This window comes from Methylobacterium sp. J-092 (assembly GCF_022829325.1).
Taxonomy (GTDB): Bacteria; Pseudomonadota; Alphaproteobacteria; order Rhizobiales; family Beijerinckiaceae; genus Methylobacterium.
In genome coordinates this window covers 1-56,443 of record NZ_JAKSXU010000177.1, presented here as the reverse complement: position 1 = coordinate 56,443, position 56,443 = coordinate 1, and the positions used below count along the sequence as shown (strand labels likewise).

Annotated in this window: 51 protein-coding genes, 4 pseudogenes and 2 riboswitches (1 of these 57 cut by a window edge); of the genes and pseudogenes, 22 read left to right on the top strand and 33 right to left on the bottom strand. The window is 67.9% G+C overall.

The window, feature by feature from the left end; all coding sequences use genetic code 11:
- Nucleotides 1-258, top strand: the 3' portion of a protein-coding gene (locus tag MKK60_RS20975) for an FAD-binding oxidoreductase (RefSeq protein ID WP_243988443.1). Its footprint begins 459 nt before the window's first position; the window shows 258 of its 717 coding nt (coding positions 460-717); its start codon lies beyond the left edge, outside the window; its stop codon occupies nucleotides 256-258.
- Between the two features lie 63 nt (nucleotides 259-321).
- On the opposite strand, the gene MKK60_RS20970 is transcribed toward MKK60_RS20975, so the two are convergent.
- From MKK60_RS20970 to MKK60_RS20960, 3 genes are all read right to left on the bottom strand, one after another.
- A complete protein-coding gene (locus MKK60_RS20970) occupies nucleotides 322-1,407 on the bottom strand; it encodes a phytanoyl-CoA dioxygenase family protein (protein ID WP_243988442.1) in 1,086 nt (361 codons plus the stop codon).
- 239 nt (nucleotides 1,408-1,646) lie between these two features.
- A complete protein-coding gene (locus tag MKK60_RS20965; RefSeq protein ID WP_243988441.1) occupies nucleotides 1,647-2,048 on the bottom strand; it encodes a hypothetical protein in 402 nt (133 codons plus the stop codon).
- A 20-nt stretch (nucleotides 2,049-2,068) separates the two neighbouring features.
- On the bottom strand, nucleotides 2,069-2,752 hold the full coding sequence (locus MKK60_RS20960) for a calcium:proton antiporter (protein ID WP_243988440.1): 684 nt from the start codon (nucleotides 2,750-2,752) through the stop codon (nucleotides 2,069-2,071).
- A 231-nt stretch (nucleotides 2,753-2,983) separates the two neighbouring features.
- Between MKK60_RS20960 and MKK60_RS20955 the strand changes: the two genes are divergently transcribed.
- The gene (locus MKK60_RS20955) at nucleotides 2,984-4,720 is read left to right on the top strand and encodes a DEAD/DEAH box helicase (RefSeq protein WP_243988439.1); all 1,737 of its coding nucleotides are present in this window, start codon (nucleotides 2,984-2,986) and stop codon (nucleotides 4,718-4,720) included.
- 35 nt (nucleotides 4,721-4,755) lie between these two features.
- Here the strand turns inward: MKK60_RS20955 and MKK60_RS28515 are convergent, their stop codons facing one another.
- Both MKK60_RS28515 and MKK60_RS20945 read right to left on the bottom strand, forming a co-directional pair.
- Nucleotides 4,756-5,757, bottom strand: a complete 1,002-nt coding sequence (locus tag MKK60_RS28515; RefSeq protein ID WP_279604192.1) for a hypothetical protein — start codon at nucleotides 5,755-5,757, stop codon at nucleotides 4,756-4,758.
- A gap of 283 nt (nucleotides 5,758-6,040) precedes the next feature.
- Nucleotides 6,041-6,946: a DUF6925 family protein gene (locus tag MKK60_RS20945; RefSeq protein WP_243988438.1), complete on the bottom strand. Its 906-nt coding sequence runs from the start codon at nucleotides 6,944-6,946 to the stop codon at nucleotides 6,041-6,043.
- Nucleotides 6,947-7,069: 123 nt separating this feature from the next.
- On the opposite strand from MKK60_RS20945, the gene MKK60_RS20940 reads away from it, so the two are divergent.
- The 6 genes from MKK60_RS20940 to MKK60_RS20915 all read left to right on the top strand — a co-directional run bounded on the left by MKK60_RS20940 (nucleotide 7,070) and on the right by MKK60_RS20915 (nucleotide 13,056).
- Nucleotides 7,070-8,533: an ATP-binding protein gene (locus tag MKK60_RS20940; RefSeq protein ID WP_409567435.1), complete on the top strand. Its 1,464-nt coding sequence runs from the start codon at nucleotides 7,070-7,072 to the stop codon at nucleotides 8,531-8,533.
- A gap of 61 nt (nucleotides 8,534-8,594) precedes the next feature.
- Nucleotides 8,595-9,254 (top strand): response regulator, encoded by a 660-nt coding sequence (locus MKK60_RS20935; RefSeq protein ID WP_409567434.1) that lies wholly within the window; start codon nucleotides 8,595-8,597, stop codon nucleotides 9,252-9,254.
- Between the two features lie 47 nt (nucleotides 9,255-9,301).
- Nucleotides 9,302-9,982, top strand: coding sequence for a TenA family protein (locus tag MKK60_RS20930; protein ID WP_243988437.1), 681 nt, complete (start codon nucleotides 9,302-9,304; stop codon nucleotides 9,980-9,982).
- Between the two features lie 342 nt (nucleotides 9,983-10,324).
- Nucleotides 10,325-11,899, top strand: coding sequence for an integrase arm-type DNA-binding domain-containing protein (locus MKK60_RS20925; RefSeq protein ID WP_279604191.1), 1,575 nt, complete (start codon nucleotides 10,325-10,327; stop codon nucleotides 11,897-11,899).
- Nucleotides 11,900-12,227: 328 nt separating this feature from the next.
- Nucleotides 12,228-12,788, top strand: coding sequence for a metallophosphoesterase (locus MKK60_RS20920; RefSeq protein WP_243988435.1), 561 nt, complete (start codon nucleotides 12,228-12,230; stop codon nucleotides 12,786-12,788).
- Complete coding sequence (locus tag MKK60_RS20915) at nucleotides 12,775-13,056, top strand: hypothetical protein (RefSeq protein WP_243988434.1); 282 nt, start codon at nucleotides 12,775-12,777, stop codon at nucleotides 13,054-13,056. Before MKK60_RS20920 ends, MKK60_RS20915 begins: the two co-directional genes overlap by 14 nt.
- A 54-nt stretch (nucleotides 13,057-13,110) precedes the next feature.
- On the opposite strand, the gene MKK60_RS20910 is transcribed toward MKK60_RS20915, so the two are convergent.
- The 6 genes from MKK60_RS20910 to MKK60_RS20885 form a co-directional block, all read right to left on the bottom strand.
- Nucleotides 13,111-13,641, bottom strand: a complete 531-nt coding sequence (locus MKK60_RS20910; RefSeq protein WP_243988433.1) for a hypothetical protein — start codon at nucleotides 13,639-13,641, stop codon at nucleotides 13,111-13,113.
- A gap of 648 nt (nucleotides 13,642-14,289) precedes the next feature.
- Nucleotides 14,290-15,318 carry an IS110 family transposase gene (locus tag MKK60_RS20905; RefSeq protein ID WP_243988432.1) on the bottom strand — a complete coding sequence of 343 codons (1,029 nt, stop codon included), beginning with the start codon at nucleotides 15,316-15,318 and terminating at the stop codon, nucleotides 14,290-14,292.
- Nucleotides 15,319-15,515: 197 nt separating this feature from the next.
- Nucleotides 15,516-16,352 (bottom strand): CDP-diacylglycerol--serine O-phosphatidyltransferase, encoded by an 837-nt coding sequence (pssA, locus tag MKK60_RS20900; RefSeq protein WP_243988431.1) that lies wholly within the window; start codon nucleotides 16,350-16,352, stop codon nucleotides 15,516-15,518.
- 12 nt (nucleotides 16,353-16,364) lie between these two features.
- The gene (locus MKK60_RS20895; protein ID WP_243988430.1) at nucleotides 16,365-17,075 is read right to left on the bottom strand and encodes a phosphatidylserine decarboxylase; all 711 of its coding nucleotides are present in this window, start codon (nucleotides 17,073-17,075) and stop codon (nucleotides 16,365-16,367) included.
- Nucleotides 17,076-17,367: 292 nt separating this feature from the next.
- Complete coding sequence (locus MKK60_RS20890; RefSeq protein WP_243988429.1) at nucleotides 17,368-18,192, bottom strand: HIRAN domain-containing protein; 825 nt, start codon at nucleotides 18,190-18,192, stop codon at nucleotides 17,368-17,370.
- On the bottom strand, nucleotides 18,189-18,908 hold the full coding sequence (locus MKK60_RS20885) for a hypothetical protein (RefSeq protein WP_243988428.1): 720 nt from the start codon (nucleotides 18,906-18,908) through the stop codon (nucleotides 18,189-18,191). The genes MKK60_RS20890 and MKK60_RS20885 overlap by 4 nt, the downstream gene beginning before the upstream one ends.
- 511 nt (nucleotides 18,909-19,419) lie before the next feature.
- Between MKK60_RS20885 and MKK60_RS20880 the strand changes: the two genes are divergently transcribed.
- Nucleotides 19,420-20,328, top strand: coding sequence for a hypothetical protein (locus tag MKK60_RS20880; protein ID WP_243988427.1), 909 nt, complete (start codon nucleotides 19,420-19,422; stop codon nucleotides 20,326-20,328).
- A gap of 57 nt (nucleotides 20,329-20,385) precedes the next feature.
- Entirely contained in the window at nucleotides 20,386-21,012 is a 627-nt protein-coding gene (locus MKK60_RS20875; protein WP_243988426.1) for a hypothetical protein, read from the top strand.
- Nucleotides 21,013-21,169: 157 nt separating this feature from the next.
- Here the strand turns inward: MKK60_RS20875 and MKK60_RS20870 are convergent, their stop codons facing one another.
- Entirely contained in the window at nucleotides 21,170-21,487 is a 318-nt protein-coding gene (locus tag MKK60_RS20870) for a response regulator receiver protein (protein ID WP_243988425.1), read from the bottom strand.
- A gap of 190 nt (nucleotides 21,488-21,677) precedes the next feature.
- Nucleotides 21,678-22,046: a hypothetical protein gene (locus MKK60_RS20865; RefSeq protein WP_243988424.1), complete on the bottom strand. Its 369-nt coding sequence runs from the start codon at nucleotides 22,044-22,046 to the stop codon at nucleotides 21,678-21,680.
- A gap of 128 nt (nucleotides 22,047-22,174) precedes the next feature.
- Between MKK60_RS20865 and MKK60_RS20860 the strand changes: the two genes are divergently transcribed.
- Entirely contained in the window at nucleotides 22,175-22,789 is a 615-nt protein-coding gene (locus tag MKK60_RS20860; protein WP_243988423.1) for a hypothetical protein, read from the top strand.
- A 501-nt stretch (nucleotides 22,790-23,290) separates the two neighbouring features.
- Here MKK60_RS20860 and MKK60_RS20855 read toward each other — a convergent pair.
- Complete coding sequence (locus tag MKK60_RS20855; RefSeq protein ID WP_243988422.1) at nucleotides 23,291-23,788, bottom strand: Rrf2 family transcriptional regulator; 498 nt, start codon at nucleotides 23,786-23,788, stop codon at nucleotides 23,291-23,293.
- Between the two features lie 95 nt (nucleotides 23,789-23,883).
- Between MKK60_RS20855 and hmpA the strand changes: the two genes are divergently transcribed.
- The 7 genes from hmpA (at nucleotide 23,884) to MKK60_RS20820 (ending at nucleotide 35,700) form a co-directional block, all read left to right on the top strand.
- Complete coding sequence (gene hmpA, locus MKK60_RS20850) at nucleotides 23,884-25,125, top strand: NO-inducible flavohemoprotein (RefSeq protein ID WP_243988421.1); 1,242 nt, start codon at nucleotides 23,884-23,886, stop codon at nucleotides 25,123-25,125.
- Nucleotides 25,126-25,217: 92 nt separating this feature from the next.
- Nucleotides 25,218-26,417: a YbfB/YjiJ family MFS transporter gene (locus MKK60_RS20845; RefSeq protein WP_243988420.1), complete on the top strand. Its 1,200-nt coding sequence runs from the start codon at nucleotides 25,218-25,220 to the stop codon at nucleotides 26,415-26,417.
- Between the two features lie 799 nt (nucleotides 26,418-27,216).
- Nucleotides 27,217-28,959, top strand: a complete 1,743-nt coding sequence (locus MKK60_RS20840) for a sensor histidine kinase (protein ID WP_243988419.1) — start codon at nucleotides 27,217-27,219, stop codon at nucleotides 28,957-28,959.
- On the top strand, nucleotides 28,960-31,869 hold the full coding sequence (locus tag MKK60_RS20835) for a PAS domain-containing protein (RefSeq protein ID WP_243988418.1): 2,910 nt from the start codon (nucleotides 28,960-28,962) through the stop codon (nucleotides 31,867-31,869).
- Nucleotides 31,870-32,179: 310 nt separating this feature from the next.
- On the top strand, nucleotides 32,180-32,560 hold the full coding sequence (locus MKK60_RS20830) for a response regulator (protein WP_243988417.1): 381 nt from the start codon (nucleotides 32,180-32,182) through the stop codon (nucleotides 32,558-32,560).
- 28 nt (nucleotides 32,561-32,588) lie between these two features.
- A complete protein-coding gene (locus MKK60_RS20825) occupies nucleotides 32,589-32,825 on the top strand; it encodes a hypothetical protein (RefSeq protein WP_243988416.1) in 237 nt (78 codons plus the stop codon).
- Nucleotides 32,826-32,943: 118 nt separating this feature from the next.
- Nucleotides 32,944-35,700 (top strand): PAS domain-containing sensor histidine kinase, encoded by a 2,757-nt coding sequence (locus MKK60_RS20820; RefSeq protein ID WP_243988415.1) that lies wholly within the window; start codon nucleotides 32,944-32,946, stop codon nucleotides 35,698-35,700.
- Between the two features lie 214 nt (nucleotides 35,701-35,914).
- Here the strand turns inward: MKK60_RS20820 and MKK60_RS28510 are convergent, their stop codons facing one another.
- The gene (locus MKK60_RS28510; RefSeq protein WP_279604190.1) at nucleotides 35,915-36,046 is read right to left on the bottom strand and encodes a hypothetical protein; all 132 of its coding nucleotides are present in this window, start codon (nucleotides 36,044-36,046) and stop codon (nucleotides 35,915-35,917) included.
- Nucleotides 36,047-36,051: 5 nt separating this feature from the next.
- Nucleotides 36,052-36,801: a glutaredoxin family protein gene (locus MKK60_RS20815; protein WP_243988414.1), complete on the bottom strand. Its 750-nt coding sequence runs from the start codon at nucleotides 36,799-36,801 to the stop codon at nucleotides 36,052-36,054.
- Between the two features lie 137 nt (nucleotides 36,802-36,938).
- On the opposite strand from MKK60_RS20815, the gene cueR reads away from it, so the two are divergent.
- Nucleotides 36,939-37,412: a Cu(I)-responsive transcriptional regulator gene (gene cueR, locus MKK60_RS20810; RefSeq protein ID WP_147812918.1), complete on the top strand. Its 474-nt coding sequence runs from the start codon at nucleotides 36,939-36,941 to the stop codon at nucleotides 37,410-37,412.
- Between the two features lie 28 nt (nucleotides 37,413-37,440).
- Here cueR and MKK60_RS20805 read toward each other — a convergent pair whose 3' ends face one another.
- From MKK60_RS20805 to MKK60_RS20755, 11 genes and pseudogenes are all read right to left on the bottom strand, one after another.
- The gene (locus tag MKK60_RS20805; RefSeq protein WP_147853399.1) at nucleotides 37,441-37,773 is read right to left on the bottom strand and encodes a four-helix bundle copper-binding protein; all 333 of its coding nucleotides are present in this window, start codon (nucleotides 37,771-37,773) and stop codon (nucleotides 37,441-37,443) included.
- Nucleotides 37,774-37,933: 160 nt separating this feature from the next.
- Nucleotides 37,934-41,110: an efflux RND transporter permease subunit gene (locus MKK60_RS20800; RefSeq protein WP_243988413.1), complete on the bottom strand. Its 3,177-nt coding sequence runs from the start codon at nucleotides 41,108-41,110 to the stop codon at nucleotides 37,934-37,936.
- Nucleotides 41,107-42,633 (bottom strand): efflux RND transporter periplasmic adaptor subunit, encoded by a 1,527-nt coding sequence (locus MKK60_RS20795; RefSeq protein WP_243988412.1) that lies wholly within the window; start codon nucleotides 42,631-42,633, stop codon nucleotides 41,107-41,109. Before MKK60_RS20795 ends, MKK60_RS20800 begins: the two co-directional genes overlap by 4 nt.
- Nucleotides 42,630-43,034, bottom strand: coding sequence for a FixH family protein (locus MKK60_RS20790; protein ID WP_147853402.1), 405 nt, complete (start codon nucleotides 43,032-43,034; stop codon nucleotides 42,630-42,632). Before MKK60_RS20790 ends, MKK60_RS20795 begins: the two co-directional genes overlap by 4 nt.
- Before the next feature lie 81 nt (nucleotides 43,035-43,115).
- Nucleotides 43,116-43,541, bottom strand: a complete 426-nt coding sequence (locus MKK60_RS20785; protein WP_243988411.1) for a hypothetical protein — start codon at nucleotides 43,539-43,541, stop codon at nucleotides 43,116-43,118.
- 88 nt (nucleotides 43,542-43,629) lie between these two features.
- Nucleotides 43,630-43,830, bottom strand: a complete 201-nt coding sequence (locus tag MKK60_RS20780) for a heavy-metal-associated domain-containing protein (protein WP_056488124.1) — start codon at nucleotides 43,828-43,830, stop codon at nucleotides 43,630-43,632.
- A 186-nt stretch (nucleotides 43,831-44,016) separates the two neighbouring features.
- Nucleotides 44,017-45,180, bottom strand: a complete 1,164-nt coding sequence (locus tag MKK60_RS20775) for an MFS transporter (protein WP_243988410.1) — start codon at nucleotides 45,178-45,180, stop codon at nucleotides 44,017-44,019.
- Between the two features lie 7 nt (nucleotides 45,181-45,187).
- Entirely contained in the window at nucleotides 45,188-46,483 is a 1,296-nt protein-coding gene (locus MKK60_RS20770) for an arsenic transporter (RefSeq protein WP_243988409.1), read from the bottom strand.
- Nucleotides 46,484-46,519: 36 nt separating this feature from the next.
- Nucleotides 46,520-46,945: an arsenate reductase (glutaredoxin) gene (arsC, locus tag MKK60_RS20765; protein ID WP_243988408.1), complete on the bottom strand. Its 426-nt coding sequence runs from the start codon at nucleotides 46,943-46,945 to the stop codon at nucleotides 46,520-46,522.
- Nucleotides 46,945-47,472 (bottom strand): annotated as a pseudogene (locus MKK60_RS20760) (arsenate reductase ArsC). Before MKK60_RS20760 ends, arsC begins: the two are co-directional and overlap by 1 nt.
- Nucleotides 47,465-47,824, bottom strand: a complete 360-nt coding sequence (locus tag MKK60_RS20755; RefSeq protein WP_243988407.1) for an ArsR/SmtB family transcription factor — start codon at nucleotides 47,822-47,824, stop codon at nucleotides 47,465-47,467. The pseudogene MKK60_RS20760 and the gene MKK60_RS20755 overlap by 8 nt, the downstream one beginning before the upstream one ends.
- Nucleotides 47,825-47,874: 50 nt before the next feature.
- Between MKK60_RS20755 and arsH the strand changes: the two genes are divergently transcribed.
- Entirely contained in the window at nucleotides 47,875-48,627 is a 753-nt protein-coding gene (arsH, locus tag MKK60_RS20750; RefSeq protein ID WP_243988406.1) for an arsenical resistance protein ArsH, read from the top strand.
- Between the two features lie 22 nt (nucleotides 48,628-48,649).
- Here the strand turns inward: arsH and MKK60_RS20745 are convergent, their stop codons facing one another.
- The 6 genes and pseudogenes from MKK60_RS20745 to MKK60_RS20720 form a co-directional block, all read right to left on the bottom strand.
- Nucleotides 48,650-48,883: a response regulator gene (locus tag MKK60_RS20745; RefSeq protein ID WP_243988405.1), complete on the bottom strand. Its 234-nt coding sequence runs from the start codon at nucleotides 48,881-48,883 to the stop codon at nucleotides 48,650-48,652.
- A gap of 212 nt (nucleotides 48,884-49,095) precedes the next feature.
- Nucleotides 49,096-49,647 (bottom strand): annotated as a pseudogene (locus MKK60_RS20740) (Na+/H+ antiporter NhaA); the annotation flags it as partial.
- A gap of 1 nt (nucleotide 49,648) precedes the next feature.
- Nucleotides 49,649-50,647, bottom strand: a pseudogene (locus tag MKK60_RS20735) (IS481 family transposase); the annotation flags it as partial.
- A 56-nt stretch (nucleotides 50,648-50,703) separates the two neighbouring features.
- Nucleotides 50,704-51,378, bottom strand: a pseudogene (gene nhaA, locus MKK60_RS20730) (Na+/H+ antiporter NhaA); the annotation flags it as partial.
- Between the two features lie 141 nt (nucleotides 51,379-51,519).
- Entirely contained in the window at nucleotides 51,520-51,921 is a 402-nt protein-coding gene (locus MKK60_RS20725) for a DUF190 domain-containing protein (protein ID WP_147762561.1), read from the bottom strand.
- Nucleotides 51,918-53,321: a voltage-gated chloride channel family protein gene (locus MKK60_RS20720; protein WP_147908759.1), complete on the bottom strand. Its 1,404-nt coding sequence runs from the start codon at nucleotides 53,319-53,321 to the stop codon at nucleotides 51,918-51,920. Before MKK60_RS20720 ends, MKK60_RS20725 begins: the two co-directional genes overlap by 4 nt.
- A 23-nt stretch (nucleotides 53,322-53,344) precedes the next feature.
- A riboswitch (Fluoride riboswitch) is annotated at nucleotides 53,345-53,417 on the bottom strand.
- 192 nt (nucleotides 53,418-53,609) lie between these two features.
- On the opposite strand from MKK60_RS20720, the gene MKK60_RS20715 reads away from it, so the two are divergent.
- On the top strand, nucleotides 53,610-54,215 hold the full coding sequence (locus tag MKK60_RS20715) for a TMEM165/GDT1 family protein (protein WP_243988404.1): 606 nt from the start codon (nucleotides 53,610-53,612) through the stop codon (nucleotides 54,213-54,215).
- A 50-nt stretch (nucleotides 54,216-54,265) separates the two neighbouring features.
- Nucleotides 54,266-54,337: riboswitch (Fluoride riboswitch) on the top strand.
- 682 nt (nucleotides 54,338-55,019) lie between these two features.
- On the top strand, nucleotides 55,020-56,443 hold a 1,424-nt coding region (locus MKK60_RS20710; RefSeq protein ID WP_279604189.1), incomplete at its 3' end, for a PQQ-dependent dehydrogenase, methanol/ethanol family.

The window sequence follows — 56,443 nt, the reverse complement described above, 5'->3', positions numbered from 1 at the left end:
CGGAGCGACGCCGTCGCGCTCGCCGAGATCGAGGCGCGTGCCGGCGCCGAGCCGGGCCTGTCGCTGACATTCACCGCGACGCGTGAAGGCGGACGCCGGATCGACGCGGCGATGGTCGCCGAAGCCCTCGACAGGCTCGGCCAGCCGGCCCGGGTCTTCGTCTGCGGCGCCACGCCGTTCGTCCGCACGGCCGCGACGCTGCTTGTCGAGGCGGCCGTTGCGCCGGGCCTGATCCGCACGGAGCGGTTCGGCGGCTAGGGTCTTTTGCGCAGTGGCGGCCGGTGCGCGCGAGACGGATGCGACCTCGCGATGCTCCGGGATTCAGGAGCGGACGATCTGGCTGCGCCGCTTGATGTCGGGGCTCGATGCGCCGCAGGTCGGCAGGCTCTCCACCGGGCCGTGCACCGCCGAGGTCGTCGCCGAGAGGTCGTGGTAGCAGACGCAGCCCTCGGCGAAGTAGTGGTGTACCAGCGCCTTGCGCGACCGGCTCACGTCGTTGCGCGGCGAGCCGCCGTGCAGGAGGTTGGCGTGCCAGAACAGCACGTCGCCCTTCTTCGCGAGGAAGCGCTGCGGCGCGATGCCGTGCTCGGCGATCGTGTGCTTGATCGCCGGCTCGTAGCGCTCGGCGTAGGCCGCGTAGCCCTTCTCGCGGAAATCCTCCGTCGAGATGCCGACATCGTGGCTGAACACGTAAGGCAGCCGGTGGCTGCCGGGATAATAGACCAGCGGACCCGAATCCGCGTGGATGTCCTCCATCGCGACCCAGCAGGCGGCGAGGTAGCCGAGCGGGTAGGTCGTCATATGGATCGAATCCGAGTGCTCGGATTGCTGGCTGCCCTTGTGCGAGGCGATGGTCTGGAACGGGATCGCCCGCCGTCCGAGCACCATGCTGCTGAAGTTGAACAGCACCGGATGCTCGAGCAGGTGATCAAGTTCCTCGACCGTCAAGTGCGGGTTGAGGTAGCGGCCGGGATGGGGGTCGTCGTCGGTCGCCTTCTCCGGCGCGAGCGTGATGTCGCCTCGCGCGATCGCGGCCTCGTAGGCGGCCCAGGCCGCGTCGATCGTGTCGGGATCGACCGCGCCGCGGGCGACGTAATACCCGTTCTCGACCCAGAAACGGCACATCTCGGCCTGCTTCGGGGTCAGCTCCCCGCGCGCCAGCCGCCGCTCGATCGTCTCGGCGGCATCGGGCTGGTCAAGCCACGGGGTCGGCCCGGATTCGGGAAAGTTCTCCGAACGGAACACCTTGATGCAGCCGATGTCGACCGGGATGTCGGCATCGACGACGTTGGGCGCTCCCGGCCGCGAGACGGGAAGGATCGCGGGTTTCTCGTTCCGTCCGAGCGCGAGGCCTCGGGCCGCGTTCGCCCAGGTCTTCACCGTGTCCGCTACGCCCGCACGCGCCATCGCTCCGCTCCGCCGTTGAAAACCACTCGCCCCGACGTGCAATCCGACATCCGATTCGGGTCATACTGAGGCCGTCGGCCAACGGATACCGTCCGTTGCCGCCCCGGGAAAGCGGCTTGGAGGAACGGCAATCCTGCCTTCATCGGTCGATCGACGAAGCCGGGACGCCGGACGCCCCGGCTGCGATCCGTCGGCACGATCCCATCGCCCCGCGCGACGACATGGTCGGGGCGGGAGGTTCAGGGGCTGAAGATCAGGACCAGATAAACGAAGAACACGATCAGGTGCACCGCGCCCTCGAGCACCGTGGTGCGCAGGCCCGAGAAGGTCAGCGTGCTCAGGATCAGGGTCACGGCGAGCAGGGTCATCTCGGTCGGCTTGAGACCGAGGACCACGGTCTGCCCGGTGATCAGGCCGACCGCGAGCACGGCCGGCACGGTCAGGCCGATGGTCGAGGTCGCGGCGCCGAGGCAGAGATTGATCGCGCGCTGCAACTCGTTGCGGGCGATCGCCTTCAATGCAGAGATCGCCTCGGGCGTGAACACGATCGCCGCGATCAGCACGCCCGAGAGGGCGGACGGGGCGCCGAGGGCGGCGATGCCGTGGTCGAGGATGGTCGCGAGGCTCTTCGACAGGAGCACGATCGGCAGGATGTTGGCGATCAGCAGGATCGTGTGCCGGACGATGCTGCCGGCGGATGCCTTTTCGCCCTCGGGCCCCTCGCGTTCCGCTCCGTGGCTCGGCCCCGCGCCGCGTGGCCCTCCTCCTGGAAGAAATCGCTGTGCCGCCCGGTCTGGATCAGCAGGAACACCGCGTAGAGCGCAAGGGTGAAGCCCGAGAAGGTCACCGCCTGGAGCGTGGTCAGGGTCCCATCGCGCGTGGAGGTGGTGAAGTTCGGGATGATCAGCGCGAGGGTCGAGAGCGGGATGATCACCGACAGGAAGGCCGACGCCCCTTGCAGGTTGTAGCTTTGCTGGTGATGCCTGAGCCCGCCGACCAGCAGGCCGAGCCCGACGACGCCGTTCAGCACGATCATCAGCACCGCGAACATCGTGTCGCGCCCGAGCGTCGGCGCATCCTTGGCACCGAGCATCACCGCGGAGACCAGGGCCACCTCGATCACGACGATGGAGAGCGTGAGCACCAGGGTGCCGAGCGGCTCGCCGAGCAGGTCGGCGAGCTCTTCCGCCTCGTGCACCACGCCGAAGGCGCACCAGAAGATCGCGACGAGCAGCCAGGCGAACAGGGCCAGGGCCCAGAGTGGGCGGTCGAGGTCGCCGAGCCAGTCCTTGCCGAACCATGCGAAGGCGCCGACCGTCGCCCACGCCACCGCCAACCGCGCCATGCCCATTTATCGTCCGACCCGCCCGGATGCCCCACGCACCCGAAAGACCTTTAGGCGATCGGGAAGGCTTGCGCACACGCAACCGCCCCATGCGGGCCGGGACGTGGCGGAACCGCCGCGAAGGCGCTAGAGGATAGGGCTTCGCAACCCGAGTCGAGACCGGTGAGCCTGATAGAGAACCGCGCCCTGCGCCGGTTCCGACGGGACGGACGGTCGTGAAAGCCCCGCACCGTGCCGTTTCCGACCCTTCCCGCCCCGTTCGCGCGGGCGCTCGCCGACCATGACTACGCCGAACCCACACCGGTGCAGAGCGCCGTCCTCGAAGCGGCCGCCGACGGCAGAGACCTCCTGGTCTCGGCCCAGACCGGTTCGGGCAAGACCGTCGCCTACGGCCTCGCCATGGCCGGCCTGCTGCTCGACGGTGCCGAGATGCTGGCGCCGGCCGGTGCCCCGCTGGCGCTGGTCATCGCGCCCACGCGCGAGCTGGCGCTGCAGGTTCAGCGCGAGCTGATGTGGCTCTACGGCCCGGCCGGCGGCCGCGTCACGGCCTGCGTCGGCGGCATGGACCCGCGCCGCGAGGCGCGCGCGCTCAACGAGGGCACGCACATCGTCGTCGGCACGCCCGGGCGCCTGCGCGACCACCTTGAGCGCCGCACCCTCGTTACCGACCAGATGAGGGCCGTCGTGCTCGACGAGGCCGACGAGATGCTCGACCTCGGATTCCGCGAGGACATCGAGTTCATCCTCTCGGCGACGCCGAACGAGCGCAGCACCTTCCTGTTCTCGGCGACGCTGCCGAAGGCGATCGACAGCCTCGCCGCCCGCTACCAGCGCGACGCGCTGCGCCTGGCGGTGAAGAGCGAGACCCACGGTCACGCCGACATCGCCTACCGGGCGATCCGCGTGGTGCCGCGCGAGATCGAGCACGTCGTGCTCAACCTGCTGCGCGCCGCCGACGCGCCGACGGCGATCGTGTTCTGCAACACCCGCAACGCGGTGCGTCACCTCCAGGCGAGCCTGACCGAGCGCGGCTTCTCCACCGTGGCCCTGTCGGGGGAACTCGGCCAAGGCGAGCGCAACGCCGCGCTCCAGGCGCTGCGCGACGGCCGCGCGAAGGTCTGCGTCGCGACCGACGTCGCCGCCCGCGGCATCGACCTGCCGGGTTTGTCGCTCGTCATCCACGCCGACCTGCCGCACGACGCCGAGGTGCTGCAGCACCGCAGCGGCCGCACGGGACGCGCCGGCAAGAAGGGCACCAGCATCCTGCTGGTGCCGAACGCCCGCCGCCGCCGGGCCGAGCAGATGTTCCAGCTCGCCAAGATCAGCCCCGAATGGGGCGGTCCCCCGTCGGCCGACGAGATCCGGCGCCTCGACGGCGAGCGCATGCTGGAAGACCCGCTGTTCACCGAGGCGCCCGGCGAGGAGGATATCGCCCTCGCCGAGACGCTGGTCACCGGCCGCACCCCGCTCGAGCTCGCCGCCGCCCTCGCCCGCGTCTACCGCACCCGCCTGCCGGCGCCGGAGGAGGTCACCGATCCGGGCGACCAGTCCGGCCGCGGCTCCGCGAGCCGGCCGCCCTACGATCCGATGGACCCCGAGCGCATCGCGGCGATGGGCCCGGCGGTGTGGTTCCGGCTCAACCTCGGCCGGCGCGACAACGCCGACCCGCGGCGCCTGCTGCCGATGCTGACCCGCCGCGGCGGGATCGACCGCCAGGAGATCGGCGCGATCCGCATCTTCGACCGCGAGACCAAGTTCGAGGTGCGCGGCAACGCCGCCTCGCGCTTCGCGCAGGCCTTCGCCCGCAACGGCTCGCCGGAGATTCAGGTCGAGGCCCTGGTCGGCGATGCCCCGGTCGCCGAGCGCAAGGGGCCGGCCGGCTTCAAGAGTCCGCGCGCGGCCAAGCACGAGCGCCACATCGGCAAGCCAGAGGCGGCGAAGCCTTACGCCCGCAAGCCGCGCGCCTGAGCGCGGCCGACGTTGCCTCGCAGCGACCCGACCGGTCAGAACCGGTCGGGAATGCCCTTCACCGCATCGCCGAGCGCCTCGACGCTCTCGCGCAGCTTGCGCCCGGCCGGCGCCAGGGACGGCACCTTGATGCCGAACACCTCGGTGTCCTCGTCCTGCGCTTCCGCGGGCACCGCCTTGGCCTCGACCGCCGCGGGCTTGCGGGCGGCCGGCTTTTCCGCGACCGCCTTGCTCGCCGCTGGTGCCGCCGTGGCGGCGGGAGGCTTCGCGTGCGCCTCGATCCGCGGCTTCGCCTTCGAAGGCTTGGGCTTCGCGGCCTCGCGCTTCGCCAGCTCAGGTTTGGCCGCTTCGATCTTGGCCGCTTCGATCTTGGCCGTTTCGTCCACCGCCGATGCCGGACGGGTCGCGACCGCCTTCGGGGGCTCCGGCGGCAGGGCCGCGTAGGTCGCGGTCTCGGTCTTGGCGCGCACGGTCTCGGCCGCCAGCGGCGCGATGCCGGGCACGGTGCGAGCCGGCGCGACCAGGGTCGCCTGACGGGCCGGGCCGATCACCGGCACCTCGACGAGCGCCGGGACCGGTTTCGGCGCGGGTGCCGGCGTCGCGAGCTTGCTCGCGGCGACGGGCGGGTTCGGGGTGATGGCGGGCGTCGCCGGTGTCGGTACGGCGTCGGTGGCGACGGAGCCCGCGCGCAGCATCGGATCGATCCGCGCTTCGACGACCGGGGGCTCAGCCGGCTCGGGCGGCAGGATCTCGCGGATCTTCGGGATCGACGAGGGGCTGCCCGTCGCCAGCGCCGGCAGCCCGTCCTTCAGGTCGGGCCAGTCGGCGGCCTGCCGGCTTGTCACGATCGGCTTGGCGCGCTGCGGTCCGGCGAGGCCTGAGAGGTAGGTGCTGGCCGCGGCGGCAAAGGCCCCGGTCCCGGCCACCCCGATCACGCCGAACAGCGCGATGCGGGCCCAGGGGCGTCGTGCGGCCGGACGCGGCACCGTCTTCGGCGATTGCCGGGTCTCGGACGGGTCGAGGGCGAGATCATTCATCGGGGGGCGATCAAGGCAGGAGGTTGCATCGGGCACGCGAGGCGGATGCGACCGATCTCCCCATCACGGCCGCATCGCCTCCGAAGATGTTCCGCACGCGGAACTCGAGTGTGGATCAAGAACCGGCAATACGGCGCAACGATGTCGCCCCGCTTCGCGGCGCCGATCCCCGGGCTTCGACCTGTCGCATCTTCTGTGGAGAAGTCGTCGTCGCGCCGAGGTCTTGCGTAGACGGTGTGTGCTTAAGAACTCGTATCGGCGGGCGTCCTGCCCCGGTCGAGCCTCAGGGCCAACCTGCGAGGTGCACGGCCTGCGCCCGTGCCACGCGCTCGACCGCGCGGGTCCATCGGCTCGCCGGCCGAACGGGCGACGATGCGCCGGCCGCGACGGCCGCCTTCAGCGTCAAGCCGTCCCGATCGCCCCAGCGCGCGAGCAGAACCTGGAACGCGTCGTGCCGCGCACGCTCGAAGGGGATCGGCCGCAAAGCGGAATCGCGACAGGGATGGGGCGGGTAGAGATGGGCCACCGGCACCAGGCCGGCCGGGATCGGCGCCGTGGCCACGTGGGTGCGGCGGCGGCGCAGGATCTTCGGCACGACGTAGGCCCGCGGCCCGAACGGATCGCCGGCGCCGGACGACACCTCGATCCGCCCGAGCGGTCCCACGACGACCAAGTCTGCCCCGCCGCCCAACGCCTCCGGCCCGATCGCGCCATCGAAATCCGGCGGTGCGCAGCCGAGATGCGCGCGGAGCCGCGCGAGCGGTCCCGGCCGATCGGTCCTGACCCGGACGGAGACCTGCGCCGAGCCGAGACCCAGATCGAAGCTCACGGCCGCCCGCCGAGCCGGATCGAGCGCTTCGCGATCGGGGCCGAGCTCGGTGAACCTCGAGCAGGCGACGGCGCCGAATTCCGCAGCCGGCAGGCACAACGCGACCGCGTGGCTCCATCCGTCGCCCACCGGCATCTCGTAGGCGATCGGTCGCACCGCATCCGTCAGCGTCAGCGCGATGCCGCCCCTGGCGGTCCGCAGGCCAATCCGGCCCTCCCCGAGGATCCGGAACGGTTCGTCCGGCCGCCGGCGGAACTCGGCGGCCGCCCCGAACGCGCCGAGGTTCCACGCGCTCGCGGGATCGGCGAGCGCGGCGCAGAGGATGTCGCGATCGGTCGCGTCGAGGGCCATGGTGGGCATGGCTACGCCGGTCGTCGCGGAGGCTCAAGCGCCGTCTGCAACCGAAGGCTGCGATGTGGACCGCATGCCGAGCGCGCCTGCGCGGCATGGACTTCGCCGCGCGTCGCCGCCACCCTGCGCGGCGTGAGCGCCAGACCGATCTCCCTCCCGACACCGCCGGACGACGCGCCCGGCACCGCCTCCCCTGTTCCACCGCAGGCGATCCCGGCGGCCGGGTTCTGGAGCGGCTGGTCGACCCGCGCGCGGCTGATCGCCGTCGTCCTCGCCATCGACGTCGTCGCGGCCCTGGTCTCCTGCGGCGTCATCGTGATCAACGCGCGCACGGCGGTGAAGGTCGAGACGCGGGCATCGCTCTCCACCGTGGAATCGCTCGTCGCCGACACGATCCGCCTCCTCGACGCGGCTCCGCCCGAACGCCTGCTCCAGACCCTCGACCTGCGCTTCCAGATCATGCGCCACGTCCGCGTCACGGTGCGCGACGCCGCCGGCGCGACGGTGGGCGCGCCGATCGGCCAGCCGCGTCAGGAGAAGACGGCGCCGGCCTGGTTCGCAGACCTGATCATGCCGAAGATCGAGCAGCACGAGCTGCCGATCGTCACCGCCGGCCGCACGATCGGCACCGCGCGGATCACCACGCAGCCGATGGACGAGATCGACGAGATCTGGGTCTATGCGCGCGCCCTGTCGCTGACGACGTTCTGCATCAACGCGGCGATGCTGGCAGCCCTCTACCTTGCGCTCGGGCGCGTGCTGGCGCCGCTGGGCCGCCTCGCCGACGGCCTGACCCAGCTCGAGCGACACGATTATACCGCGCGGCTCGAAAACCCGGCGACCCACGAGTTCGCGGTGATCGCCACGCGCTTCAACCAGGTCGCGGAAGCGCTGAGTGCCGTCCGGGGCGCCAACGGCCGCCTAAAGCGGCAGCTGCTGACCGCGCAGGACGACGAGCGCCGCAGCACGGCGCTGGAACTGCACGACGAGTTCGGCCCCTGCCTGTTCGCCCTGGAAGCCAACGCGGCTTCCGTGAAGCGGCTCGCGACCGGCACGGCCGAGCCCGACCGGGACAAGCTCCTGGCGCGCGCCTCCGAGATCGCGGCGATCGTCGGCCAGGTGCAGAGCCGCAACCGCGACCTGCTCAACCGTCTGCGTCCGCACGCGCTCGGCCAGGTTCCGCTCGCCGACTGCCTCGACCTGCTGTTGCGCGACTTCGCCCGCCGACACCCCGAGACCCGATTCACCGGGCGGTTCCAAGGGCTCGCCCGCGGCTACGGCGATCTCGCCGACCTCACCGTGTTCCGTTGCATCCAGGAGAGCATGACCAACGCCGTGCGTCACGGCCACGCCGCGACGGTCACCGCCGAGGCGCGCGAGGGGAACGGCTCGCTGGTCGTGTCGATCGCCGACGACGGCACCGGGTTCGCGCCCGATCACGGCACCGGCCTCGGGCTCTCGGGCATGCGCGAGCGCGTCGAAGCGCTCGACGGAACGTTTGTTCTTGACAAGCACCCCCCGGGCGCCGTTGTCCGCATTATCATTCCCGTGGATGCGCAAAGGGGCGACGATGCCGACCCGGTGCGATCCGCCTGAGCGGCCTCGCCATCCCGAGCGATCCCCCGATGAAGTTCCCGGCTCGATGAACGCCTTTGCCATGAAGCCCGTTGCCGTCGAGACCCGGATGCCGGTCCTCGTGATCGACGATCATCCGATCGTGCTCCAGGGCTGCCGCCGGGTGCTGGAGGATGCCGGCATCGAGACGGTGGCCGAGGCGACCACCGTGGTCGACGGCTACCGGGCGTTCCACCGCCTGCGCCCGCCGATCGTGATCTGCGACCTGACGTTCCAGGGCAGCGGCCTGGCCGGCCTCGGCCTGATCCGCCGCATGTGCGCGGTCGAGCCCAAGACCCGCATCCTCGTGTTCAGCATGCACAACGATCCGGTGATCGTGGCACGCGCGCTCGAGGCCGGCGCGCTCGGCTACGTGCTCAAGGACCACGCCTCGGCCGAGCTGTTCGAGGCCTTCGAGAAGGTCCGGGCGGGGCAGGTCTACCTCGACCGGCGCCTCGCCACCGAGGTCGCGATGCTGCGCACCGACGCCCGCCGCACCCCCGAATCCCAGCTGACGCCGCGCGAGCAGCAGATCCTCGCGCGCCTCGCGCAGGGCAAGTCCTACGGCGCGATCGCGACCGACCTGTCAGTGAGCTACAAGACCGTGACCAACGCCTGCTCGCAGATGCGCCAGAAGCTCGGCGTGCGGACGCTGGCCGAGCTGATCCACGTCGCCGTCACCGAAGCCCAGCGTCAGGGTTGACCGATCCGGCGGCGGCCGCGCCGCGCGACACGACGAGAGGCCGAACCATGGGCGATGCGAAAACCGGCACGTTCTCGCAAGCCGCGTGGGCGCGCAACGCCGCGCTCTACGAGACCATCCGCACGATGCCGTTCAACGCCGAGCTGGGGACCGGCACGCTCGACCGGTCGCGCTTCACGCATTACATCGTCCAAGACGCCCATTACCTCATCGGCTTCGGCCGCGCCCTGAGTCTCGCCGCCGCCAAGGCGCCGGAGCCCGACGGCATCGTCCTGTTCGCCAAGGCGGCGGAAGAGGCGATCGTCGTCGAGCGCGCGCTCCACGGCGGCTTTTTCCGCGACTACGGCATCGGCGCGGAGGCCTTCGCGGCGACGCCGCTGACGCCGGCCTGCGATCACTACGTCGCGTATCTCATGGCGACGGCCTACGCCGAGCCGTTCGAGGTGCTGCTCGGGGCGCTGCTGCCGTGCTTCTGGATCTACGCCGAGGTCGGGCGGGACATCCTGGCGCGCGAGAGCGCCGGCAATCCCTATCGCGCCTGGATCGACACCTATTCCGGAACGGACTTCCAGGACGCCGTCGCCCGGATGATCGCGGCGACGGACGAAGCCGCCCGCGGGGCGTCGCCCACCCTGCGCGAGCGGATGCACAAGGCCTTCACCCACGCGACTAGGCTCGAATGGATGTTCTGGGACAGCGCCTACCGCGAAGCCGCCTGGCCGGTGTGACGGCGGATCCCGTGCGGCCGATCCAGCGCTCTAAGCACCGGCATCGGTAAGGACCGTTTCGACCCAACCTGCGTGCGTCGCGCCTCCTCGAAGGGAGAGGGGGACACACCACCGATTCGAAAGGGGCGGAACGATCGGATTGGAGCGGGCGACGGGAATCGAACCCGTATATTCAGCTTGGGAAGCTGAAACAACTGCTTCGTCAGCTACCATTGCGACCCTGACTTGTTTACCAAGCCTCTAATAGTCCACGGCTTTTAGCCGACCCGGGTAGAATGCCGTCTTGCCACGCCCGCGTTTCGCTCGCTGGTATCCAGGCTGGTATCCACCGCCGGGGGCACGATGGCACAGAACGTAAGCCGGGGCACGTACAGCCGCGAGCGCGTCCGCCTCGGGCCCGAGCACCTCCGCACCGCCAAGGCCCTGATCAAGGGCGGTCGCGTCGTCGGGCGCGGCGTCGAGTTCGCCGACACCCGCACGGCCGGCCTGATCCTGCGCGTGACGCCCAACAGCGCGAACTGGCTTCTCAAGCTGGAGACGGCGACCGTGCGGCTGGGGTCGATGGAAGCGCTTTCGGTCGACGCCGCCCGCGAGGCCGCCGCCCGGGCCAAGGCGGACGTCAAGGCTGGCCGCAGCCCGAAGGCCGAGTTGGCGCTCTTCGCGGTCGCGCTGGAGCATTCCGGCGGCGACGTGGCGCTGTCGGCGGAGGCCGCATTCCCGGAGACGCTGCCCGAGCAATCCGGCGAGGACCGGCGCCGGTATGGGCCCTGGCGCTGGTGCGACCTGGTGGACGAGTTCCTCGCCCACAAGCTGCCGAGGCTGAAGGTCGGTCGCTGGCCGGCTCAGTACGAGGGTCTGCTCCGGCACCCGGCCTTCTCGTTCATGAGCCACTACCCCGTCGCGGAGGTCAGCCTCGACGACCTGACGAAGGCCCGCGACGCCATCCGGGCGACGTCGGCATCCCAGGCCGCGCGCGCCGTCGCCCAGGGCAAAGAAATGTTGTCATGGGCCTGGGGCGAGGAAGGCCCCCGATCCGGTCTCAAGGATTTGGAGTTCCCCTGGTGGGAGAAGCGGTGGAACCTGCGCTACGTGTCGGAGCCAAGGGAGCATGCCCCCCGGCTCGACGAGATCGTCCGGACGATCCTCATCGCGGAGAGGAATCTACAGTTGGGCGGCAACAGCCTGGAGACGACACCCGGTACGCTGGCCGCCCTATGGGCGTTGGTCCTCACCGCCCAGCGAGCCGGCGCCTTGACGGGGACGAGGCGGGCCACGGTCCGGCCGTGGACGGAGCGGCCCGGCTGGATGGTTTGGACGTGGACGGGTCACGAGATGAAGGGCGGCCGCGCTGCCGGACGCCCCCACGCCATCCCGATGCCGCCAGAGGCGGTGGAGAGGATCTCGCGGTTCGAGGTCGACGAGGATTCCCCATTCCTGTTCCCGAGCCGGGTCGAGGGGAAGCATGTGACCCCCGTCGGGATCACGCAATTTTTCGACAGGTTGAGGGGTAAGACCAAGGCCGGACGGGTGGCGGGGAACGGGCGGAACGCGACGGCGCCGACAACCCGGAAAGCCGACCTGTTCGAGCAGCACGACATCCGACCGTGGGTACCCCACGACCTGCGGCGGACGATGACCGCCTTCCTGGAAGGCGAGCGCCTGGGCGGCGCAGCAAGCGCCATCCTCGCGCACAAGGCTCATCGCGCGGCCGGTACGCCGGACGAGGAGCGCGAGCTCATGCAGGCCATCACGCTCCGCCACTACTTCAGGGGCCAGCGCCTCGAATTGAAGGCCGCCGGCATGGAGATGTGGATCAAGGCCATCTTGGACGCCTACGACGAAGAAGCGCTCAAGATGGACCGCGCGGCCTCAGTGCCAGGGCGAGCTAAACGCCCTGCATCGAGACCCGGCACCTGACTACGTCTACCACCACGATAGGACGAAATCAGACGTCTTATGCGCACGATATATACAAATTCGAGAAATCGGCCGTCCTTATGTTCAATGATGAAAGTTTTATACATTAGTAGTCTGTTAATACATGCAAAGGCGACTTCGTATAGTCTGTGGATTGCATATCGATCTGATCGGATATCCCTTGCGCGGCGGCATGCGAGCTGCGATCTTCGGGATTCAGCCAGCCCACGAGGCCATCGTGAAACGAATACGCGCGCTCCCCTCACCGACGAAACCCACACCCGGGGCGTGACGCCGTGCGCGCAGCCCCCGCAAGGAGGCTGCCCTGATGCGTACCTTTTTCACCGCTGACACCCACTTCGGCCACAAGGGGGTCCTGTCGATGGCCGGGCGCCCGTTCGCCTCCATCGAGGAACACGACGAGGCGCTGATCGCGGCATGGAACACGGTCGTCGGCCCCCGCGACGAGGTCTACCACCTCGGCGATTTCGCGATGGGCGCCACCCCGGAGCGATGCCAGGCGATCTTTCGGCGCCTGCGCGGTCGCAAGCACCTCATCCGGGGCAACCACGACAAGAAGCGGGTCCTCGACCTGCCATGGTACTCCCGGCAGGACCTGGCGACACCCAAGATCGAGGGGACCCGGGTTGTGCTTTTTCACTACCCGATGCGCGCCTGGGCCGGTGCGTTCCGCGGAAGCATCCAGCTATTTGGGCATACTCACGGACGCCTTCCGGACACCTCCCAGTCCTGCGACGTCGGTGTCGACCGCTGGTCGTACGCGCCGATCAGCCTGGGGCAGATCCTTGAGCGCCTCGCAGCCACGCCCACGATTCCCGAAGAGCGCCTGCTGGGCGAGCCGCAGGAGGATGACGATGGCGAGGCGTGAGCGGGAGATCGGCCCCGGCGAGGTCACCTGCCTGGCATGCGGGTGGGTGTCCTACGCGGTGACGCGGGCCGAGGCGGAAAGCGAGGTCGCCCGCATGCGGGCGTACCTAGCGACCCTGTCGGCCGAGGATCGCCGGGGGTGGTCCGAGGAGGGCCCCAGCGTCGAGAAGTACGTCTGCCGTAGCTGCGGCGGGAACACCTTCAGGCCGGCCTTGCCGGAGGACTGCCCGGACGGCGCCACGACGAATCCCGTCATCTGGCAACCCTGAAACGAAGACAGCCCCGGGTCACCCCGGGGCCGTCATCCTAGGTCGAGAGTGGGCCTACTCGGCGGCGAAGCGCATGTTCCGCTTCACCTGGTCGAGAAGCTCGGCGGCCCCCTTCATGTCGTCCATGAGCTGGGCCCACTCCTTGACCGTCGCGCCCCGGCCGGACTGGATGCGCCCCTCGGGGGTCATGCGCTCCCAGAAGCGCTTGATCTCATCGCTCGCCCGTCCCCGGGTTTCGATCTCGCGCTGACGCCACTCGTAGATCTGCGCGAAGGTCTCGGCCTCGGCCCGGTCGTCGACGATGAAGGCGGTCATGTGGAACGAGGTCTTGCCCTCGGCCTGCATCCTGAGCAGCACATCGACGCCGCCCTTGATCTCGGCGAAGTCGACACCGCGCGGCTTTGTCAGGTCCGGGAGATCCGGAAAGGCTCCGAAGACCAGATCGTTGGCCTCGAAGATCTTGGCCATCCTCACGGCCTGGCGCTTGGGGGTAAGCCCGTTCATGTCCTCGTGATTGAGCATCGCCTTGATGAGCATGTCATGGGCGAACTGCTCAGTGGACGAGAGATGCTTGATGTCGGTCATGTCGTGTGTCCTCCCGCGGGGATGATCGCCCGCTGTCAGGATAGAAACACACGCCCCCATGACTCCGCGAGTCATTTGACTGGCAGAGCGAGGCATAAGGTGCGCTGAGATTAACAGCTACTCACCTGCAGTAGATTTCACGCAGCCAGGAAAAAGACAAGTCCTCGGAAATTACATCGAATTGTTTGGTAAATTCCGGGTTAATCTCCACAGGGCTCCCCGCTCATCAGGCGCCCCATGATCCCCGGGGCGGCCGCCTCGACGGAAGCGGAGAGTGCCCGTGCCTGCGCCAGGGAGGGATCATCAGCGGGTGGCGGGCCGGCCTATGGCAGCAGCAGGACGGCATGAACGGCACGGCATGCCCCGACGGCGACAGGCAGCATGCGGCGCGAAAAACGTATGGCCCGCCCCGTCCGCAAGTGGCTGATGATCCGCTGGTCTGAGCAGTCTGCATAAACGTATCCGGCCTTTCGGCGATGCCGTTGGCCAAGATGGAGATCCGCGCGTCCTGGTCCTCATAAAGGGGTCTGCGTCGAGCGCCATTTTTCGCCAGAGGCTTCCAGAACACCGATCGACTGTCAGGCCATCTTCCTCTCACCGCTCGCAGACATCGGAAGGCCGACGAAGGCTTCGCCGACCAAGCTCGGTTCAGGCAGCCACCGCCGCCGGCTCATAGACGCGTTCGTGGCGCAGCAGCGCCCAGACGGTCCGGGCCATTTTAGCCGCCAGCACAACGACGGCGGTGTTGGCGTGCGCCCGCGCCAGCAGGCCCCGCAGCCATTGGCCGATCCGCGTATCGCTTTTGCGAAGGGTCGGCATTGCCGCCCGTGCACCCTGGATCAGCATCTTGCGCAGGTACTTGCTGCCGCGCTTGGTGATGCCGACGAGTTTGGGTCGTCCGCCAGTCGTGACTTGCCGCGGCACGAGGCCGAGCCAGGCCGCCAGATCACGCCCGCGGGCAAAGGTGGCCACGTCACCGATCGCCGCAACCAGCGCTGTCGCGTTGAGTGCACCGATGCCCGGGATGGTGGTGAGCCGGCGAGCATTCTCGTCGGTCCGAGCCTGTTCGGCGAACTCGCCATCGAGCGTTGCGATGCGTTCGTCGAGGGACTGCCAACGTTCCCGCACGTCGGCCACGAGGCTACGCATCCGTGGCGTGATGTCCGCGGCGGTGTCGGGATCGAGCAGGGTGTTCAGGCTGGCGGCAAGCTTGGCACGTCCTTGCGGGACGATGTGGCCACGCTCCAGCAGGATGGCCCGGATCTGGTTCATCAAGGCCGTGCGTTCGCCCACGAGCTGGTCGCGCACCCGGTGCAGAGTCTGCATGTCGAGCTGCGCTTCCGACTTCAGCGCGACGAACCGCATGGTCGGACGCGTTGCAGCCTCTGCAATCGCCTCGGCGTCACGGTCGTCGTTCTTCTGAGCCTTGACGTAGGGACGCACGTATTCCGGCGACATCAGCCGGATGGTGTGGCCTTGAGCAGCGAGCGCCCGGCCCATGTGATGCGCGCCACAGCACGCCTCCATGGCGATGATGCAGGCCGGAAGCGTCGCGCCAAAGGTCATCACCGTCTCGCGTCGCATCCGGCGTCGCAGGACGACCCGACCGGTCGCATCCTGCCCCACCAAGCTGCAGCTGTTCTTGCCCAGATCGATCCAGAGTATCGCAATGGCCATCGGTCCGCTCCATCCCTCGTGTGAGCCACACTGCAAACCTAGCAGTGAAGCCCGGTGAGGGGCGGGCCATCCATAAAGGGGGGCATCGGATCTTAGATGCGGACGGCCTCGGGCACGAGGCACCGCTCATGCCCGAGTCGAAGTGCCGTCAGACCGCTGCAGCATCCCCAAATGATAACGGAGAGTATTGTCTACGCTTAGATCGCGGAAGCGGGGTCTTCGCTCGTCTCGGGGCGCGTCTGCGGCTCCAGGCGTGACCGGCGGCGGTACTGCGCCGCGCCCACCGGCAGGCCGACGATGTAGGCGGTGCTGATCGCCACCAGCGATTCGAACGGGAACGAGATCAGCAGGCCGAAGGCGGCGACGCCCGCCAGAAAGATCGGCAGCACCAACCCGCGCGGTACGCGCTTGCCCATGGTCTTGCCGGAGAAGGTCGGCACGGTGGAGACCACCAGCAGCGCGATGCCGAGCACGTAGACCAGGATCGCGGGCGCGGCCCAGGCCTCGAAGCTGAAGCCGAGGAAGTGCAGGTAGAGCGGCAGCATCGCCGTCATCGCGCCGGCCGGCGCCGGCATGCCGACGAAGTAGTCCTTCTTCCATTCCGGGCGGTTGGGGTCGTCGAGCATCGCGTTGAAGCGGGCGAGCCGCAGCGCCATGGCGATGGCGAAGATCAGGGCCACGATCCAGCCGAGCGATTTCAGGTTGTGGAGCGCGAAGCCGTAGAGGATCAGCGCCGGGGCACAGCCGAAGTTGACGAAGTCGGCCAGCGAATCGAGCTCCGCCCCGAAGCGCGAGGTGCCCTTCAGCAGCCGCGCCACGCGCCCGTCGATGCCGTCGAGCACGGCGGCCGCGATGATCGCGATCACCGCCGGCTCGAACTTGCCCTCGAAGGCGAGGCGGATCGCCGTCAGCCCGAGGCAGAGCGCCATCAGGGTGATCATGTTGGGCGCGATCATCCGGAACGGCACCGGCTTGAACCGGCGCGGCCGCGGCTCGTTCGCGTCCGGCTCGAAGGGCGGGAAGAGATCGTCCATCGGCCCCTCCCCTCAGATGCGCCGGAACGAACGCTCGGGGCCGCCGCCGAGGTCGGCGAGCACGGTCTCGCCGGCCACCGCCTTCTGGCCGAGGCCCACCAGCACGCGGGTGCCCACCGGCAGGTACACGTCGACCCGCGAGCCGAAGCGGATCAGCCCGAAGCGCTCGCCGACCTGGAGCTGGTCCCCGGCCGAGACGAAGCCGACGATGCGCCGCGCCACGAGGCCGGCGATCTGCACCACGCCGATCCGCACCGGCTGGCCGCCGTGCAGGGTCTCCATCACCATCCCGTTGCGCTCGTTGTCCTCGCTCGCCTTGTCGAGCTCGGCGTTGAGGAACAGCCCCGGCGTGTAGTGGATCTGGCCGATCTTTCCCGTCACCGGCACGCGGTTCACGTGGCAGTCGAACACGTTCATGAACACCGAGACCCGGGTCATCGGCACCGGCGGCAGGTCGAGCTCGGGCGGCGGCAGCACGGTCGAGATCAGGTTCACGCGCCCGTCCGCCGGCGACACCACGAGCCCGTCGGCCAAAGGAGTCACCCGCTCGGGGTCTCGGAAGAAGTAGCACACCCACAGGGTGAGGATCAGGAACACCCAGCCGAAGAACTGCGAGAACGTGCCAGCCAGCACGGTGAGCACGATCCCGATCACGATGAAGGGATAGCCCTCCTTGTGGATCGGGACGAGCGTCCGGCGGATCGTCAGGAGAAGATCGTTCATGCGGTCTTTCGACTGGGCGAGGTCAATCGGGATTTTGAGCCGCGCGATGGCAGTCCATGGCGCGAAGGTCAACCTCGCGCACCGTCGCGCGAGGGTCTGGCGCCTGATCGGAATTACACCCTCTCCGTCATCCTGTGGCGACGAATTTAAGCCCGGGACTCAGAGCCGCTTGCATGAGTAGTTTCAGGCACCAACAAGCGTTCCGGCGTGGGCCACCTCTATGACGGTAACGAGCTGGCGGTGGGTATCGGCGGCATCGAGGCGACGGAGGCCGTCGACGAATGAGCGGGCCTCAGACATGGGCCGACGTCTCCGCGCCGATACGGGGGACACGGACCGCGTCGCGATCCAGCTTGCTCCGGGGCGCGCGGGCCCAGGCGCGGATCTCGTCAGCGAACGCCTGGGTGAGCTCGGCGTAATAGTCGTACCGGCCGATGACGACGCCGGCCTTCTTGCCGATGCGGACCACGGTCGAATCCGAGCACGCCAGATCCCGAGCGAGGTCGTCGAGGTCGATCCTCGATCCGATGGCCGGAAGGGTCGGCTCGAATCCGACCGCCATCAAGGTCTCGGCCGCGTCGGCAAGACGGCGCCTGCGATGAGCCTGCAGGATGTGAGTGAAATGTTCGGCCCGGCGCTGGAGACGGCGCTCCCGCTTCGGCCGCATCGGGGCCTCCAGGGCGTCCCGGACGACGTGCTCGATGTGGCGCTCATATAAAGGAACGGCCGCTGCGCCGACGACGAGGGCGCGGAGGCTCCATGCCTCACCGTCGCCGAGGTCCACGACATACGCCCGGGCGGCCGCGCCGGCATCGAGGAGCGGGGCGACCTGTGCCGCGGCGTACCTCGGCAGGTGACCGAGTTGGTGCTCGTTCCTCCACCAGACCTGAACCGCGTTCCCATCGTACTCGTTCTCGGGATCGCGGACGAGGTGGAGCCGGTCGCCCGGCTGCGGGCGCAGGCGCGCGCCGGTCATCTCGTCCCGGGCGTCGTAGCGATAGAACTGGAGCCCGGCGATCTCGCTGGAGAACCAGGCCTCGCCCTGCTGCAGGCGGGCAGCCTCGATTCCCACGGGGGCGTCGAGCAGGCCGGAAAGGTCGGGGACGGCGTCGCTCATGCCGCGATCCTCGCGTCGATACGATGCCAGTAGGCCGCCGTCACCTTGGCGTGCCCCTTCACGATCTTGACCCAGCCGTCCTCCATCGCGTGGATCATTGCCCAGCCGTTTGAATGATCGTCGGTGTGCAGGTTCGGCGCGCAAACCGAACGGCACGGACGGAGGCCCTTCGGACCGAACAGGACAGGCTCGCTCCTGTCCTCCGGCTCCGGAATGCCCAAGGCGCCAAGGATCAGCCGTGCCTCCGCGGGCTTAATGCATCCCTGTTCGAGCCCGTACTGAACCGCGTTGACGATGAACCGGTCCGTGGTGTGCTCCCGGCTCGCCAGCAGGGCCTTCCATTTCCCTTCAGAGATCAGATCGATGGCATGAAACCATCGGGCGTTCATCACGCCGGCATGCATCTCGTCCCAGCGAGCCCGGACGCCCAGCGCGGTCTCGACCCGACCGACGAATGGCAGGCTCCCGGCCGCGGGCGTGCGCAGCCAAAGGCGTACGTCCCCATCGACGATCTCGACGCGGACGGGGAAGGCGTAGGACCGAGGGGAATACGGAACGGTGACGTCCTGAAGCGTCCCGGTGTTCATCGAGAGGTGGCTGGGATTCGTGATGATGCCGTGGACCTTGAGCGCCTCGCATAGACGATCAGGCGTCCAAGGGGTCCGAGGGGCGAAGTCGAAGTCGAACTGATCCGGGCTCGGTTTGCACCTGCTCATGCCCGGTCTCCCCAGGTGGCGGTGGCGACCAGCAACGTCGCGCCGTCCTGATCGCACAGGGCGACCTCCTCCGGTTCGCGTGGCACGTATGCCGGTTCGTCCCTCTGAAGCCCAAGGCCTCTCAGCACTGAATCCCCGGGCACGCGACGCCCGTACAGGATGTCCGTGATGTATTGCGGGCTGACGCCGCAGCTGAGGGCCCAGGCTTTTTGGCCTCCTGCTTCTGAGCATGCAGCCCTGAGCTTGCCTACGACGTCATCCGTCCGCAGGACACCTTTTCTGTCGGTCATCATCCCCATCCCATTCGGTCCTATGTGGGAGGGTATGACCAAACAGCGGATTCGCAAGGCTCCTCAGCAAATATATATGCTTCGAAATTCGTAGGATGTCTGGCTGTCAATTTGACCAGTCAATTTGAAATCATGAAATACTTTGCAGATCGCCCTTCCATCTTGCGGGGCGGGGTGCTGAAATACGTCTGTCAGCGGATTCGACGGAGCACACCCACACCATGATCAGCCTCATCCTCCTCGCCCTCGCCCTCGGAGGCATCGCGGCCTCCGCCTATGCGGCGGCCCACTCTCCACTCCCGGCCACCCAGGCCCTCCCGGCCGGCGTGCTGGCTCTCTCCTGGCGTCGGGTCGGCGAGCGCAACACGCGCAACGGCAAGAAGACGCTCTGGGCCGCGGAGGGCTTCGACACCTCGGCATTCCAGCGCGCCTACGCCGCCGACAGGGACGCCATGCGGACAGTCGGATTTAGCTGGGACGACAGGACGCCGGTCTGCTGGGAGAGCATCCCACCGGCCGCCGACGAGGAGGTCCTGGCGGTCGTTGCGGCCGCCGAATCCAAGGCCGACGCCATTCGGGAGCAGGAGCGCGTCGCCAAGATCCAAGAGGCCGACCGGGACTGGCTGGAGCATGGCGCCGAGCGGGCGCAGGCCATCGCCCGGCTGCGGGCATGCCTCGATCAGCGGCCTTGGGCGTGGACGCCGAGGAAGAAAGAGTGGGGCACGGCCATCCTTGCTGCGGACCAGCCGACTGCCAGGGGCGCCCGGATCGCTGGCGAACTCGTGGACGAAGTGGAGGCCATGATCGCCGAGGTGACCCGGCGCTTGGGTGCGGTCCGGATCGAGGAGTGGTGGGAGCGCGCGGAAATCGAGAGCGTTCGCATCGCCGTCCTGACGGCCTGCCGGGTCCTGTCAGACCTGGACGGGGACTACGCCGCAATCCGGAATGGGGGCGGCTGGTCGGCGGCCCACAGCCACACCGGGCACGTCGTCTCCGCCTTCGACGCTCTCGATCAGTGCCAGGCCTCGCACGCCCTCAGGGCCGTCTGGGCTCACAGGAAGCAGATCCCCGTGGAGCTGCGCGTGCGGATCTTCGAGACCCCCGCGTCGGAGCTCACCCGCACGCCGTAGTCGATTGCATGCCCCTGACGACAATCGAATCCCCACCAGGATAGGACACCCCACACCATGCGTGCAGCCCTCCGCGCCTTCGCCATCGCCCTTGCCACGGCCCTTACGTTCACCACGAAGCTGGTGTGGGAGGGCGGCCGCTGGGTCGCTCGTTCCGTGCGGGACAGCTTCCGCCCGCCCGTCGGCGCCGGGGGCCACATCGAGCACGCCTTCGATGACATCGCCGCCAAGGCCGAGGCGGCTACCGCTTCCACCCCGGTCGCCCCAGCCGAATCCGTCCTCCCCGCGAAGGCGCTGCCGGCGCCGATTCCGCTGGACCCGATCCTGGAGAGGGGGCGCATCGCCGAACGGTTCGCCCATGCCATGCTGACTGTCGATGAGGAGCCCACCACGGAAGGGCTGGACGAGGCCGCGTCAGCCTGGCTGAACTCCTTGAACGCCTCGGAACTCATGCAGATCGACCGCCACGGCGCGCACCGCGTGGGCAGCCACATGGCCGGCCTCCGCCAGATCGAAGGTCTCCCGCTCACCCCCACCCCGGCGGAGTACCGGAGCGCCCTCTGTGCGGCGGCGCAGATCACGCCTGAGATGCGGGCGAACATCCGGGAGCACGATGAGACGCTGAAGCGGGTCATCGAGGAGATGCTGGAGCAGGAGCCCGAGCGGTACGCCCCGGCGATGTGAGACAACCCACTCAGCAACAGGCCCGCCCGGGGTCACCGGAGCGGGCCTTTTTCATGCCCGGATGCCGGGGTGCGACATATTGTTCAGGGCATACGATTTTTGTTGCGCCTTTCCCGCTGCACACACGGAAGCACACGTGCGCACACCGTGTGCCGCGTTAGGCAGCCCGCATGTGGCGGACGAGGAGGCCCCGGGCGCGCAGGGTTTCGGCCTTGGCGGATGCGAGCTCGCGCTGGAGCCGGGCGTTCTCTTGGGCTAGGGCGGCATTCTCTGACCGCGTTGCGACGAGCACCCGGCGCAGGGCATCGACGGCCCGAGCAGCGCGGTTGGCGGCGGTGATGTTGCGGTCCTGCTGCACGGCATCGGCGTAGGCCTGAGCCGCGAGGCGGTCCTGGCGAGCCCTATTGAGGACGCCCGCAAGACCGAGGCCCGCAGCGTCGAAGGGGGCGGCAATGGCGTGGGCGGAAATCGACATGGTGGCCTCCTCAGCGCTCGGTGTGAGGAGACGATCTCAGCTCGCGGACTCGCCGTCGAGGGGGAGTCAACGCCTGTCCCTGGCCCGGACGCAAGAACAGGTGGATACCGTGGAGGGTGGTTAGCGCCCCGTTACTTATGCGAACTGAATCGGATTGTTCGCTGGACGGCATCCTGTGTAACGGTTGGTATTAAACGAGGCGGAGCCGCTTCTGCAGGGCGTCGATGGCGGCGTCGTGGGACACGCCGCGACCGTGGACGAGGTTGGCCAGCGCATCCCTCATCAGGGGCTCCAGGCCGACGAGAAACCCCTTCGTCGTGCCCTTGGCCTTGATGCGGCGGCAGGCATCCCCCTTCGCCAGGGTCTCGATCAGGGCTGACACGATGGCCGTGTCGACAACGCGCGGATCGGGTGTGCCGGCTGCCCTCCGCTCGGCGCGCTCGATCCGCTTGCGCTGGGCCTCGTCCCGGCGGGCGGATGCAGCCTGCGCTGAGGCGCTCTCGATGACGGAGACCGCCGCGGCGCCGGGCTCGGGGAAGTGGGTCATCTGCTGCTGCATGTCGGCCTCCGGGGGGTATGAGGGATTCTCCCCCTCGGGGCCGAAAACGGCAAATCCGGACACCGTCCTGGTGGGACACCGTCCCCTCGGGGGGGGTCCGTTGCGGACGCCGTCCGCAGCCGCAGGGCATGCTCAAGATCGACATCGAGATCAACCTGTCAGCTTTCGAACGGGAGGTCGACGACCTCATGGCCAAGGCCTTCCAGCCGGCGGTCGTCGAGGCCCTGAACAAGGCCGGCGAAGCGGCGCGGGACGCCGTCCGGAAGGGGATGATCTCGGCCTTCGACAGACCCAACCCGTTCACGCTGGCGGGCGTCGACATCATGAAGGCGAGCGTCCGGACGGACGGCGGCGACCCCAGCGTGCTGATCTACATCCGAGACCGAACGGCGAGCTACCTCGACCTGCATGTCACGGGCGGGACGAGGCGCGCCGGAGATCCGTTCACCACCAGGCGCGGTCCCATCGTGCCCGGGCCGCGCGCCCCTCGGGACAGTTTCGGAAACCTGCCCCGGGGCTACATCGCCGATGCCATGGCCGAGCCCGACGTCGCTTGGGTGACCCTGAAACCCGGCAAGCCGCCGGCCCTTGTGCGCCGGAAAAAGGGACAGCCCCTGGAGGTCCTGGTCCTGATCGTTGAAAAGGTCTCGTTCGAGGCTGAACGGTTCGATTTCTACGCCTTGGCGACGGGACCGGCATTGGACGTATTCGGCCCCGCGTTCACGGACGCCTTCGACCTCTAGGACGGGTACAGGGGCAGCAGCGCGTAATCCGAGACGTTGTTCTGCTGGGCGGTCGGGAACGAGGGCGAGGCCGCGAACGTCTTGATTAGGCCCTTCCATGTTATGCCGCCGTCGAACGACGCGTAGGACCGGGGCCACAAATCGCCGGGTCGCTTGTCGTGGCGGGGAACAGCCGGCTTCAACATGGGGGGCGGCGAAGGACCGGTCGAAAGCGGCGAGGACCTTTACGGAGACGGCGACGGTCTGCGAACTGCCTAGCGCGTTACACATAGCGCTACCTTCCGAGTCGTTCGACCCTGTCGGGCCGGGTGCCCCAGCAAGCCCGCGCGTCCCTTGCGGGCAGCGCAGTCGCAGGCCGGCGCGCTCATGCCAGCGTCACGGCTTGGGCATAGGGACCCGCATCGCCGCTCCGGCGGCTCGATCCTACCCCAGCCATGCCGAACCACCTCTGCATCAACCCCCACGATCCCTACCTCAGCGTATGCACAGAGACGATAAGCTTCAGCTTACGCCACGCGATGTTGCCCCAGGCGAGGAAAGGCGTTCCGGAACCGCGGTGGTTGGAAATGGCAAACCGAGGAGAGCGGCAATCTCGATCCCGTCAGATCCACCCAGCAGGTCGGCCAGGGTGTAGCCATCCAGAACGGCGAGGAACGCCGCCAGGGCCTCGCCCAAGGCCCGCCGCAGGCGGCAGGGTGCCGTGATCGCGCAGGCGCCGCTGGCGAAGCACTCGACCAGCGCGAGGTCCTCCTCGGTCTGGCGAACCACCGCCCCGACGACGATGTCCGCAGGGGATTTCGCGAGCCGCATGCCACCGCCGCGGCCCCGGATAGTGCGGATCAATCCCTGCCGTCCGAGTTGGTGCACCACCTTCGTCAGATGGCTCTCAGAAATGCCGTAGGCCTGCGCGATCTCGGCAATCGTGCTTTGCCGCGGCTCATGCAGACCGACGTAGATCAAGGTTCTCAGGGCGTAGTCGGTGTAGCGCGTCAGACGCATGGCAGCTCCTGTCAAGCCATAAGGTATATATGGATTGCACCTTTTCAATCGAGCGTTCATAAGGTTCATTGCCAATGTACCTTATGAGGATGCAGATGCCGACCCCGCTCTCCCCGGCTACCATCGCCCTGATCAAGGCTACCGTACCCGCCCTCGAGGGACACGGGCTGACCATCACCCAGCGCATGTACGAGCGACTGTTCGTCGATGCGGAGATGCGCGCCCTCTTCAATCAGTCCCATCACGGCGAGACCGGGTCGCAGCCCAAGGCGCTGGCCCAGGCCGTGCTCGCCTACGCCCGCAACATCGACAACCTCGGCGTGCTGGCGGGCGCCGTCGAGCGGATCGCCCAGAAGCACGTCGCCCTGAACATCCTGCCGGAGCATTACCCCCACGTGGCGGTGGCCCTGCTCGGCGCGATCCAGGACGTGCTCGGCGAGGCCGCCACGCCCGAGATCAGCGCCGCATGGGGAGAGGCATACTGGTTCCTTGCCGAGTTGCTGATCGGTCGCGAGGCCACGATCTATCGCGACCTCGCCACGAAGCCGGGCGGCTGGAACGGCTGGCGCGGGTTCGTCGTCGAGAGCGTCACCCAGGAGAGCGAGACGATCCGCTCCTTCGTGCTGGTTCCGTCCGACGGGAAGCCGGTCCTGCGTCATGAGCCGGGACAGTATCTTGGGTTCCAGTTCGACCTCCCCGGCCATGGCGCGCTCAAGCGCAACTACTCCATCTCCTGCGCCTCGAACGGTCGCGCCTATCGCATCACGGTGAAGCGGGAGGCCGCGCCGGGCGTGCCGGCCGGCGTCGTCTCGAACTGGCTGCACGACCATGCCGGACCGGGCACATCGGTCAGGGTCGCCCCGCCCGCCGGGGATTTCTTCCTCGACCGAGGCACGGACGCGCCGGTCGTCCTGGTCAGCGGCGGCGTCGGGCTGACCCCCATGATCAGCATGCTGGAGACCATCGCCGAAACCTCGCCGGAGCGCCCGACCTGGTTCGTCCACGGTGCGCTGAACGGGCGGGTCCACGCCATGGGCACACATGCACGAGCGCTGACCGACGGACACGCGAACCTGCATTCCCGCTTCTTCTATGCGGAGCCGGACGGGCGGGAACCCGCCGACGGGCAACCCGCGGAGACCGGCCTGGTCACGGCGGAGTGGCTGGTGGCGAACACCCCCCGGGAACATGCGACCTACTACCTGTGCGGCCCCAAGCCATTCCTGGCCGCGCTCGTGAACGGGCTCGGGCGCCACTGCATCCCCGTCGACCGTATCCGCTTCGAGTTCTTCGGTCCCGCCGATGAACTCGTTGAGGCACCGAGACAGGCCGCCTGAGCACCACCGCACCGCCGCCCGAAGTGCGGGCTGACCGAGACACCCCATGGGACCTCGTCGAGACATGACGAGGTCCGCCGGACGAGAAGTTCATGAGTAACCAATCGGTTTCATCCCCGGCGCCCGACCGTTCCGCATGGCTGGTCGTCGGCAGCGGCCTCGTCGCTCTGGCCGTCGCCATGGGCATCGGTCGCTTCGCCTTCACGCCCTTGATGCCGCTGATGATGCGCGATGGCACCCTCAGCGCCGCAGCCGGCACGGAATGGGCGGCCGCCAATTACGGCGGCTACCTCGTCGGCGCCCTCACGGCGTCCTGGTTCTCGTCCGATCCGCGCCGCGGGCTCCTCCTGAGCCTGCTCGGCGTCGCGCTGACCACCCTCGCGACCGCCGAGGTCGGTGCGGAAGGGGCGCTCGCCGGCGCCTTACTTCGGGCCGCGGGCGGCCTGTTCAGCGCATGGGCGTTGATCTGCGCCAGCAGTTGGTGTTTGGCCGAACTGGCCCGGCGGCAGGTCTCGCACCTCGGAGCTTGGATCTACACGGGTGTCGGCCTCGGAATCGCGCTGGCCGGCATGTTGTCCTGGCTCGGCGGTCGACAGCCGGCGGTCTGGCTCTGGCTGGAGCTGGGAGCCGCAGCCGGTGCGGGCGCCCTGTTCGTCTGGATGCGTTCACGGGGTCCCGGCGTGACCCCGGCGCCGGTCGAGGAACGCGAGGCGACGGCGGTCGCGGACAACGCCCGCGGAAGACACCTGTCCCTGGCCCTCTGCTACGGCGTCTTCGGGTTCGGCTACATCGTGCCGGCCACCTTCCTGCCCGCCATGGCGCGGGCGCTCACGCCCGACCCGCTGGTGTTCGGGTTGATGTGGCCGCTGTTCGGCTTGGCCGCTGCGCTGTCCGTGGCGGCGGTGGCACGCTGGCTCCCGACGTGGTCGCGCAAGCGGCTCTGGGCGGTAGCACAGGCGACCCTGGCGCTCGGAACCGGCCTGCCGCTGATCGCCCCGGCCCTCTGGGCCATCGCCGCCTCGGCGGTCCTCGTGGGCGGCACGTTCATGGTCATCAGCATGGCCGGCCTGCAACTCGCGCGCGAGGAGCGGCCCGACAACCCTACCCCCTTGCTGGCGCAGCTGACTGCGGCCTTCGCGGCCGGGCAGATCGGCGGACCGGTGTTGATCTGGATGATCGGGACCCGGCAGTGGGCCGGCCTGGACGCGCTGGGCCTCGTCGGCGCCGGGGCCACCGTGCTGCTGCTGCTCAGCGCGGCGTGGCTATGGCGCGATTCTCGTCAGAGGACCTAGAGACCGAATTCTGACGGATAGAACCCACGCCCTGGGTCCGCTCCCGACCCCCCTCGGCCCCTAGGAAGGTCCGCTTCCAGGCTGTTTAAACAGAGGCCATCGACCGGGTCGGGTGGGTAGCGGTCTGGCTGCTTTTGGTGGCGTAATGTCTTGAAGCAGACATAGGTCCAAGCAGCGGGTTCCAAACGACCCGCTTAGCTGCTCTCATCGTCAAAGCCGATAATCTATCAGGATGCCGGAATTAGGGACCCATACATAGGCTTTCCTACACACGCCGCGAACCCTTCGATTGATATCATCAACATCATTGCGGCCCTCCACTACGGTAGTGCTGGTCCGCACGCTGCTGATAGCCGGTCCTAAAATACTTTTAGAACATCAGGGTTTCGCGCTAAAGCAAATTAAGGTATCTGGCCGCCCAATGGAAATTGGGCGGCCCTTTTCGCTGCGCAGTAGGTTTGAACTAGTCTGAGAACGCCCGTCGGCGAGGCTAAAGGCAGTTCGAGCATCCTCCACGCCACTGGTCGCGGTGGCGAGAGCCGACCTAGAGCCGTTCCCGCCATCCTTGGATCGCGGGAACGGCTCCACCTCTTTGTGGGGTCGCAGTTTCTTCACGCGAGCCGGTGCCCACCGCGCTTGAAACGGCTCTAACATCCGGGAAGCAGTCGGGGTACGAGCGCACCTATGTCGGGGAAGCTACCGGCGTGCCGCAATGGCGGTTTAAAAAACCCGACCTAGTTGGGTGGTCAGATCCCGAGACGCGCGACCGGGGGTACCCAGATCCAGGTTGAAGCCCTCGATGTCATTGACGAAACGGATCGTGGGTCTGGTCGTGCTGGCGCTCGTGCCGGCGTTGGCCGTCCAGGGCTATAACGAGTACGCGTTGCGTGCTGCCCGGGCCGAGGCCGTCCGCAACGAAGCGATGCGGGCAGCTCGGAGCGTCGCCGCCGACCTCGCTCAGTTCGGTCGTGGCGCGCGGCATGTCCTCGGCATCCTGGCCGGCCTGCCGGAGATCCGTGGCAAGGACCCACGAGCCTGCACGGCGTACCTCGCCACGGTCGTCGGGCAAGTGCCCGGTTCCTTCTTTTTCGGCGTCGTCGATGCGGACGGACGCATCCGGTGCAACACGATCTCGTCGCCGGCCGGGTCCTACTCGGTCGCCGACCGTGCGTACTTCCAGGATGCGATGCGTTCCGGTGGTTTCGCCGTCGGTGAGGTCGTGATGGGCAGGGTGACCCACCGTCCGACCATCCAGTTCGCGCAGGCCATCGTCGACGATGACGGCGACGGTCGGCCCGATGGCGTCGTCATTACCAGCATCGACCTGTCCTACCTCGCGGCGCGACAGGCCACCGCCGGGCTGCCGCCCGACGCCACGCTTACGGTCGCGGACCGGAAAGGCACGATCCTGGCTCGGCTGCCGGATCACGAGGCTTGGGCAGGCAAGCCGCTTCCCGTAAGCTTGTGGAAGGCCCTGACGGACCATCGCGGCGGCATTGCCGACCTGCCCGGCCTGCTCGGTGATACCCGGATCACTGCAGTGGCCGCAGGCTCGCCGGAGGATCTCGATTCCCTGACGGTAGCGGTGGGCCTGTCGCCGGCCACGGCGTTCGCCGACATCGACGCCGCGACCAGGCGCGGGGTGGTACTGATCGGTCTCGGTGCGGCCCTGGCGGTCGTGGCCGCGCTCATGGCCGGCCGTGCCTTCATCCGCCGACCCGTACGGCGCCTGCTCGCGGCGGCCAGCGCTTGGCGTGCCGGCGAGTTAGGGGCGCGGACCGGGATCTCCGGAAGCGGCGAGTTCGGCCAGCTCGGCGAGGCGTTCGACGCCATGGCCACTTCGCTGCAACGGCACGAGGGCGAGTTGCGCGACGAGGTCGCCCGAAGTCACCTCCTGCAGGAACGGCAGACGATGATGCTGCACGAACTCAACCATCGCGTCCGCAACACCCTCACGACCGTGCAGTCCCTGGCTCGGCAGACTCGCCGCGACGGCGATAAGGGCGAGCGCCTTGAGGGGCGCATCCTCTCCCTATCCAAGACCCACGACCTGCTCTCGCGCGACGATTGGGGCGGCGCCTCGCTGCGTACCGTGCTTGAGAACGAGCTTTCCCCCTTCCGCGACGGCCAGGACCATCGCTTCGGATTGAATGGGACCGACATCGACTTGGCGCCGCGCTACGTCCTGGCGCTCGGCATGACGGTGCACGAGCTCACGACCAACGCCGCCAAGTACGGCGCACTCTCGACCGAGGCCGGGCGCGTCGAAGTGGTCTGGAACGTCGTCACCGGCGAGGGTGGCACGAGGCGGCTCGCCATGGTGTGGCGCGAGAGCGGGGGACCGCCGGTCCAGGAGCCGGGCAAGCGCGGTTTTGGAACGCGGCTGATCACGGGTGGGGTCAGCCGGGAACTCGGTGGCACCGTACAGCTGGAGTTCGCCGCGGAGGGCTTGCGCTGCACCCTGGATGTTCCCTTGGACGAGCCGGACCGATTCACCTCGTTCGGAGATGCCGCAGGCGGTCGACGGGTCGCCATGGCCTGAGTGCCCGATGGCCTTTACCATCAGCCGCGGGGCGGCGTGAGAACGCATGACGCAGGGGATCCGGCAGGACCGAGTGACGGGATACCATTGAAGGCGCAAACGATTGCGGGCAAACCTCGCCGGGCCGGCCTCGTATCCGGAATGGGATCGAAGGGAACGATGGGCGGGCGAATGTTCGGTGCAGGCGAGCAGATCGAAAATCGCAGGCAGGCCGAGATGGCCAGCTACGCCATCCTCGATACGCCGGCCGAGTCCGAGTTCGACGACATCGTGAATGTGGCGTCCGAGGTCTGCGGCATGCCGGTGCCGCTGATCTCGCTCCTCGACGGCGAACGTCAATGGTTCAAGGCCGAGACCGGCTTCGGACAGAGCGAGACGCCCCTGTCCCAGTCGATCTGCGCCTACGCCGTCCAACAGGACGACGTCTTCGAGATCGAGGACCTGACGCAGGATACACGCACCTCGAACAACTCCCTCGTGACCGGGGGACCCCGGGTCCGCTTCTACGCTGGCGCCCCCTTGCGGACGCCGGACGGCGTCGCCCTCGGTGCGCTTTGCGTCCTCGACACCAAGCCGAACAAGCTCACGCCTTCGCAGGCGTTCGTCTTGCGGACGCTGGCGCATCAGGTCGTCACCACCCTGGAACTGCGGCGGTCGCTTCGGCTGCGCAAGGAGAGCGACCGCCGCAACAAGGCGATTCTGGAGAGTGCGGTCGACTACGCCATCGTCTCCATGGACCTGAAGGGCATGGTGACGAGCTGGTCCCCGGGCGCCGAACGCATCCTCGGCTGGGACGAGGCGGCGATGTGCGGCAAGCCCGCCCACGTCTTCTTCACCGAGGAGGACGTATCGACGGGCATTCCCGAGCAGGAGATGGCCTCGGCCCTGCTGCACGGACGCGGAACGGACGAGCGGTGGCACCTGCGCAAGGACGGCAGCCTATTCTGGGCCAACGGCGAGATGGTCCCGCTCCGGGATGAGGACGGGCGGCACGAGGGCTTCCTCAAGATCCTGCGCGACCGCACCGAGCAGCGCAACGCCGCGGCCAAGGAGCAGGCCGACGCCGCGTTCATGCGTGGCGTGTTGTCCTCGTCGGCCGATTGCATCAAGGTCCTCGATCCCGACGCCAGGCTGACCTTTATGAACGAGGGCGGCTTGACCGTGATGGAGGCCGACGGCCTCGATCAGGTCCGGGGCCGCGATTGGACGGACTTCTGGCACGGACAGGCCCGGGCCGACGCCAAGTCGGCCTTCTGGGCGGCGCTGGCCGGCGGCACGGGACACTTCCAGGCACCGGCCGACACGCTCAAGGGCACGCCGAAGTGGTGGGACGTGCAGGTCACGCCGATCCGGGGAGCCGACGGCCAGCCCGAGCGGCTCCTGGTCGTCTCGCGCGACATCACCCGGCAACGCGCTTCCGAGCAGCTCATCGCCGACAGCGAGAAGCGCTGGCGCGGCTTGTTCGAGGGCATGCAGGAAGGCTTTTTCAGCGGAGAGATCATCCGCAGTGATAACGGCCGGGCCATCGATTGCCGGCTAGTCGAGATCAACCCGGCCTTCGCAGCGCAGTCCGGCCTACCCGCCGACACCGTGGGCCGCACCATTCGCGAGGCCATCCCGGACATTCCCGACTGGCTGATCGAGACCTACGCACGGGTTGTCGACACCGGCACCCCGGAGGTGTTCGACATCGCGGTGCCAGAGTTGGGTCGGACATTCGAGGTGCGCGCCTATCGCGAGGCGGGTCAGCGCTTCGCGGCGATGTTCATCGACGTCTCGGAACGCAAGCAGGCCGAGGCTCGGCGCGCGGCGCTGGCGGAACTCGGCGATCGGTTGCGAAACACGAACGACAGAGCGGAGATCGCGCGCGTGGCGTCCGAGATCCTGGGCCGGACGCTTAGGCTGTCCCATGCCGGATACGGCGCGGTGGACCACGACCGAGAGACCATCGTCATAGGAGAAGGTTGGACGGTGCCGGGTATCCCGAGCATCGGAGGCGTGCACGGGTTCCGGGACTACGGCACGTACATCGAGAGCCTGAAGAACGGCCATGCCGTGATCATCAACGATGTGACCGACGACCCGCGCACCGCCTCGGATGCCGACGCGCTTGCGGCTCTCCATGTGCGTTCACTCCTCAACCTGCCGCTGATGGAGCACGGGCGGTTCGTGGCACTCCTGTATGCCCTGAAGGATGTCCCGTACGCCTGGAAGCCCGAGGAGATCAGCTTCGCCAACAACTTCGCCGACCGGACCCGCGCCGCACTGGCCCGGATCGATGCGGAGGAGCGACAGAGAACGCTGAACCTCGAACTCAGCCACCGCATGAAGAACATGCTGGCGATGGTCCAATCCATCGCCACCCAGACCATGCGCACGGCAACCGACCTGGATGCGGCCAAGGAGGTCCTGGCCGGTCGCCTGATCGCGCTCAGCAAATCGCACGACCTGCTCCTCGGCGGCGAGATGGGTGCGGCACCCATCAAGACCCTGATCGAAGGCGCCCTGCAGACCCACGCGGACAACCCGAACCGTTTCGTGTTGGACGGCCCGACATTCACCGTCGGGGCCAAGGCGGCGATGTCTCTGTCGCTCATGCTCCACGAGCTCGCGACCAACGCGGCTAAGTACGGGGCGCTCTCGACGGCGAACGGCCAGGTCTCGATCAACTGGCTGCTTCGCGACGTGGACGGCGAGCCCCATTGCGCCTTGCGCTGGTCCGAGGCGGGTGGTCCCGCCGTTGCGCCACCCACCCGCACCGGGTTCGGATCGCGGTTGATCGGGCGGGGCCTGGCGGGCAACTTCGGAGGCGAGGTCGACCTGTCCTACCCGCGCGACGGTGTGGTCTGCACGATTGATGCTCCACTCGCCGGTCTTCAAGCCGAGGATGCGCCGCGGACCGCCCACTGAAACGACTGAGAACGCTTGGGTTGGCCAACGCGGACGCCGACGAGCCTTCCAGCAGCTCGCCCATGAACCACTTCGGGACGTTGGAGGGCGACGTCCGTGGCGCGAAGCGACCTCCCACGATGTCACTCGGGATGTTCGAACCTGCCCCGATGCCGTTTCATCCACGCGACGCAGGAACCTGGACGTGTGGCGAGTATCCGCGCTTTGGGCAGGCCGTAATCGTATGGCCAAGGTGAAACGAAGGGCGGCCGAGGCGCTTGTCTCTATCATGGGTTAGTTTCGATCCGTGACACGGACACGTATCCAGCTCATGCCGGATCAGGATTTAGCCCTTTCGCCCCCCCACGTCCTTGTCGTCGAGGACGAGGGCCTGATCCGCATGATGGTGGTCGACATGCTGGAGGAGGCCGGCTTCGTGGTGACCGAGGCTCACCACGCCGATGCCGCCTGGGCCATCCTGCAGCGACGCCAGGAGGATATCCGGGTGCTGTTCACGGACATCGACATGCCGGGTTCGATGAACGGGTTCGTCCTCGCGGAACGTGTCGCGGATGCCTGGCCCCATATCGGGTTGGTCATAACGTCCGGCGGAAGGAAGTTAGCCGACCGCGAGGTCCCGGATCACGGTCACTTCCTCGGCAAGCCCTATCGTCCGAAAGACCTTGTGCTCGCCATCCGAGAGGCGATCTGATGTCTCCGTACAAGGACGGCGAGAGCGCATGACCCAAGCCGTCTCGGGTCTGGCGAACGCGTTGGCACGCTGCATCGTCACCGACGAGGGGGCGGCGCGTGATTTCGCGGCGGTCGCCGACACCCTCCGCGATGACGGCCATCAGGCCTCCGCCGATGCCATGCTGCGCCTAAGCCGCCATCACCGCATCAGGGCTCTGGAAGGGCGTGGCAACCTCGCGGCGCTCCGATGCGTCGAGGAAGCGTTGGACAAGGACCGATCCTGACCGATCCTCCTGCAGCCGGGCTTCCTGCAACCGACATCCCGTAGATGCCGTCGCGGCGATAGGTCGACAGGGCTCAACCTCCTCGCGTCCAACACAATTGAACTCTAACCCGCCTTGCATGCAGGCCGCCGACCCGTCCGACCCCTCGATGCTGACCCGCGAGCAACTGGAAGCCGAGGTGCGCCGTCTCCGCGCCCAGTCGGCGTCGCTCGCGCAGATGTTCGAGCAGGCGCCTAGCTTCATCGCCCTGCTGACCGGCCCCGAGCATCGCTTCGCCTTGACGAATGCCGCCTACCAGCGCGCCATCGACCATCGCGACGTGGTCGGCAGTACCGTGGCCGAGGCTTTGCCGGACGCAGCCGCCCAGGGCTACGTCGACCTGCTCGACACGGTCTTCCGGTCGGGCGAGGCCCATAAGGCGACAGGCGCTAGGTTCGACGTTCAGGCGGTCTTGGGCGGTGCAGTCAACGAGCGCTATCTCGACTTCGTCTACCAGCCCATCACGGATGCCCGCGGGTCCGTCAGCGGCATCTTCGTCGAGGGGCACGACGTCACCGAGCGGACGCTCGGCGAGGCAGCCCTGCGGGAGAACGAGGCGCGGTACCGCACCCTGTTCGAGAGCATCGAAGTCGGCTTCTGCATCATCGAAATGCGGTTCGAGGGCGAGCGTGCCGTCGACTACCGGATCGTGGAGGCCAATCCCGCCTTCGTGCGGCAAACCGGTGCCGACGTGGCCGGCCGGTGGGTGAGTGAGTTCGCACCCGATCTCGAACGGCACTGGTTCGATACCTACGGACACGTCGCCCTGACCGGAGAGCCTGCGCATTTCGAGCACTATGCGGAGGTGTTCGGAAGGTGGTTCGACGTCCGGGCCCTGCGAACCGGAGACCCGGGCGCTAACCGCGTGGCCGTCTTCTTCTCGGACATCACCGAGCGAAGGACCATCGAGAAGCAGGTCGAGGCCAGCGAGCGCGAGCTCCGTCTCATCACGGATGCGCTGCCGGTCCTCATCTCCTTCATCGGCGCCGACTATGTCTATCGGTTCGCCAACAAAGCCTACGACGACTGGTTCTCCGTGCCGGCCGACGAGATCGTCGGCCGCGACGTCAGGAACCTTCTGGGAGCGGAGAACTACGCCGCCCGGAAGCCGCACATGGATTGCGCGCTGGCCGGCGAGGCGGTCACCTTCGAGCTCGATTGGCCCCGCCGTGACGGACAGCCCCGCGTCGCCGAGATCAGGTATCTCCCACGTCGCACCCCCGACGGGACCGTCGACGGCTTCCACGTCTTCGTGCACGACGTGACTGCACGGAAGCGGACGGAGGCCGACCTCGCCGGACAGGTCGCGGCCCGAACGGCCGAGCGGGACCAGGTCTGGGAGGCTTCCTCGGACCTGCTCTGCGTCGCCAACCTCGACGGTTACTTCGTCAGCCTCAACCCGGCCTGGCCGAGGACGCTGGGATGGACCGAGGACGAGATGAAGGCTCGTCCCTTCCTCGACTTCGTGCATCCCGACGACATCGCGGCCACTTTGGCGGCGGCGGCCGGCCTGTCGCGCGGCGAGGCCCAGTTCACCTTCGAGAACCGCTACCGCCACAAGGACGGTAGCGATGTCTGGCTGTCCTGGAATGCCGTGCCGCGAGACGGCCTGATCTACGCCTCCGTTCGGAACGTAACCGAGGCCAAGCTTCAGGCAGAGACCCTCTCTAGGACCGAGGAAGCCCTGCGCCAAAGCCAGAAAATGGAGGCGGTCGGCCAGCTCACCGGCGGCTTGGCGCATGACTTCAACAACCTGCTGGCGGGCATCTCCGGCTCGCTGGAGTTGATGCAGACCCGCATGTCGCAAGGACGCCTGGGCGATCTCGACCGCTACATGACGGTGGCACAGGGCGCGGCCAAGCGTGCGGCGGCCCTGACGCACCGTCTCCTGGCCTTTTCGCGCCGCCAGACCCTCGATCCCAAGCCGACCAACGTGAACCGACTCGTCACGGACATGGAGGAGCTGATCCGCCGCACCGTCGGCCCGGCGATCCACCTGGAGGTCGTCGGCCTGTCGGGGATCTGGCCTTCACTCATCGATCCGGGCCAACTTGAGAACGCGCTCCTGAACCTGTGCATCAACGCCCGCGACGCGATGCCGGACGGCGGCCGCATCACCATCGAGACCGCCAACAAGTGGATGGACGAGGCCGGTGCCCGACAGCACGACATGCCGGCCGGCCAGTATCTCAGCCTGTGCGTCAGCGACACCGGCACGGGCATGTCAGCCGAACTGATGGCCAAGGTGTTCGAGCCGTTCTTCACGACGAAGCCCCTAGGCGAGGGCACCGGCCTCGGCCTGTCGATGGTCTACGGGTTCGCGCGCCAGTCCGGCGGACAGGTCCGCATCTACTCCGAGGTCGGCGAGGGCACGACGGTCTGCCTCTACCTCCCGCGCCACTACGGCGAGGCCGACGAGGCCGACGTCGCGCGAAAACTTGCCGAGGTCGGACGGGCCGGTCAGGGCGAAACGGTGCTCATCGTCGACGACGAGCCTTCGGTCCGCATGCTGGTCATCGAGGTGCTGGAAGACCTCGGCTACACGGCCATCGAGGCCGCAGACAGCGTTTCCGGCCTGAAGGTGCTGCAGTCGGACGTCCGCATCGACCTGCTGATAACGGATGTCGGTTTGCCGGGGGGCATGAACGGGCGCCAGATGGCCGACGCCGCCCGCGAGCGACGCGCCGACTTGAAGGTCCTCTTCATCACCGGCTACGCGGAGAACGCCGTCCTCGGGAACGGGCACCTCCGGCCGGGGATGCAGGTGCTGACCAAGCCGTTCGTGCTGGAGACGCTTGCGACCCGCATCAAGGATCTCATAGCCGCCTCGGTGTGAGGGCGAGATCGTCACGATGGAGAGAGCCGCATCACCAAGGAGCGGTGTGCGTCGCGGCGGAGCGTGCGTGATCTACGATCCGGCATTCCAGGCCGGGGACCTGTCAAGAAACCCTCCGTAGGATCGACCCGGCACGACAGACCTGGAATCCGAAGGTCTGAAAACGTTCGGCTCGATGACACGCTCCACCTTTCTCCAGAACCCCATCGACCGGTTAGACGGTCTGTCGCGCAGGACGCTGCGGGTGCCGGACGACCTGCACCGACAGCAGCAGAGCGCAGGCGGCCCCAAGCAGCAGGGCGAGGATCGAGAGCGCGTGGAGCCAGGAGGGGAACATCGTGGCCATGCCGCTCAATGCCGCATCGCCAGCATCCAGACGGCCATGGCGACCATCATCACGTTCTCGGTCAGCGAGACGAAACCGAGCGGCACCTTGCTCGATCCGCCGACGCAGGCGCACTTGATCTCGCGCTTCTCGACGTAGACCGCCTTGAACACCGAGACCGCGCCGATGGCGCCGATGAACAGGGCCACGGGGATCGACAGCCAGTTCAGGGCGCCGGCCACCATCAGGACGCCGGCGATGCCCTCAAGGAATGGATAGGCGTAGGCGTAACGCACCCAGCGCTTGGCCAGCAGGTCGTAGCCGAGGAACATCGACGAGAAGGTCTCGACGTCCTGCAGCTTGAGGAGGGCCAGCACGCACATGCTGAAGGCGATGAACCACTCGGCCGCCCGAACGGTCAGGGGCGTGCAGTACACGGCGTAGCTCGCCGCGAGCGCCATCAGCGCGGTCATCGAGAACACCGCCACGACCGGCGTATAGGTCGTCGCGTTGGGGTCGTTGGCGGCTCGCCCGAAATGCCGCCTGAGGTCGTCGAAACCCCCGACCCGCTCGCCGTTGATGAAGGTCTGGGGCGTCGACTTGACCCCGTGATCGGCCTTGAAGCGGTCGGTCTCCTCGCGGGTGCTCAGCCAATGATCCTCCACCTCGAAACCCTGGCGTTCGAGGAGGTCCTTCGCCTTCAGGCCGTAGGGGCACGTGTGCTGCGGCATCATCATCCGGTACAGGACGGCTTTGCGGGACGCGGTGGCTTGCATCGGAAACTCCGTGGGTTGTCTGGCCGGGATGCCGTCCGCTCGTTGCCGTGGAAACGACGGATCGGTCGCGGCCGATTGGGCTTGCGCACCTTCCTGGACCTTCCCATCATGGGAAGGTCAACGGAGGGGCTCTCACGATGAACATCGGCGAGGCGAGCCGGGCCTCGGGGGTCTCGGCCAAGATGATCCGGCACTACGAAAGCATCGGGCTCGTGCCCCCGGCGGACCGTCGCGACAGCGGCTACCGCGATTACGGGACCGCCGACCTGCACCGGCTCGGCTTCATACGGCACGCCCGGGACCTGGGCTTCTCGCTGGACCGCATCCGGGTGCTGCTCGGGCTCTGGAGCGACCCCGACCGCAGCAACGCCGACGTGAAGGCCATCGCGAGGGCCCATGTCACGGAACTCGAACAGCGGGCCCGCCAACTGAACGAGATGGCCGACGCCCTGCGGTCCCTGGCCGACGCCTGCGACGGCGACGGCCGGCCGGACTGCCCGATCATCGCCAGCCTGGAGACCGGGGCGAACGTCCCGGCCTGCCATCCGGGCGGCTCCCAGGGGGCGATGCCGCCCCCCGCACCGCGTCGGAAGGCCGTGGCCGGTCACTGAGCCCGAACCGGCTCCGGCGGCGCTTCGATCAGGCGGCCATCTTCCGGCAGCTCTCGGCGCAGCGGCGGCACTGCTCGACGCAATGCTGCATGTCGCCTACCTGCTCGCAGCTTCGGGCGCAGTCCTCGCAGACGTCGGCGCACTCGGCGCAGGTGTGCTTGTGATGCCTCGTCCCGATCAGCATGAAGTGCGCCGACGTCCGGCACATCTCGGCGCAGGCCAGCATCAGGCGGAAGTGCTCGGGCTCGACGTGCTTGCCGCCCGCCGGGAGGCAGTGGTTCGAGGCCATGCCGAGGCAGGTCTGATAGCAGCGAAGACATTCGTCGATGCAGGACTGCATCTCGCTCGACATATTGCCCATGTGAGGCTCCTTTATGTTAGACAAAAAGAGACGAGCATCAGCACTGGGTGACAATATACCCCCAGTATTGCCCTGCTCATTCTGTCAACTCAGGCCGCTATAGTTCGTTCTAATAAATTCCTTTCTTCTTGGCCGGGATTTTTAATCCGTCCGCAGGCGCCTACTCCGCCGCCTCGCGGTAAGCGGGTCGTTCGGCCGGGGAGCCACTCGCCGGCGTCTCGGCGGCCGTGGACAGGCCCCATCCCTTCACGAGTCCGTAGACGGCGGGGATCACCACGAGCGTCAGCACGGTCGAGGACACCATCCCGCCGATCATCGGCACAGCGATGCGCTGCATGACCTCGGAGCCGGCGCCCGTGCTCCACAGGATCGGAATGAGGCCCGCCATGATGGCGGTCACCGTCATCATCTTCGGGCGCACCCGCTCGACCGCGCCGACCATGATCGCCCGCCGCAGATCCTCGCGGGACAGGGGCCGCCCCTCGCGTGCGCACGCGGCCCGGACCTCGTCGAGGGCATGGTCGAGGTAGACCAGCATGATCACCCCGGTCTCGGCGGCGACGCCGGCGAGCGCGATGAACCCGACCGCCACGGCCACCGACATGTTGAAGCCCATCCACCACATCAGCCAGATGCCGCCGACCAGGGCGAACGGCAGCGACAGCATGACGATGAGCGTCTCGGTCAGGCGGCGGAAGTTGATGAACAGCAGCAGGAACACGACGAGCAGCGTCAGCGGCACTACCACCTTCATGCGCGCCGCGGCCCGCTCCAGGTACTCGTACTGACCGCTCCACTGCAGGGTCGTGCCCTGTGGGAGTTTGACCTCGCTGTCGACCGCGGCCCGCGCGTCGGCGACGTAGCCGCCCAGGTCGCGCCCATTGATGTCGACGAAGATGTAGACCGCAAGCTGTCCGTTCTCCGTGCGGATCGAGGTCGGGCCCCGGGTGAGTTCGACCTTGGCGACCTCGCGCAACGGCACCGTCCCCCCGGCCGGGAGTGGCACCTGCACCTCGTCGGCAATGGCCCGCGGATCGGACCGGAAGGCCCGGGGGTAGCGGACGTTGACGGTGTAGCGTTCGCGTCCCTCGACGGTGTTCGTCACGCTCTGGCCGCCAAGCGCCGTGGCGATGACGTCCTGCACGTCCCCGACCATCAGCCCGTAGCGCCCGAGCGCCTCCCGGTCCGGCGTGATGTCGAGGAAGTAGCCGCCGATGACCCGTTCCGCGTAGGCGCTGGACGTGCCCGGCACGTTGCGCACCACCGCCTCGACCTGGCGGGCGACCCCTTCCATCTCCTTCAGGTCCGTTCCTAGTACCTTGATGCCGACCGGGGTGCGGATGCCGGTCGAGAGCATGTCGATTCGGGCGCGGATCGGCTGCGTCCAGGCATTCGACACGCCCGGGAACTGCAGCGCCTTGTCCATCTCGGCCTTGAGGCTCGCCAGCGTCACGCCCGGCCGCCACTCGGACGGCGGCTTCAGCGCGATGACCGTCTCGAACATCTCCACCGGCGCCGGGTCGGTCGCGGTGTTGGCGCGGCCCGCCTTGCCGTAGACTGAGGCCACCTCCGGGAATGATTTTATGATGCGGTCCTGGGTTGCGAGGAGCTCGCCGGCCTTGGTCACCGACAGGCCCGGCAGGGTCGTCGGCATGTACATCAGCGTGCCCTCGTTGAGGTCGGGCATGAACTCCGAGCCGAGCTGACGGGCCGGCCAGACGGTCGCCGCCAGCACCCCGAGGGCGAGCAGGACGGTTAGGACCCGCGCCCGCAGCACGCCCGCGATCAGCGGCCGGTAGAGCCAGATCAGGAGCCGGTTCAGCGGGTTCCTGTGCTCCGGGATGATCCGGCCCCGTACGAACAGCACCATCAGCGCGGGGACCAAGGTCACCGACAGGATCGCGGCCGCCGCCATGGCGAAGGTCTTGGTGAAGGCCAGCGGACCGAACAGGCGGCCCTCCTGGCTCTCCAGGGTGAAGATGGGCAGGAAGCTGACCGTGATGATGAGGAGCGAGAAGAACAGGGACGGGCCGACCTCGGACGCCGCCTCGACCAGGATCTCGACCCGGGGCTTGTCCGGTGGCGCCCGTTCCAGGTGCTTGTGGGCGTTCTCGATCATCACGATGGCCGCGTCGATCATGGCGCCGACCGCGATGGCGATGCCGCCCAGGCTCATGATGTTGGCGCCGAGACCCAGGGCTCGCATGCCGACGAACGCCATCAGGATCCCGACCGGCAGCATCAGGATGGCGACGAGCGCGCTCCTCACATGCAGCAGGAAGACGATGCAAACGAGCGAGACGACGACGCTCTCCTCGACCAGCGTGTGCCGCAGGGTGTCGATGGCCGCGTCGATGAGCTGAGAGCGGTCGTAGACCGGCAGGATCTCGGTGCCCGCGGGAAGGCTTTTCGCCACCTCCGCGAGCTTCGCCTTAACGCCCTCGATGACGTTCAGCGCGTTCGCGCCGAAGCGCTGCAGGACGATGCCGCCGGCGACCTCGCCCTCGCCGTTCATCTCGGTGATGCCGCGACGCTCGTCCGGTCCGAGCTCGACCCGGGCGACGTCGCGCACCCGCAGCGGCGTGCCGCCCGCGGTCTTGAGGACGATGTTCTCGATGTCGGCGACGCCCCTCAGGTAGCCGCGCCCGCGGACCATGAACTCGAACTCGGAGAGCTCGACCGTGCGGCCGCCGACGTCGGCGTTGCTCGACCGGATCGCGTCCCGGAGCTTGTTGAGGGAGATGCCCTGCGCGCGTAGCCGGTTCGGGTCGACCACGACGTTGTACTGCTTCACGAAGCCGCCGACGCCAGCGACCTCGGCGACGCCCTCTGCCCGCGAGGCCCCGAACCGGACCACCCAGTCCTGCAGGGAGCGAAGCTCGGCGAGCGTCCGTTCCTTGGCGACCACCACGTACTGGTAGACCCAGCCCACACCCGTGGCGTCGGGGCCGAGCGTCGGGGTCACGCCCGCCGGCAGGCGGCTCGCCGCGGCGTTGAGGTATTCGAGCACCCGCGAGCGGCCCCAGTACGGGTCGGTGCCGTCCTCGAAGATGACGTAGACGAACGACACCCCGAAGAACGAGAAGCCGCGCACCACCTTCGCCTTCGGCACCGTCAGCATGGCGGTGGTCAGCGGGTAGGTGACCTGATCCTCCACGACCTGGGGGGCCTGCCCCGGGTACTCCGTGTAGACGATGGCCTGCACGTCCGAGAGGTCGGGGATGGCGTCGAGCGGCAGGGTCCGCAGCGACAGGACGCCTGCCGCGACGGCGAACACGGTGCCCACCAGTACCAGTACGAGGTTGCGGGCCGACCATCCGATGAGGCGCGCGATCATGGCGTCGCTCCCGCGTCGGCGGCCAGGCGGTCGTCCTTGGGAGGCGCCAGGCCTTGCAGTGCCGCCTTCAGGTTGCTCTCAGCGTCGATGAGGAAGTTGGCCGAGGTCACCACCCGGTCGCCGGTCGAGATGCCGTCGCGGATCTCGGTGTAGCCGCCGCCATGCACGCCGACCTTCACGGCCTTGGGCTCGAAGCGACCCTCGCCGCGCTCGATCAGCACGACCTGTCGCTCGCCGGTGTCGATGACGGCGTCGTCGGGCACGGCCACGACCGGCATGGCGTCCCCCGTCGCGATCTCGACGTCGGCGTACATGTCCGGCAGCAAGGTGCCGTCCGGGTTCGGGAGCTCGATGCGCACCCGCGTGGCCCGGGTCTCCGGGTTCACCTGCGGGTAGATGGTCCCGACCTTGCCGGTGAAGGTGCGGCCCGGGGCCGAGCGCAGGCGGATCGTGGCAGTTTGCCCGACGCGGACGTTGGAAAGGTCGCGCTCCGGCACGTCGGCCAGCACCCACATGGTGGAGATGTCGCCGATCCGGAACAGGGTATCCCCGGCCGCGGCCTTCATGCCCTCGATGGCGGTCCGCTGCAGGACGATGCCGTCCCGAGCCGAGGACCATGTGATGGCCATCGGCACGTTCCGGGTGCGCTCCATCTCGTCGATCACGGCCTCGGAGACGTTCAGGTTCCGCAGGCGCCGCCTCGCGCCGTCGAAGCCCGGGTTGGCGATGAGCTGGGCCGCCGCGGCGTTGATCTCGGGCGAGTAGACGTGGACCAGCGCCTGCCCCTTGCGGACGCGGTCGCCGGTGGTGACGTTCTCGACATGGTCGACGTAGGCGTCCGAGCGTGTCGCGATGACCGTCACCCGCCGCTCGTCGAGGGCGACGGTACCGGGGACGCGCACGGGCTGGGCGACCACCCGGCGCTCGACCACCCCGGTCCGTACGCCGGTGCGCTGGACCTTGCCGGGCGAGACGGTCACGACGTTGCCGTCGCTGTCCTCGCCTTCGTAGACGGGGATGTAGTCCATCCCCATCGAATCCTTCTTCGGCGTCGCCGAGGTATCCGGCAGCCCCATCGGGTTGCGGTAGTATTGGATGCGCCGGGCGCCCGCGGCGGCCTTCGCATCCCCAGCCTTCCCCGTGTCCTGGGTGGCCATGTCGTGCCCGGCCATTCCGTTCCCGGCCATGTCGGCGGGCATGGCCTCGTCCGCATCCGGCGCGTCGAAGCGCACGTCCTCGCTGGCGTGGACCGCCCGGAACTCCCGGCCATCCGCGGTCGCCATCGGCGAAAGCGAGTAGACCGGCTTCCCGTCCGGGTCCTGGTAGTAGACCACCGGTCCGGTCGCCTTCGCGGGGGCCGTAGCCTGCGCGGCCAGCATGGGGCCCGGAGACCACCGGGCGAACTCCGTCCGGGCGCGCTCGGCGAGCGCCGGCACGGGGTTCTCCCCATGCCCCGCGACATAGCCGGCGCCCCCCGCCGCGAGTGCGGCGAGGGTCCCGGCGAACCAGGCCGCGCGGCTCACTTGACGGCCTTGAAGACCAGCTTGTCCTCGACCGTGCCGGTCTCGCCCTGGACCTTGGCCCCGAGCGACAGGCGCCAGCCGCCGGCCATCGTGAGCTTCGCCTTGAAGCGATAGACGCCCGGTTCGGTCGTGGGGAGTTGCTCGATCTTTGAGGTCATCTCGTCCATGCTGTCGGGCGCCATGTCGATGCGCTTGGCGAAGATCACGGCGTCGGGAACTGGCTTGCCGCTGCGCTTATCGAGAAGGCGCACCGACAGGACAGCCTCGCCGACCTTGGCCTCCTGCTGCACGAGCTCGAAGCGGTAGTCCTTGGTGTCGGCGAATGCCGGGAACGCGGTCGCCGACAGGGCGGCACCGAGCAGCGCCGCCGAGACGGCGCGCGAAAAAGTCTTCTGGGTCACGGGGGATGTCTCCTGAACGACGGGAAGGGACGCGTGGTCATGCGTCACCGTGCCGGCGCATGCGGCGCCGGCGTCATCGGTTCAGGCTCGGGGGGGCTCGGGTAGCGGCGTCCCATGCACGCTCGCGAAGGACGCCGAGGCGGGCCAGGACAGTGTCGCACGGGACGCGACGGGAGCCGGGACGGCGACCGTCCCCGGCAGCAGGGACGCGGCGCTTGCGAGGCACAGGGCCATCAGCGGGCAGCCCTTGGTGCAGTCGGGCTTCTTCGCCGTTTCCTTCGGGCAGCAGGGCATGTCGTCCATGGCCATCTCGGCCATGTCCATCGCACCCATTTCGGCATGATCCATGACCATGCCGTGGTGAACGATTGGCATCGAGGCCGCGGCCTCGTGAGCGATGGACGCGTGCATGCCCGCAGTGGCCGCGGGAGCGGTCACCGGCGTCAGGGCGAGGCTGAGAACCGCCAGCAGCGGCAACAGTCGCCTAAGGGCAAGCCAAAGGGTCACGGATGCAGGATGCCAAATTCTACGGTCGGGCGAAAGCCCGTTCCGAATTCCTCGAACGACGCAGGACCAGGTTGGTTGCAAGCACCCGTCAGGCGAGCACCGCCGGGAAGCCGGCCGCAACGATGGCTCCGGCGATCCGGTCGGCCGGGCCGGCGGCATCGGACACGGTCACGAGCTTGGCACCGAGGTCCACATCCACCCGGGCTCCAGGCTCGATGCCAAGCACCGCGCGGGTCACGGACTTGGCGCATCCGCCGCATCCCATTTTGTCGACCTTGTAACGGAACATGACGCTCTTCCTTCGATAACGTCACGCCGAGATGGGGCTTCCCATAGTGGTAAGGTCAAGGGTCGCCGGCCGATGTCCTCTCACGCTTGCCCGAATGCTTGAACGATGCCCCCGACGGCGCGAGCGGCGGCATCTGGCGGGCATCCAATTCCGTGAACCCAGGTGGATCCGGGAACGGGCCGGCGCTTAGCGTACGCGCCACAGCAACAGGGCGAGCACTACGTTGTCCAGGGCAAGAACGGTCAGGACGGTATAGGTCGCATCGGCTCCGCCATGTGTCATCACGACGGCCCCGAGGGATGGCGCGAGCGCCTGCGCCACCAGGCCCGGACGCGCCAACCGGCCGACGAGCGCGGCGTAGCGTTCCGGACCGAACAGGGCCAGGGGCACCGTACCCCGTGCAATCGAGTAGATCCCGTTGCCGGCCCCGTAGAGGACCAGCGCCAGCCCGCCCAAGGGTAGGCCGGCCGCCAGCATCGTGACCCCAAGGACCACCAGGATCATGGCGGCGGTCAGGGTCCAGAGTGGGTGATGCCGGCCCTTCCCGGCCATCTCGACGATGCGCGCCCCCACCTGCGACGGTCCGATCAGGGCGCCGTAAGCGACGGCCGAGGCTAGCGCGACGCCACGGGCCTGCAGCAGGGTGATGAGGTGCACCGACACCATGGCCATCACCGTGCCCCCGAGGGTCAGCACCCCCGTCATGAGGAGGAAGGCACGGTGTTCCCGACCATGGAGACGAATGACGGGGCTCGGGCCTGCGGGTCGCGTGACCGGGTGTGCGGGCGGGCGGGGGATCGCGAGCAGGACGAGCGGCAGCGTGACCGAAAGATGCAACCCGGCATAGGCGAGGCAGGTCCCGCGCCAGCCGACCCGTTCGACGAGGAAGGCCGAGAGCGGCCAGCACACCGTGCTGGCGAAACCGCCCCACAGGGTCAGGGTCGTGATGGCGGACCTTGCCTCGGCGCCGTAGAGGCGTCCGAGCGTGGCGAAGGCAGGGTCGTACAGGCCGGTACCCATGCCGAGGCCGACGAGAAGCCAGGCCGCCAGGTAAGCCGTGAGGTTCGGGGCCAGGGCGAGGCCCGTGAGGCCCAGCGCCAGGGCGATGGCGGCGAAGGCCAGCACCGGCCGCCCGCCATGCTCCCCGATGAAGGCTCCCACCCGCGGCGAGACGAGGCCCGCGACGAGGAGGCCGGCCGACAGCCCCCCGATGACCCAGCCGAGGGGCCATCCCGTATCCTTCGACATCGGCGCGGCCAGCACCGACAGCAGGTAGAACGAGGAGCCCCAGGTCAGGATCTGGACGACGCCCAGGGCCGAGATCACGGGCCATCGACGCGTCGGGGGCATCGCCGCGCTACCGAGCCCCGAGCACGGGCAGCCACAGTGCCAGGGCCGCCAGGGTGTCGAGCAGAACCGGCGGGGTGATCACGAGGCCGACCCGCATGTACTGGCCCCAGGTGATGCGCTGGCCCTTGGTATCGAGGACGTGGAGCCAGAGCAGGGTCGCCAGACTCCCGATGGGCGTGAACTTCGGGCCGAGGTCGCAGCCGATGACGTTGGCGTAGACCATGAGCTCGCGCATCAGGGGCGACAGGTCCGGGGCCTGCTGGATCGAGAGCGCGCCCACCAGCACGCTCGGCATGTTGTTCATGACCGAGGACAGGATGGCTGCGGCGACCCCCGTGCCGATGGTGGCCACGAATGGTCCGTGGCCCGAAAGCCAGACGTGGCCTTGCGCCAGGTAGTCGGTCAGGCCGGCGTTCTTCAGGCCGTAGACGACGAGGTACATGCCGAGGCTGAACAGCACGATCTGCCAGGGGGCGCCCGCCAGCACCTTTCGGATCGGGATGACGCGGCTCCGGCTGGCCAGCGCCAGCAGCACCACGGCGCCGGCGCAGGTCACCACCGAGACCGGCACGCCGAACGGGGCCGTCACGAAGTAGGCGACCAGCAGCAGGGCCAGGAGTGGAAAGGCCGACTTGAACACCAGCGGGTCCTTGATCGCGTGCCGCGGCGCTTCGAGCTCGGCCACCGGGTAAGTGGCCGGCAGGTCGCGCCGGTAGAACAGCCACAGCACCACCAGGGTCGCCGCGAGCGAGACCAGGTTCACCGGTACCATCACGGCGGCGTAGCGGCTGAAGGAGATGTCGAAGAAGTTCGCCGAGACGATGTTGACGAGGTTCGAGATCACCAGCGGCAAGCTGGTCGAGTCCGCGACGAACCCGCAGGCGACGATGAACGCCAGCGCGGCCGCAGGCTTGAAGTCGAGGCGCAGCAGGATGGCCAGCACGATGGGGGTGAGCAGCAGGGCGGCGCCGTCGTTGGCGAACACCGCCGCGATGGCTGCGCCGAGGAGGATCACCAACGGAAACAGCAAGCGGCCCCGTCCGCCGCCCCACCGGGCGATATGGAGCGCCGCCCAGTGGAAGAAGCCGGCCTCGTCGAGCAGCAGCGAGATGATGATCAGCGCCACGAAGGTGAAGGTGGCGTCCCAGACGATGTGCCAGACCAGCGGGATGTCGCCGGGATGGATGACCCCGGTGGCGAGCGCGACCGCGGCCCCGATCAGGGCGCTCCACCCAATCCCGAACCCCTTCGGCTGCCAGATGACGAAGACGAGGGTGACCACGAAGATGGCGAGCGCGAGCATCGGGACCGTTTCTTATTCTTGGCGATCTGGGCAGGATCAGGCGGTGGCGACGCGCCGGCCGTGCTCGTCGACGACCCGCTCGCCGTCCTCCTTGACGAACGCACCCTGCTGGGCGGGCAGGAGATCGAGGACCGCCTCCGACGGGCGGCATAGCGCGACGCCCTTCGGGCTTACGACGATGGGTCGGTTGAGCAGGATCGGGTGCATCTCGATGGCATCGAGAAGCCGGTCGTCGGTGAGCGCAGTATCGGCCAAGCCGAGCTCCGCGTAGGGCGTACGCTTTTCCCGAAGGAGATCACGGATCGTGACGCCGGCTCGCTCGGCGAGCTGGCGGACTAGCGTTCGGTTCGGCGGGCTCTTCAGATACTCGACGACGTGCGGCTCGATGCCGGCGTTGCGGATCAGGGCCAGGGTGTTGCGCGACGTGCTGCAATCTGGGTTGTGATAGATGACGACGTCCATCACGCGACCTCCGGACGGGGCGAGGTCGCGCCGGCCTGCTGGCCGATCTCGCGGACCTTCGCGGACAGGGAGACTTGGTCGAGGCTCGCCATCGGCAGGGCGAGGAAGGCCGAGATCCGATTCTTGAGGTAGCGCTGGGCGGTGACGAAGGCGGTCTTGCGAACGATTTCGCTACCCTCGACTGCGGCGGGGTCCTCGATGCCCCAGTGCGCCGTCACCGGCTGCCCGGGCCAGTACGGGCAGGCCTCGCCCGCGGCGTTGTCACAGACCGTGAACACGAAATCCATGACCGGTGCGTCGGGCTTGGCGAACTCGTCCTACGACTTCGAGTGCATGCCCTCGGTCGGGTAGTCGCTCTCGCGCAGGACCTGGAGTGCCATCGGATTCACCTCCGACTTGGGCTGGCTGCCGGCGGAGAAGGAGCGAAAGCGACCCTTGCCGTCCATGGCCAGCATCGCCTCGGCGAGGATCGAGCGGGCGGAGTTGCCGGTGCAAAGGAAAAGGACGTTGTAGACGCTGTCAGGCATGGACTGTGTCTCCGGTTGGCGGGCAGCAGGCGGCGAGGGCCGCGACGGCAGGGGCACAGACCTCGGGGCGGCCCTGGCAGCAGTCGCGCATCAGGAATTGGATGAGCTCCGACAGGTCCGGGTAGGCCGCGCTGTAGATGATCGAGCGCCCCTCCCGCCGGGAGGTGACCAGCCCCGAATGGCTGAGCTCCTTGAGGTGAAACGACAGGTTGGTGCCCGAAACGCCGACCGCCTCGGCCAGCATGCCGGCCGCCATGCCCTCCGGCCCGGCGGTGACGAGCTGGCGCACGATGCGCAGTCGATGCTCCTGCCCGAGGGCCGCGAACGCGGCGACGGCTTGCCGTTCGCCCATCATAATGTCAATGTCTCAACCATCGTTGAAACGTAGAGGAACGATACGTCTTGGACAAGCCCCTCCAGCCTTTCACCGATGGAATGCCAAACCTGAGCGAGGGGCACTTCGTGGTCCCGACGACCGACGTGCTGCGGGTGGCGACGCCGTTCACCCACGCTCCACGCTTCCTGGTCCTGTACGGATCGCTGCGGGAGCGCTCATTCAGCCGCTTCCTCGCCTACGAGGCCGCGCGCCTCCTAGAGGCGATGGGCGGCGAGGTTCGGATCTACGACGCGCACGGCCTGCCGCTGCCCGACGACGCCACGGCCGACCATCCCAAGGTGCAGGAGCTCAGGAACCTCTCGATCTGGTCGGAGGGTCACGTCTGGGTCAGCCCCGAGCGCCACGGCAACATGACCGGCGTGATAAAGAGCCAGATCGACTGGCTACCACTGTCCGAGGGGTCGGTGCGTCCGACGCAGGGCAGGACCCTCGCCGTGATGCAGGTCTCCGGTGGCTCTCAGTCGTTTAACGCGGTCAACAACCTTCGCATCCTGGGGCGCTGGATGCGGATGATCACCATCCCGAACCAGTCGTCGGTGCCGATGGCCTACAAGGAGTTCGACGACGACGGCCGGATGAAACCCGGGCCGCTCTACGACCGGGTGGTCGACGTCTGCGAGGAGCTCTTCAAGTTCACGCTCCTAACCCGCGAGCGCTCCGACCATCTCGTCGACCGCTATTCCGAGCGGAAGGAGCGCGAGCCGGAGCGCCTGAAGGCCGTCGCCGCCGACATCGGGTTCCAGACCCGGCCAGCATGAGGATCACCGATCTGAAAACCCGTCAGGTCGCGTGATGGATCTCGTCGACGACCTTGGCGGCGTCGTAGGGCTTCGGCAGGAACGGGCCGTGATCGGGGATCTCGCCATCGGCGGACCGTTTAAGTCTTAAGGTCACCACGAGGCGGATGTCGGGTCCAGTCTCGTGGACGCGCCCTGCCATGGTCACCCCGCACATGCTGCCCGGCATGTCGAAGTCGCAGAAGGGCGCCCAGATATCGGAGCGCTCGTGCGGCATGAACCACGCCCCTACGGCATGGTGTGCTTCGACGGTCGCGGAGCCCGCATGCTCCCCGGTCGTACCGCTTTCCGGCCATCGACGACTTGGCCGGCGGCGCTCCGAAGTCACGCCCGCCCTCGCCACACTTCTGAGGCAGGCGAGCACGATACCCGCCGGACGTAGCCGGAACCGGTCGACGGGCGTCTCCGGTCATGCCCTGGGGCGTGGGTTCATGCCGTCGCCTCGGCCCGGGGACGCGGCCTCTCGGGATCGGGGCGGCGCCCCCTGTCCGGCCTGGGTGCCAGCAGGAGCACTAGGGCGCCCAAGGCCATGCAACACAGCGAACCGAGCAGGACGCCGATCTTGGTCTCCGCTTCGAGTTCCGGGCTGGCGGCGAAGGCCAGCAGCCCGATGAAAAGGCTCATGGTGAAGCCTACGCCGCACAGCAGCGACAGGCCGTAGAGGTGCCACCATCCCGCATGGGCCGGCCGCTGCGCCCACCCCAGCCTCACCGCGGCCACCACCGCCCCGAACACCCCGACCTGCTTGCCCACGAACAGGCCCAGCGCCACGCCGAGCGTTACCGGATCGAGCAGCATCTTCCCCGACATGCCGGCGAACGAGACCTCGGCATTGGCGAACCCGAACACCGGGAGCACCAGGCAGGCGGACCATGGATGGATCGCATGCTCCAGCTTGTGCAGGGGCGAGGTCGGGTCGTCCGGCTTTCCGACGCTCGGGCGGAGAGGAATCGTCAGGGCCAAGAGGACGCCCGCGATAGATGTTTGGTCCCGGCATGTGGTGTGACGGATCGAGCCTGAAGCGTTCGGGCTGTTTCGTCCAGGTCTGGCAGATAAATTCGTAGGGCGTGAGGCCTCGCAGGGTCTTCAGTCGGCGACCGTAGTTGTAGGCCTCCACGAACAGTTGCAGGTGGCGGCGCAGCTCGTTGTGGTCGGTGTAATGGTAGCGCTTGACCGTGGCGTCCTTGATGGTGCGGTTCATCCGCTCGACCTGGCCGTTTGTCCACGGGCAGCGTGGTTTGGTCAGGCGATGCTTGATCTTGGTCTGCTCGCAGGCCCATTCGAACGAATGCCAGCGGTACAAGCGAGGCTCATCGCGCTCGGCCCAGTAGGCAGCCACCTTGGCCTCGGCCTCCGCGTTCACCGGCTTGTTGTCCGTGAACTGAATGCCGTTATCAGTCAGGACCGTGTGGATCGTGTAGGGCACGGCCGCGACCAGATCGCGTAGAAAGGCCGCTGCGATCCGCTGAGTCGCCTTTTCGTGAAGTTGAACGAAGGCAAATTTGCTCGTCCGGTCGATGGCAACGAACAGGTGGAGCTTGCCTTGTTCGGTGCTGACCTGTGCGATGTCGATGTGGAAGTAGCCGATCGGGTAGGCTTTGAAGCGCGAACGCTTGGGCTTGTCGCCGTCGACGTTCGGCAGTCGACTGATGCCGTGACGCTGCAGACAGCGGTGCAGACTTGAGCGGGTCAGATGCGGGATGCTGGCCTGGAGCGCGTAGAGGCAGTCATCCAGTGGCAGCAGGGTGTGCCGGCGAAAGGCGACGATGACCGCCTCGTGCTCCAGGCTCAGCACGGTGGAGTGAGGCTCCTTCGGTCCCATCCGCGCATCGGTGCTGGTCGGACGTGAACGCCACTTCTGCACGGTAGTTGGGCTGATCCCATAGTGCTTCGCGGCGGCTCTCACGCTCTCTTTACAAGCTTGGATTGCCCGACGGACCGTCTCAGTCGTTGTGGCGCTGCCGTGGAGAATCTGTCCCATAGCGCGTCCCTCCATGTGGAATCAGATGTATCACCACATGGCGGGACCAAACATCTAGTCGCGTGGATGCCGGATTTCAGCACCAGGAACCAAAGCACCGCGCCGAGGACGAGGTAGGGCGTCAGCCGGCTCAATCCCGCCTTGTTCATGCCGAACAGGACCGCGAACACGGCCGCCGCCCCGCCGAGCGTCGGAAGCGACAGGTCCGCGGTGTAGAAGGCGGCGATGATGAGGACCGCCCCGAGGTCGTCGATGATGGCGAGCGCGGTCAGGAAGACCTTGAGCGACACGGGCACGCGCGACCCGAGCAGGGCCAGCACCCCGAGGGCGAAGGCGATGTCGGTCGCGGTCATGATCGCCCAGCCGCGCAGGGTCTCGGGGGACGCCCGGTTGATGGCGACGTAGACCAGCGCCGGGGCGACCATGCCGCCCAGCGCCGCGATGCCGGGCAGCACCCGGTCGGGCCAGGTCCGCAGGCGACCGTCGAGGACCTCGCGCTTGATCTCCAGGCCGACGAGCAGGAAGAACGCCGCCATCAGGCCGTCGTTGACCCAGTGCAGGACGCTGAGCCCGCCGACGTGGATCTTCAGGATCGCGAAGTAGGTCTCCGACCAGCCGGAGTTCGCGACGGCCAGCGCCAGGGCGGCGCTCGCCATCAGGATCAGGCCGCCGGAGGCCTCGCCCTGCAGGACGTTACGCAGGGCGGAAATCGGGCGGGGGGGCAGCGGCAGGGCATAGGTCTCCCGCGCTGGCGGCCCGACCAACGCTGAAGCCTGCCGGTCCGAAGGTCGGACCGCGCACCCATGGCCGGCTATCGCATCCGTGGTCCCATCCGGCAATCCGAAGCCCGGAGCGTCCTGGGACGGTTCATGTCATGCAGCCCGCCCCGCCGCACCGACGCCGACCTGGCTGACGCTCCAATGCTCCAGGTGCTTGTAGACGATGACCTTGTTCGCGAGTTGGGCACCGTGCCGGCTGCAGAAGCCTTCGAGCTGCTCGCGGGTGCCGATCAGCTCGACGCACATGGTCAGCTCGGGGTTGAGCGACTCGGCGCCGTCGTCCTGGATCGGCCCATGGTTGCTGTAGCCGTGGTGGGACTGGTGGGCGACGGCGTTCATGAGGCCCTCCGCCTTGGCCTGGGCGACGAGCTCCCGATAGAGCGGCTTCGAGCCAGAGAACCACCGGCCCTTGCCGGCGCCGCCGCGCTCGCCCGGCTTCATGTAGATACGGATCATGCCGGTGTCGGCGGCGACGACGCGATGCGATGGGGTCATGACGTCTCCTCGGTGATGGGGCGCTCGGCCAACGGTGCGACGGTCGGCACCCGGCCCGTACGGGCCTGGCGCAGGGTCATGCCGTCCGGGATGTTGGCCGCCGCCGACTTCGGGACCGCGATGCGCTGCGACAGGTAGATGCCGTTGTGACCCGAGCAGAGGTAAGCCAGGAAGCACGCGACGGCGAGATAGACCCCGTGCGTCGCACCGAAGAGCTCGATGCCCATCAGCGTGCAGGCGAGCGGCGTGTTGGCTGCGCCGGCGAAGACCGCGACGAACCCCAGCGCCGCGAACAGGTCCACCGGCGCGCCGAGCGGCCCGGCCAGGGCGTTGCCGAGCGCGGCCCCGATGAAGAACAGCGGCGTGACCTCGCCGCCCTTGAACCCGGCGCTGAGGGTCACGACCGTGAATAGGATCTTCAGGGCCCAGCTCCAGGGATGGATGTCCGGTCCGAAGAAGGTGTTGATCGTGAGCCCGTCGGGCGTGGCCGCCGAGACGCCGAGCCCGAGGTAGTCGCGCGTCCCGAGGGCGTAGACGAGGCCGATCACTACCAGGCCGCCGATCACCGGGCGAAGCGGCCCGTACGGGACCAAGCGCTTGAGCCATCCGCCGAGGAGATGGTTGGCCTCCGCGAACAACAGCCCGGCGAGGCCGAACGCGACGCCGGCGAGGGCGACCTTGGCAAGGAGCAGCGGATCGACGGTCAGGGCCTTCGCGCCGCCGGCGAGGAAGTCCACGTGGTAGAAGCCGTGGTGGATGCCCCAGGCCTGGCAGGTCCAGTCGCCGACCACCGCGGCAAGGAGGCAGGGCACCAGCGCGGCGTACTCGACGCGACCGACCGCGAGCACCTCCAGCGCGAACACCGCGCCGGCGATGGGCGTGCCGAAGACCGCGCCGAAGCCGGCGGCGATACCCGCCATCAGGAGCACCCGGACCCCGGCCGCATCGACCCCGAAGAGCTTGCCGAAGGCGCTGGCGAGGCTGCCTCCCATCTGGACGGCGGTACCCTCGCGCCCGGCCGACCCGCCGAACAGGTGCGTGACGATGGTGCCGAGGAAGATAAGCGGCGCCATCCGGAGCGGCACGCCGCCGTCCGGCTCGTGGATCTCCTCGACGATGAGGTTGTTGCCGCCTTCCACGCTCTTGCCGAACAGGTGGTAGAGCAAGCCGACGGCACAGCCCCCGAGCGGAAGCAGGAACAGGAACCAGGGATGGTCGAAGCGCGCCTGTGTGGCCGCGTCGAGGCTCCACAGGAAGGCCGCGCAGAGGGTGCCGACCGCCGCGGCCATCGGCAGGAGGATGGCCGACCAACGCGCCACCGAAACGGCATGGGCGTGCCGCGTACGGACGAACGCCGCGAGGTTCAGGCTGTCGAAGAGGTTTTGGAAGGTCGCGCGCATGAGTCCCCCTTGTTGCGGCGCCGCAAAAGGTAGGAGTCATTAGCCCAGGGGGCGGTTTGGCCGAAAGGCCCGGCAGATTCCATTGCCGTGGACGGGAGATGCCCTCGCCTCGCCCGTTCGTCAAGATCCAACTCCCGCGCGCCCGGGCCCCATCCCGAGTGGGGATGGGGCCCGGGTCGTTCGCAAGCATCACGAAAGACGGTGGCTGGTTTAGGGCCCGGGGCATGTCTATGCCCTCCGCGGCCGAGGCCGGCGCGTTCGACGCCGGCCCGGGGCGGAGCGCATCCCATGACCCTTTCCTGGCTCGGAGCCGTCATCACCTTCCAGGTGACCTTCACCGAACTCTTCATCGCCGCGACGGTGATGATGGCCGGGGCGTACCGGTTCGGATGGCGCAGCGTCCTGGCGGGCTCCATCCTCGGCGGGCTGGCGGTGTCGATCCTCGCGGTCGTCCTGCGCAAGGCGGCCTACCTCCTGGCCCTGAACGTCCTGGATTGGATCTCGGCGGTCTTGCTGCTCGGGTTCGGCCTGTACCTGGTCTACGAGTTCATCGACGGGCTCTCGAAGCGCGATGCCGGCACGGCCCCCGGCTCGACGGACGCGAACTGGTCGCGGCCGATCAACGCCGCGGGCCTCGGCGTCGCCGCCTGGGCCCTGGTCGCCGAGGGGCTTGAGATCCTGGTGGTCTGGCTCGGCGTCTCGCTTCGGGAGGGCGCGGGAACGGCGACCCTCGGGGTCGGCATCGGGGTCGTGCTCGTGGCGACCTTGGCTTTCGCCCTCGGCGGCACCGGGATCTTCCGGAAGGTGCCGCCCTACGTCCTCGACGGGGTCGCGGCCCTCATGGTGACGGCTTACGGCGCCTATTTCCTGTCCCTTGCCGTGACCCGCGCGTGATCGGTCGACGAAGGGATTGACCCGGACGACGGATTAATCCACGTTCCCGGACGTGGGATGGGGATGAAGCTCCCCGATAACTGCCGGCCCCCTATGGGCCGGACGATAGCTTCTACCGAGCGCTTCGGCGCGGGTAGAGCTATGTGTTGACCCGCACCGTCACGCTCATGACCGCAACCGGATCGCCGCAAGGCGGTCCCTCATGAGCCGACCGATGACCCTGCCCGATCCAAGACCGTCCTGATGCCCGCCGTCGCCCACCAGGCGCGGTCCGGGCCTTTTCCCGTTCGCGCACGAAAAAAAAGGCGGAGCCATAAGGCTCCGCCGCGACCAGGGCACACGCCTCCGAGCGGTCACAAGAATACATGTGCTTAGGTCTAGTCTGTCGCAGGAATAAGGATAGCCACTCGATAGTCTGAGTCAACGCATAAAAGCGATGTCTCGGAATAATAAAGAGCGGCATCTTTATTTAAAAAACAGCACTATTTGCGCCCCTGATAAAGCCATGGCTTTTTCGGGCGACGGCGTATTGGTTAAATCAGTATCTGCATGATAATGACTGGATAAATCTGTCGCACTTAGAAAATTCTTATTGCGCTGGTCTTATAATTCGATACTTCTACCGGCGCTCCACTTGGGCTCCCGGACGATGATATTGGGGCTCAAGGGGAATGCAGCCCCGGTCCGGGGCCCGGCGCGGAAGCGCGCAGGGCCGACACGTCGCCGCCGACGGACCGGGATGCGGTGACGAAACCCCTGGCGGACACAACGTCCGGGTTCGAACGCTCAAATGGAGGAACACCTATGAGGAAGATCGCCCTTGCGGCGTCCGTCGCCTACGCCGCGACGCTCCTGCCGGCCGCGATGCCGGCCATCGCGAACGAAAACCTGATGAAGCTGATGCAGGACCCCAACCAGTGGGCGTTCCCGGGCCTCGACTACACGAACCAGCGCTATTCGAAGCTCGATCAGATCAACAAGGACAACGTCAAGAACCTCCAGGTGGCCTGGACCTTCTCGACCGGCGTGCTGCGCGGCCATGAGGGCGCCCCGCTCGTCATCGGCAACATGATGTACGTCCACACCCCGTTCCCGAACATCGTCTACGCGCTCGACCTCGACCACGAGGCCAAGATCGTGTGGAAGTACGAGCCCAAGCAGGACCCGTCGGTGATCCCGGTGATGTGCTGCGACACGGTCAACCGTGGCCTGGCCTACGCCGACGGCGCCGTCATCCTGCACCAGGCCGACACCACGGTCGTGTCGCTCGACGCCAAGTCCGGCAAGGTGAACTGGTCGGTCCAGAACGGCGACCCGAAGAAGGGCGAGACCAACACCGCCACCGTGCTGCCGGTGAAGGACAAGGTCATCGTCGGCATCTCGGGCGGCGAGTTCGGCGTACGCTGTCACGTGACCGCCTACGACCTCAAGTCCGGCAAGAAGGTCTGGCGCGCCTACTCCGTCGGCCCGGACGACGAGATGCTGGTCGACCCGGAGAAGACCACCTACCTCGGCAAGCCGGTGGGCAAGGATTCTTCGCTGAAGACCTGGGAAGGCGACCAGTGGAAGACCGGCGGCGGCTGCACCTGGGGCTGGTACTCGTACGACCCGAAGCTCGACCTGATGTACTACGGCTCGGGCAATCCCTCGACCTGGAACCCCAAGCAGCGTCCGGGCGACAACAAGTGGTCGATGACCATCTGGGCGCGCAACCCCGACACCGGGCAGGCCAAGTGGGTCTACCAGATGACCCCCCACGACGAGTGGGACTACGACGGCATCAACGAGATGATCCTCACCGACCAGAAGGTCGACGGCAAGGAGCGCCCGCTCCTGACCCACTTCGACCGCAACGGCTTCGGCTACACCCTGGACCGCGCCACCGGCGAACTCCTCGTCGCCGAGAAGTTCGACCCGGTCGTCAACTGGGCCTCCAAAGTCGACATGGACAAGGGTTCCAAGACCTACGGGCGCCCGCTGGTCCTGTCGAAGTACTCCACCGAGCAGAACGGTGAAGATACCAACTCCAAGGGTATCTGCCCGGCCGCGTTGGGTTCGAAGGACCAGCAGCCCGCCGCCTACTCGCCGAAGACCAACCTGTTCTACGTGCCCACCAACCACGTCTGCATGGACTACGAGCCGTTCCGGGTGACCTACACCCCGGGCCAGCCCTACGTCGGTGCGACCCTGTCGATGTACCCCGCGCCGAACAGCCATGGCGGCATGGG

Excerpts from the sequence above, each read along its gene's own strand:
- MKK60_RS20890 (WP_243988429.1), bottom strand. The coding sequence starts at position 18,192 with ATGAGCGACGCCGTCCCCGACCTTTCCGGCCTGCTCGACGCCCCCGTG.
- MKK60_RS28515 (WP_279604192.1), bottom strand. The coding sequence starts at position 5,757 with ATGAATGATCTCGCCCTCGACCCGTCCGAGACCCGGCAATCGCCGAAG.
- MKK60_RS20825 (WP_243988416.1), top strand. The coding sequence starts at position 32,589 with ATGACCCAAGCCGTCTCGGGTCTGGCGAACGCGTTGGCACGCTGCATC.
- MKK60_RS20715 (WP_243988404.1), top strand. The coding sequence starts at position 53,610 with ATGACCCTTTCCTGGCTCGGAGCCGTCATCACCTTCCAGGTGACCTTC.
- MKK60_RS20885 (WP_243988428.1), bottom strand. The coding sequence starts at position 18,908 with ATGAGCAGGTGCAAACCGAGCCCGGATCAGTTCGACTTCGACTTCGCC.
- hmpA (WP_243988421.1), top strand. The coding sequence starts at position 23,884 with ATGCCGACCCCGCTCTCCCCGGCTACCATCGCCCTGATCAAGGCTACC.
- MKK60_RS20770 (WP_243988409.1), bottom strand. The coding sequence starts at position 46,483 with ATGCTCGCGCTCGCCATCTTCGTGGTCACCCTCGTCTTCGTCATCTGG.
- MKK60_RS20840 (WP_243988419.1), top strand. The coding sequence starts at position 27,217 with ATGTCATTGACGAAACGGATCGTGGGTCTGGTCGTGCTGGCGCTCGTG.
- MKK60_RS20845 (WP_243988420.1), top strand. The coding sequence starts at position 25,218 with ATGAGTAACCAATCGGTTTCATCCCCGGCGCCCGACCGTTCCGCATGG.
- MKK60_RS20945 (WP_243988438.1), bottom strand. The coding sequence starts at position 6,946 with ATGCCCACCATGGCCCTCGACGCGACCGATCGCGACATCCTCTGCGCC.
- MKK60_RS20830 (WP_243988417.1), top strand. The coding sequence starts at position 32,180 with ATGCCGGATCAGGATTTAGCCCTTTCGCCCCCCCACGTCCTTGTCGTC.
- MKK60_RS20800 (WP_243988413.1), bottom strand. The coding sequence starts at position 41,110 with ATGATCGCGCGCCTCATCGGATGGTCGGCCCGCAACCTCGTACTGGTA.
- MKK60_RS20725 (WP_147762561.1), bottom strand. The coding sequence starts at position 51,921 with ATGACCCCATCGCATCGCGTCGTCGCCGCCGACACCGGCATGATCCGT.
- MKK60_RS20865 (WP_243988424.1), bottom strand. The coding sequence starts at position 22,046 with ATGCAGCAGCAGATGACCCACTTCCCCGAGCCCGGCGCCGCGGCGGTC.
- MKK60_RS20880 (WP_243988427.1), top strand. The coding sequence starts at position 19,420 with ATGATCAGCCTCATCCTCCTCGCCCTCGCCCTCGGAGGCATCGCGGCC.
- MKK60_RS20915 (WP_243988434.1), top strand. The coding sequence starts at position 12,775 with ATGGCGAGGCGTGAGCGGGAGATCGGCCCCGGCGAGGTCACCTGCCTG.
- MKK60_RS20870 (WP_243988425.1), bottom strand. The coding sequence starts at position 21,487 with ATGTCGATTTCCGCCCACGCCATTGCCGCCCCCTTCGACGCTGCGGGC.
- MKK60_RS20805 (WP_147853399.1), bottom strand. The coding sequence starts at position 37,773 with ATGGGCAATATGTCGAGCGAGATGCAGTCCTGCATCGACGAATGTCTT.
- MKK60_RS28510 (WP_279604190.1), bottom strand. The coding sequence starts at position 36,046 with ATGGCCACGATGTTCCCCTCCTGGCTCCACGCGCTCTCGATCCTCGCC.
- arsC (WP_243988408.1), bottom strand. The coding sequence starts at position 46,945 with ATGGACGTCGTCATCTATCACAACCCAGATTGCAGCACGTCGCGCAAC.
- MKK60_RS20925 (WP_279604191.1), top strand. The coding sequence starts at position 10,325 with ATGGCACAGAACGTAAGCCGGGGCACGTACAGCCGCGAGCGCGTCCGC.
- cueR (WP_147812918.1), top strand. The coding sequence starts at position 36,939 with ATGAACATCGGCGAGGCGAGCCGGGCCTCGGGGGTCTCGGCCAAGATG.
- MKK60_RS20820 (WP_243988415.1), top strand. The coding sequence starts at position 32,944 with ATGCAGGCCGCCGACCCGTCCGACCCCTCGATGCTGACCCGCGAGCAA.
- MKK60_RS20970 (WP_243988442.1), bottom strand. The coding sequence starts at position 1,407 with ATGGCGCGTGCGGGCGTAGCGGACACGGTGAAGACCTGGGCGAACGCG.
- MKK60_RS20855 (WP_243988422.1), bottom strand. The coding sequence starts at position 23,788 with ATGCGTCTGACGCGCTACACCGACTACGCCCTGAGAACCTTGATCTAC.
- MKK60_RS20895 (WP_243988430.1), bottom strand. The coding sequence starts at position 17,075 with ATGAACGATCTTCTCCTGACGATCCGCCGGACGCTCGTCCCGATCCAC.
- MKK60_RS20905 (WP_243988432.1), bottom strand. The coding sequence starts at position 15,318 with ATGGCCATTGCGATACTCTGGATCGATCTGGGCAAGAACAGCTGCAGC.
- MKK60_RS20745 (WP_243988405.1), bottom strand. The coding sequence starts at position 48,883 with ATGCCGCACGAGCGCTCCGATATCTGGGCGCCCTTCTGCGACTTCGAC.
- MKK60_RS20920 (WP_243988435.1), top strand. The coding sequence starts at position 12,228 with ATGCGTACCTTTTTCACCGCTGACACCCACTTCGGCCACAAGGGGGTC.
- MKK60_RS20720 (WP_147908759.1), bottom strand. The coding sequence starts at position 53,321 with ATGCGCGCGACCTTCCAAAACCTCTTCGACAGCCTGAACCTCGCGGCG.
- MKK60_RS20860 (WP_243988423.1), top strand. The coding sequence starts at position 22,175 with ATGCTCAAGATCGACATCGAGATCAACCTGTCAGCTTTCGAACGGGAG.
- MKK60_RS20960 (WP_243988440.1), bottom strand. The coding sequence starts at position 2,752 with ATGGCGCGGTTGGCGGTGGCGTGGGCGACGGTCGGCGCCTTCGCATGG.
- MKK60_RS20780 (WP_056488124.1), bottom strand. The coding sequence starts at position 43,830 with ATGTTCCGTTACAAGGTCGACAAAATGGGATGCGGCGGATGCGCCAAG.
- MKK60_RS20935 (WP_409567434.1), top strand. The coding sequence starts at position 8,595 with ATGAAGCCCGTTGCCGTCGAGACCCGGATGCCGGTCCTCGTGATCGAC.
- MKK60_RS20755 (WP_243988407.1), bottom strand. The coding sequence starts at position 47,824 with ATGGGCGAACGGCAAGCCGTCGCCGCGTTCGCGGCCCTCGGGCAGGAG.
- MKK60_RS20775 (WP_243988410.1), bottom strand. The coding sequence starts at position 45,180 with ATGCCCCCGACGCGTCGATGGCCCGTGATCTCGGCCCTGGGCGTCGTC.
- MKK60_RS20910 (WP_243988433.1), bottom strand. The coding sequence starts at position 13,641 with ATGACCGACATCAAGCATCTCTCGTCCACTGAGCAGTTCGCCCATGAC.
- MKK60_RS20930 (WP_243988437.1), top strand. The coding sequence starts at position 9,302 with ATGGGCGATGCGAAAACCGGCACGTTCTCGCAAGCCGCGTGGGCGCGC.
- MKK60_RS20875 (WP_243988426.1), top strand. The coding sequence starts at position 20,386 with ATGCGTGCAGCCCTCCGCGCCTTCGCCATCGCCCTTGCCACGGCCCTT.
- MKK60_RS20815 (WP_243988414.1), bottom strand. The coding sequence starts at position 36,801 with ATGCAAGCCACCGCGTCCCGCAAAGCCGTCCTGTACCGGATGATGATG.
- pssA (WP_243988431.1), bottom strand. The coding sequence starts at position 16,352 with ATGGACGATCTCTTCCCGCCCTTCGAGCCGGACGCGAACGAGCCGCGG.